The sequence below is a fragment of the Pseudomonas sp. ENNP23 genome, assembly GCF_001728945.1.
Lineage (GTDB): Bacteria > Pseudomonadota > Gammaproteobacteria > Pseudomonadales > Pseudomonadaceae > Metapseudomonas > Metapseudomonas otitidis.
Genome location: NZ_LYSP01000005.1, coordinates 1 through 56,382, shown reverse-complemented (window position 1 = coordinate 56,382; position 56,382 = coordinate 1). Strand labels below are relative to the sequence as shown.

Genomic DNA, 56,382 nt, shown 5'->3' with positions numbered 1-56,382 from the left:
GATACGGACCTGTCATGTCTGGATCGCTGGCCGTGCTCGTTCCGAATGCCATGTCATCCACATGGTCTTTCCTCACCCCTGGGGCTGGGAAAGACTCCGCCCCACGTCAGAACGGCCCGGGACACCACCACCACCCGGCCGGGCGTGCCGGGCCCGCCCCCTGCAATCCGACCCCATCGGCCGCCCCGCGGCTGGCCGAAGGAGAAGGCTGGGCGGCCCGACGGGATAGGGATCCCCGTAGAGGTTGCGAATGTAGAGCAGTACGCAAGCGGGTATCCGGATGCCCTCTACATGACCACGTTTCATCAAGGGCACGCAGCCAGGAGAGGGAACATGAGCAACACAAGCGCCGGGGCGAAGGGCAAGGACGTCCAGATCACCAAGGAAGTAACCGTCCCACAGGACTTCGAAACGCCAGAAACCATTTCCAGGCGGAGCTCGGTCAGGCTCGCCAACATCCGCAAGGCCGGTGAATCCAAACGCACTGCCAATGACAGCCAACTGGTCTGGTTCGACAGCGCCCAACTGGCCAGCAAGCGTCCCGACGACGGCATCTTCGTCCGCGTCATCAACTCGCTCTACACCGGCATCGTCCTCTATATGGACAACCTCGCCGAACTGCTCCCTGCCGTGCCGGCGCGCATGCATGTGGTGCTGCGCCTGCGCAACGCCACCGAACTCAAGGCCTTCCGCGAGGGCCCGGACTTCGAAGCCTTCAAGAAGGGGGCCGCCGCCCGCAACCGCTCCGTCGCCCTGAACGACGCCGAGGTCCTGGCCGAACTGGGCCAGGACGGCTTGCTCACCTGCTTCACCAGCTACGTGGACGACCGCGACAGCCTGCTCGGCGCCATCGACCAGGGGCTGCGCTTCAATTACCTGTGGATCCTCTTCCGCGACCCCACCAACATCCCCCTGGAGCTGGTGATCGCCTCGCTGCAGCCCACCTCCACCGTGCTGATGAAGGAGATCAAGGCACCCACCGACGTCGACGACGCCATCGTCTCCTACGGCGTGATGGAATACGGCGCCGAAGGGGTGATCTTCTCCCCCCGCGACCACGGCGTGATGAGCGAATTCCTCGCCCGCATGTCCCAGGCGCAGAGCTACGCCAACCTCAACATCCAGGTCGGCACCGTCATCGACAGCCGCCCCGTCGGCATGGGCTACCGCGCCTGCATCGACGCCGCCACCCTGTTCGAGCCCGACGAAGGCATGCTGGTCGGCAGCACCTCCCAGGGCGGCGTGCTCTGCTGCCCCGAGGTCTACTTCCTGCCCTACATGGAACTGCGGCCCTTCCGCGTCAACGCCGGGGCCGTGCACTCCTACGTGTTCAACACCGACAACCGCACCGACTACATGAGCGAGCTCAAGGCCGGCTCGCCGATCATGATCGTCAACTCCAAGGGCCGCGTGCGTCGCGCCGCCGTCGGCCGCATGAAGATCGAGCAGCGCCCGCTGCGCCTGATCGAAGTGGAGTTCCCCGGCAAGGAGCGGGTCAACGTCCTCATGCAGGACGACTGGCACGTGCGCATCTTCTCCGACGCCGCCAAGCCCCTGAACATTTCCGAGCTCAAGCCCGGTGACAAGGTCCTCGGCTACGTCACCGAGCCCGGGCGCCACGTCGGCATCAAGATCAACGAATCGATCATCGAGAAGTAGAGGGCGCCATGAGCTACATCAGCAGAGTTCTCCGAGAACGGCGGCTGTTGTTCCCGGCCTCGCGCCGCGGCCTGATCGTCCCCATCGACCACGGCCTGACCCTCGGACCGATTGCCGGCATGACCCAGACTGCCGACTTCGAGAAGTGGATCGGCAGCGACCACATCAGCGCCATCATTGCCCACAAGGGCCTGATCGAGCGGCTCATCCTGCGGGACATGCTCCACCCGGCCACCGGCATCATCCTCCACCTCAACGGCATGGCCAGCATCGCCCCCGAGCCCGACACCAAGATCCCCGTCGCCAGCGTCGACGCCGCGCTGGAGCTGGGGGCGGACGCGGTGTCCCTGCAGGTCAACTTCACCGAGGACAACTTCCAGCACAACGTCGCCCAGCTCGGCGCCATGACCGACGCCGCCCACGCCGCCGGCCTGCCCATCCTCACCATGCTCTACGACAAGGTGCGCGGGCTCACCGCCCAGGAGCGCCAGCGGCGCCTCAGCCACCTGGTGCGGGTGGTCGCCGAACTCGGCTCCGACGCCGTCAAGCTGGCCCTGCCGGAAACCAGCGTCGAATGCACCGAACTGGTGGAGACCCACTGCCGCGACATCCGCATCTTCTTCGCCGGCGGCGAGCGCACCGAAGACGAACGGCTGCTGGCCATGACCCGCGCCATGCTCGCCAGTGGCGCCGCCGGGCTCTGCGTCGGGCGCAACGTCTTCCAGCACCCCCGCCCCCTCGACCTGCTGCGCCGCCTGGCGGACTGCATCCGGGGCGAAACGGAATACCTCAGCCGCGCCGTGTGAATGGAATTCAACCGACGGCCGCCCCGCGGCCGTCCAGGAGAAGGTCAATGGAACACCTCGACATGCGCGCCGACGGCCGCAACGACTATATGCTGTCACCCCTCTGGACGGACCTCTTCCCCGAGGGCCTGCTCGGCCAGCTCAGGGCCAACCCCTTCCTCGTGGCCTGCCGCAACGGCGCGGTCAGCCTCGACCAGTTGCGCCACTTCCTCATCCAGCACCACTACTACTCCCAGTACTTCACCCGCTACCTGTGCGCCCTCATGGGCAGCCTGGCCGACCAGGGCGAGTTCAAGGCCCTGTCCCACAACCTCACCGAAGAGCTCTCCGGCGGCGACAGCGTCGACATCTCCCACGCCGAACTGTACCGCCGCTCCATGGACCTGATGGCCGCCGCCCCACGCAGCCGCCCGCTGCTGGACGGCACCCGCCAGCTCATCGACGCCATGTTCCGCCACTGCCGCAGCAGCGACCCGCTGGACGGCCTGGCCGCGCTCTGCCTCGGCGCCGAAGCCATCGTCCCGCTGATCTACGGCCCGGTGCTCGACGCCCTGCGCAGCCACAACGCCCCGGCCGAGGCCGAGCACTTCTTCGTCCTGCACATCGAAGAGGACGAGCAGCACGCCATCGTCATGCGCGACATCATCGACCGCATGCTCGGCGAGCGGCCCTACCTGCGCAGCCGGGTCATCGCCATCGGCGAAGAGATGGTCCACCTGCGCATGAACATGCTCGTCGAACTGGTCGGGCAGGGCAGCGGCACCGGCCAGGCCCAGGGCACCCTCACCAGCCCCGAAGCCCTCCAGGCGCTGCGCGCCGACGCCAGCCTCGGCAGCGCCAACTTCCTCGACCGCTGCCTGGCCCTGAGCACCACCGCCGACCAGCCGTTCCTGTTCCTCGACCGGCCGCTGCACCTCCTGCAGGGCGCCCCGGTCAGCGCCCTCGGCCTCAACGACCTGCAGCGCCACCGCATGGCCTTGGCCGACTGGTACCTGCAACAGGGCGTCAAGCCCGGTGACGTGGTGGCCGTCAGCGTCGAGGACGGGCTCATGCCCATGCTCCACTACCTCGCCCTCACCAGCCTCGGCGCCGCCATCTCCCTGATGAACCCGGCCATGCCCGCCGAGTTCGGCCTCGCCTACATGGCCGAGAACGGCTTCGAGCGCCTGGTCACCGACAGCGCCACCCTGGCCACCAGCGCCTTCGTCCGCCAATGGCGCAACCAGGCGCCCCAGGCCGTGCTCGACGTCAGCCTTTCGCACCTCGACCCGGCCCCGCAGTTGCCCGCCTGGTGGCCGCTGGAGCCCGAGGACTCGACCCTGGTGATGCTCAGCCACACCTCCGGCACCACCGGCCTGCCCAAGGCCGTGCGCTTCGAGCACCGGCAGTTCTTCATGGGCAAGCGCGCCCGCATCGGCCGCTTCGCCGAAGGCCCCGACGAGCGCCTGCTGACCGCCCTGCCGCAGTCCCACTCAGCGGCCATCAGCCACCTGGAGACGGCCATCCTCCACGGCATCCCCACCTACGTGCTGGGCACCCAGGACGGCCAGGCCCTGCGCGAAGCCATCCGCTACTTCCAGCCCACCACCGTGGTCGCCTTCCCGCGCAGCTACGTGCTGCTGGTGGACGGCGGCATCCACCCCGGCGAATTCCCCGGCGTGCGCCGCTGGTTCGCCATGGGTGACGCCTCCCACCAGAGCCACGTGCGCGCCATCCTCGACGGCGCCCCGCAGTCGCGCTTCATCGACGCCTTCGGCAGTTCCGAGCTGGGCATGGCCCTGTTCCGCAGCGAATCCACCCGCGAATCCCTGGCCGACCAGCGCTCCATCGGCCGCCCGGTGGACATCGCCGTTGCCAAGGTCCTCGACCCCCGCAGCGGTGAAGAAGTGAAACCCGGCGAAGTCGGCCTGCTGGCCGTGCGCTCGCCCACCGTCACCTCCGGCTACTGGAAGCAGCCGCAGAAGACCGTCGAAGCCTGGCGCGGCGGCTACTTCCTCACCGGCGATGTCGCCTACTGCCGCGACGGCGAGTTCTTCCAGATCGACCGCGCCGTGGACGTCATCGAAGCCACCGGCGGTGCCCTCTACACCCTGCAACTGGAAGAAGCCGCGCAGCAGGTGGAGGGCGTCTGCGACGTCACCGTGGTCGGCGTCGACCCCGCTCACGCCGAAGGCACCCGCGTGCTCGCCATCGTCCTGCCCGAGCGGCAGGCACTGGACCAGGCCGCCACCCTGGCCGCCCGCGTCCTGCCCGCCCTGCACCAGGCCGCCGCGCGCCGGGGCGTGACCCTGGCGGACGGCGAACTGGCCGTGGCCGTGGCCAGCGACCTCGCGTTCCTCCCCGTCGGTGCCACCGGCAAGGTCCTCAAGCGCCGCCTGCGTGGCCTGGCCGAGACCCTGCTGGCCGGCGAGCACGAACAGGCCCTGCTGCACCTGCAGCGCCAGGCCGGGGAATCCGAACGCCCGCTGGCTTCCACCGGAACCGAGCGCTGAGCGCGCGCCCACGAACAAGGACCGAACCATGACCCAGGCCACCTTCCAACCCGACGCCCTCGCCTCGGTGCGCCAGCGGCTCGCCGCCGCCCAGGCCGACCAGCAGGGCGAGTACGAATGCATGGGGCGCCGCTTCATCGTCCATGACGGCGTATTCCCGCCCACCCACTTCCAGTCCACCGGCATCTTCACCCGCCACCTGCCCTATCCCCGGGGCGGGCGCTTCCTGGAGATCGGCTGCGGGGCCGGCGTCACCGCCGTCACCGCCGCCCTCGAAGGCTGCGCCGTGGTGGTGGCCAGCGACATCAGCGCCGATGCCGTCGCCAACACCCGCGCCAACGCCAACCGGCATGGCGTCGCCGAACGCCTGTCCGTGCGCCAGGGCGACCTGTTCGACGTGCTGGAGGAGGGCGAGCGCTTCGACGTCATCTTCTGGAACTCCAACTTCGTCTTCGTCGAAGCCGACCACGTGTTCGACGCCGCCATCATGCTGGCCTTCTGCGACCCGGGGTACGCCGCGCACCGGCGATTCCTCGACGAAGCCCCGCGCCACCTCGCCCTCGGCGGCATGCTGCTGATGGGCTTCAGCAGCCAGGGCGACGGCCAGGCCCTGGAGGCCCTGCTGCGCGAGCACGGCTACGCCTCGCGGGTGATCGCCTCGGTCAGCGGCCAGGGCGACGGTGCGCCGCGCTACGACATCCTCCAGCTCCTGCCGGGTGCCCACGCACCGGCCGGGGCCTGAGCCCCACGGGAGTGATCGCCATGCACGACACCCTCAAGGCCCCGGTGGCCATCGTCGGTGGCGGCCCGGTGGGGATGATGCTCGCCCTGTTCCTGGACCGTCACGGCGTGCCGGTGGTGCTGTTCAACAGCGAGCGCACCACCCGCTGGCACCCCAAGGGCAACACCCACAACGCCCGCACCATGGAGCACTACCGGCGGCTCGGGTTGTCCGACGGCATCCGCCGGCTCGGCCTGCCCGCCGACCACCCCCGGGACGTCGCCTACTTCACCCGCCTCAACGGCTGGGAGCTGGCGCGCCTGGACATGCCCGCCGAGCGCGAGCGCCTGCAGGCGGCCCGCCAGGCCCCGGACACCGACCAGGTGCCCGAGCCCCTGCTGCGGGCCAACCAGATGTACGTCGAGCGCTTCCTGCTGGACCACCTGCGCACCCGCCCCGGCATCCAGCTGCGTTTCGGCTGGCGGGTCGACGACTTCCAGCAGGACGCCGACGGCGTCAGCCTGCATGCCGTCGACAGCGCCGGGCAGGCTGCCGACGAGCACTGGCGCGCCGACTACCTGGTGGGCTGCGACGGCGGCCACAGCTTCGTCCGCCGTCGCCTGGGCATCGGCTACATCGGCCCGGACGGCAGCACCGGCGGCTTCCTCAGCGGGCGCATGTTCTCCAGCCATGTGCGCATCCCCGACCTGCACCGGCGCCTGCTGCCGGACCGCAAGGCCTGGATGTACAACGTCGTCGCCCCGGAAGGGCGCATGCTGCTGATCAGCCTGGACGGCGCCGACGAGTTCCTGCTCATGACCCAGGCCCACAGCCACGACGAGATGCCCCAGGACGACGCAGTGATCCGCGCCATCCAGCAGGGCATCGGTGAACCCGTCGAGGTCAGCGTGCTGGCCCATGCCGTCTGGCACGGCGGCCTGGCGCTGGTGGCCGAGCGCTTTGCCGACCGCCGGGTGCTGCTCGCCGGCGACGCCACTCACCTGTTCTCGCCCACCGGCGGCTTCGGCATGAACACCGGCATCGACGGCGCCGCCAACCTCGCGTGGAAGCTCGCCGCCGCCGTGCAGGGCTGGGCCGGCGACGGGCTCCTGGCCACCTACGAGCTGGAGCGCCGCCCGGTCACCCTACGCAATACCCACGCCGCCCGCCGCCTCACCCAGCGCGTCGGCCAGGTGGACGTGCCCGCCGAGATCGAGGACCCGGGGCCCGCCGGCCAGCAGGCGCGGGCGCGCCTGGGCGAGGCGCTGCAGCAGTTCCGCGGACAGTTCGCCTCCCTCGGCGTCGAGCTGGGCGCCCGCTACGACGGCTCGCCGATCCTCTGGCCGGACGACGGCACGCCCCCCGAGGACGACCCGTTGCTCTACCGCCCCAGCACCTTGCCGGGCGGGCGCCTGCCACACCTGTGGATCGCCGACGGCAGCACCGGCCGGTGCTCGGTGTTCGACCGGCTGGGCGTCGGCTTCACCCTCTTGCGCAACGGCCCGCAGGCCCCCGAGTCCACGCGCCTGGTGGAGGCGGCGCGGGCCCGTGGCATTCCCCTGGAGGTGGTCGACCTGCCGGCCACCGCCTTCACCTTCTACGCAGTGCAGCTGCTGCTGGTCCGGCCCGACCAGCACATCGGCTGGCGCGGCGACACCCTGCCGGAGGATGCCGGCGCGTTGCTGGACCGCCTCGTCGGGCAGGGCGTGGCGGGCATCCAGGCCCCGGGCCCGGTGCTGGGCTGCGTATTCAGTGCAGTGGGCTGATCGACAACCTGATGGCATCAAGGAGGCGACATGAGTGCATTGGCAAGTGAACGAATCCGGGAACCGGCCCTTGAGGCGAGCGGACTGGAATCCGAGTACGCGGACGACGCCCAGGAGAACGCGGCGGCCTTCGCCCTGATCGAGGACGACCCCAACCCGCAGGTGGTCAACGGCGAGCCCGAAGGGGCCTCCATCCGCTTCGTGAAGACCGGCGAGACCACCCGTGGCCGCTACCTCATGGCCAAGGTGGAGATCCCCCCGGGCTCCGGCCCGCCGCTGCATGTGCACACCCGCACCGACGAGTGGTTCTACGCCCCCGACGGCGGCGTGGTGATGTTCATGGGCACCCGCACCTACACCGACCTGGACAACCCGCCGGACGTGTCCGGGCGCGACACCATCCGCATGATCCCCATGAAGAAGGGCGCCATGGTGTTCGGCCGGCGCAACCACATCCACGGCTTCGTCAACATCACCGACAAGACCGTGATGATGTGGCTGGTGTGGACCCCCGACACCCCCGAAGTGACCCTCAAGGACTACTTCGAATCCATCGCCCGGCCGATCCTCCCCGGCGTGCGCGGTGCCCGCAACAACCCCATCGTCCAGCTCAAGGCCGTCAGCGAAGCACGCGACTACGGAATGATGTTCAGCACCGACTTCTGGCAGTACGCCGAGACGGTGGAGGAGGGCGAGCCGCCCTTCGGCAAGAACCTGGATGGACTGATCCGGCTCTTCGAGTCCGGCAAACGGGACTGATCCCTCAACACGACATGGAAGAAAAGGTGAACGCATGAAAACTCTGGCGAACAAGACCGCGATCGTCACCGGTGCCAGCTCAGGCATCGGCTATGAAACCGCCAAGCTCTTCGCGGCCCAAGGCGCCCAGGTGGTGGCCGTGGCCCGCCGTGCCGACTGCCTGGACCGCCTGCTGGGCGAGATCCACGCCCTGGGCGGCAAGGCCCTGGCCCTGGTGGGCGACGTCAAGGAAGAAGCCTGCGCCCGCGAGGCCGTGGCCCTGGCCGTGGGCCAGTTCGGCGGCCTGGACATCGCCTTCAACAACGCCGGCAGCATGGGCGCCCTGGGCAGCGTGACCGACATCAGCCTGGAGGGCTGGCACGACACCCTCGACACCAACCTCACCAGCGCCTTCCTCGGTGCCCGCCACCAGATCCCCGAACTGCTCAAGCGCCCTGGCAGCTCGCTGATCTTCACCTCCTCCTTCGTCGGTCACAGCGTCGGCTTCCCCGGCATGGCCGCCTACGCCGCCAGCAAGGCCGGCCTGGTGGGCCTGACCCGCACCCTGGCGGCCGAATACGGCGCCCAGGGGCTACGGGTCAACGTGCTGATGCCCGGCGGCACCGACACCGAGATGGGCCGCGCCGCCGCCTCCACGGCGGAGCAGAAGGCCTTCGTCGAAAGCATCCATGCCCTCAAGCGCATGGCCCGCCCGGAGGAGATCGCCCAATCGGCGCTGTACCTCGCCTCCGATGCCTCCAGCTTCGTCACCGGCACCACGCTGTTCGTGGAAGGCGGCGTGACCATCACCCGCACCTGAGGCCACCCGGCCGATCCGGGCGCCGCCATCGCGGCGCCCGTCCCCCACCGCAATGGAATCCGCATCGACATGAAGACGCACAACGACATGCCCGGCGTTGCAGGCGAGGGCGAAGCGACGGCCGGTTTCGGCGCCTCCGGGCGGCGAGACTTCCTCACCCGCCTGCTGGCCCTGGGAGCCGGTGCAGCCGGCATGGGGCTGCTGCCCGCCGCCGCCCTGGCCGCCGCTGACCCAGGCCGCCCCAGCCACCGCCGGGACTACGACTACATCATCGTCGGCGCCGGGTCCGCCGGTTGCCTGCTGGCCGACCGGCTCTCCGCCACCGGCGCCTCGGTGCTGCTGCTGGAGGCCGGCAGCCACCGCATCGACCAGCCCAAGGTGCGCGAAGTCGCGCTGTGGCTGCAGAACCTCGGCAGCGACACCGACTGGGCCCGCACCAGCACCCCGCAGCCGCAGCTGGACCAGCGCGCCCAGAGCCTGGCGGCCGGGCGCATCGTCGGCGGCTCCGGCAGCATCAACGCGATGATCTGGTTGCGCGGCGACCCCCGCGACCTGCAGCGCTGGCAGCAGCTGGTCGGCGCCCCCTGGACGGTGGCGGCGCTGCAACGGGCCTACCTGGACATGGCGCAGCCCGTGGGCAGCCCCGCCGGCCAGGGCGCACCGCGCATCCGCCTCGGGCGTTTCGCCGGGGAGCACCCGCTCACCGCTGCCTACCTGGCGGCCAGCAGCGCCACCGGGCTCGGCGTGCAGACCCTCAACGACGGGCTGCCGCTGGAAGGCGCCGGCATCACCGAGGTCAACGCCACCGCCAACGGCTACCGGGTGGGGCCGGCCCAGGCGTTCCTGGTCCCGGCCCTGGCCCGGCCCAACCTCAGCGTGCTGAGCGAGGCGCTGATCACCAACCTGATCCTCCGTGGCTCGCGCTGCGAAGGCGTGCGGGTGCTGGTGGACAACCGCCTGGTATCGATCCGCGCGCGCCGCGAAACGATCCTCTGCGCCGGCACCTGCGAATCGCCCAAGCTGCTCATGCTCTCCGGCATCGGCCCGCAGCAGGCCCTGCGCGAGCAGGGCATCCCGGTGCGGCTGCACCTGCCCGCCGTGGGGCAGAACCTGCAGGACCACCTGCTGCTCAGCCTGCAGTACCGTTCGCGGCTGGCCATTCCGCCGCAGGTCTCCAACGGCGTAGCGACCATGAGTTACTACCACCACGGCAGTGGACAGCAGGCGCCGGACATCCAGGTGGCCGGCATGCAGTACCCCTTCGGCCCGGTGCCCCTGCCCAGCGGCAGCTCCTACACCGTCATCCCCTTCCTGGCCAAGCCGCGCAGCCGGGGGCGGGTGCGCCTGGCCGGGACCGACCCGCGCCAGTCCCTGCTGATCGACCCCAACTACCTGGGCGAGGCCATCGACCGCGACATCATGCTCGCCGCCCTGGACCGTGGCCTGGCCATCGGCGCCGGGGTCACCGACTACTTCGGCGGGCTCTACCCCAGCGACCCGCTGGACACCCCGGCGCAGAAGCTCGCCTTCATCGCCCGCAACGGCGGGCCCGGCCTGCACTACACCGGCACCTGCAGCGCCGGGCGCGACCCGCGCAGCAGCGTAGTGGACGGGCGCTTCCGGGTCTGGGGCGTGTCCGGCCTGCGGGTGGTGGACGCCTCGGTCATCCCCGAAATGCCGACGGTGAACATCCATGCCTCGGTGCTCACCGTGGCGCAACTGGCGGCGCGGGTGCTGGTGGCCGAGCAGCGTCACGGCCAGCGCCTCGCTGAAACCGCCTGAACCCTCACCCCATCCAGCGGAGCGCCGCTCCCTGAACTGAACCCAGGAGAACCACCATGCAGCATTCCCTGCTTTCCAAGACCGCCCTGGTCACCGGGGCCTCCCGTGGCATCGGCAAGGCCACCGCCCTGGCCCTGGGGGCCGCTGGCGCCCATGTGCTGGTGCATTGCAACCGGGGCGTGGAGGAGGCCCGCGCCGTGGCCGCCGAGATCCGCGACCGGGGCGGCCGCGCCGACGTGCTGGTGGCGGACCTGGCCAGCGTCGACGGGACGCGCATCCTCGCCGCCGAGGTGGGCGAACAGGTGCGCCGGCTCGACGTGCTGGTGGCCTGCGCCGGCATCGCCCAGACGGCCCGCCTGGAGGACACCCGTGTGGAGGACTTCGACCGGCTGTTCGCGGTCAACGTGCGGGCACCGTTCTTCCTCGTCCAGCAACTGCTGCCGCTGATGGGAGAGGGCAGCAGCGTGGTGATGGTGTCGTCCCTTGGGGCGCGCTCGGCGGTGGGCGAGATCCCCGCCTACGCCGCCACCAAGGGCGCCCTGGACACGCTGGTGCTGCACTTCGCCCAGGCCCTCGGCGGGCGCGGCATCCGCGTCAACGGGCTGGCCCCGGGCGTGGTGGACACCGAGATGTCCAGCTTCGTGCGCAGTGACGAGGGGCGGGACTTCGTGCTCGGCATCCAGGCCCTGAAGCGCGTCGCACAGCCCGAGGACATTGCCGATGTCGCGCTGTTCCTGGCCTCCGACGCTTCGCGCTGGATCACCGGCGACATCCTCAGCGTCGACGGTGGCACCAAGCTCTGACCGCCAGCCACCTCCGGGGGTAGACCATGAACGTGAAGACCGAAGTGCCCGCCGCCGGCCTCGTCACCGAGGGCGGCCCGTCGAGGAACCTCGAACTCGACCGCCTGCGTGCCATCGCCGTGCTGCTGACCTTCTACGTCCACCTGTACCAGGTGTTCTACCCCTGGACCTTCACCATGCATTACCCCAAGCCCGAGTCGGTGGCGGACCTGTTCGGCAACGCCTGGGGCGGGGTCGACCTGTTCTTCGTCATCTCCGGCTACATCATCTCGCGCACCCTGCTGGAGCAACTGGACGGGCTGCGCAGCGGCGTGCAGCGGGCGGCCTGCATCAAGGCGTTCTACGTGCGTCGGGTGTTCCGCATCCTGCCGGTGGCCTGGGTGGTGGTGGCGCTGGTGATGGCCTGCAGCCTGTTCCTCAACCAGGGCCAGTACTTCGCCCCGCCGGTGTACAACGCCCAGGCGGCGCTGGGCATCTTCACCTACACGTTCAACTTCTGGCTGCCGGACAACAAGATCGCCGGCGGGGTGCCGCTGGCGCCGTACTGGAGCCTGTCGGTGGAGGAGCAGTTCTACCTGTTCTACCCGCTGTTCCTGATCCTGCTGAAGAGCACCCGCGCACGGGTGCTGGCGTTGGTGGGCGCACTGCTGCTGGTGAGCCTGGTGCTGCGGCCTTTCAGCCTGTCCGATCCGATGAAGGTGTTCTTCTTCACCCAGACCCGTTGCGACGGGCTGATCTACGGCTGTCTGCTGTACCTGGCCAGCACCCAGCCGTGGTTCGCCGCCCTGCGTGTGCGGGCCGGCCGCCATCGCTACGCCGGGGCGCTGCTGGCCACGGTGCTGGCGCTGGTGCTGGCCAGTGTCACCGCCATCGGCTTCGGCAACGTGCTGGCGGTGCCGGTGGTCTGCGCACTGTCCCTGGCGCTGGTGTTCATGGCGGCGTGCGAGGGCGGCCTGCTGGTGTTCCCGCAGCCGCTGCAGGCACTGCTGGACTACCTGGGCAAGCGCTCCTACACCCTGTACCTGGTGCACATCCCGATGTTCTTCCTGACCCTGGAGCTGATGCACCGCTACACCCGCAGCGAAGGCATTGCCATCACCGACGCGCTCTGGCCGCAGTACACGGCGCTGATGCTGGTGCTGGTGTTTGGCGCCACCGAGCTGATCCACCGCACCGTGGAGCGACCGATGATCGCCCTGGGCAAGCGCATCGCCGAACGCAGCCGCACCGCCGAAGCCGCCACGCCCCAGGCCCTGGCACCCACCCCGACGCCTTGAGCCCCGAACGCTGGTGTAGGAGCGAGCTCTGCTCGCGAACGGCCGTCCAGGCTGCCCCCGTAGCCCGGACTTCAGTCCGGGTTCTGTGCCCGACCTCCCCGGGCTGAAGCCCGTGCTACGAGCGGTGGCCATTGGTGGGCTGAAGCCCACCCTACGGGGGTACGCCAATTCCCCTGTAGGAGCGAGCTCTGCTCGCGAATGGTCACCCAGGCTGACTCCGTAGCCCGGACTTCAGTCCGGGTTCTGTGCCCGATCTCCCCGGGCTGAAGCCCGGGCTACGAGTGGTGGCCATTGGTGGGCTGAAGCCCACCCTACAGGGATGTGCCAATACGCCTGGCGCCCCCTGTAGGAGCGAGCTCTGCTCGCGAATGGTCACCCAGGCTGACTCCGTAGCCCGGACTTCAGCCCGGGTTCTGTGCCCGATCTCCCCGGGCTGAAGCCCGGGCTACGAGTGGTGGCCCCTGGTGGGCTGGAACCCACCCTACGGGTGATGCCCCTCCTGTAGGAGCGAGCTCTGCTCGCGAACAGTCGTCCAGGCTGGCTCCGTGGCCCGGACTTCAGTCCGGGTTCTGTGCCTGACCTCCCCGGGCTGAAGCCCGGGCTACGAGTGGTGGCCATTGGTGGGCTGAAGCCCACCCTACGGGGGTACGCCAACCCCCTGTGGGAGCGATCGCCGCTCGCGACGGCTGTTCAGGCTGGCTCCGTAGTCCGGACTTCAGTCCGGGTTCTGTGCCCGTGCACCCCGGGCTGAAGCCCGGGCTACGAACTGAAGCCCACCCTACGGGGGAGGCGCCAGCTCGCCGGCCTTCCACGCCCGGTACCGTTCGGGCATGCACACGGCGCAGGGCCGGTAGCCGGCGCTCAATGCGGTGGCTTCGTCGAGGAAGAACACCCGTTGTGCCACGTAGCCGCCCCGGGCCAGTGCCTGCAGGGCGCTGCGGCAATCCAGCCGGCCGTAGAGGCGGTTGCGGCGGTGCCCGCCGAGGGTGCCGGGCACCGGGCTGAGGCAGGGGCGGCCGTCGGCGCCGATCAGGCGCCAGGCCCTGGGTTCGCCCGTTTCAGTCGTCATGGCGGCCCTGGAAGCTCACTTCCAGGCCGACCCGCACGCCGCTGCGCACCCGGCCGATGCCGTGGCGCAACTGGGCGCCGTAGAGCTGCCCCTGGTTGTTGCGCACGGGGCGGCGCTGGTTGCACAGCAGCACGCCATCGCCACGGGCCAGGGGCACCACCCAGGGCCGCGACTGCATGCGCGGCCGCTGCTCGGTGAGTACCAGCTCGCCGCCGCTGAAGTCCTGCGGGTCGGAGAGCAGCACCAGCAACCGCACCGGCAGCAGCGCCGGGTCGTCCTCGCCCGGGTGCAGGGTCATGAAGTCATCGGGGCCGAGGCGGGTCAGGTGGGCGCAGTGCACCTGGCCGTGAGCGGCGTGCTGTTCGGGCTGGCCGAACGCCTGGCACCAGCGGTTGGCGATGGCGGCGAGCGGGGCGTGGAAGCTGTTCCAGTGGCCGTGGGGCAGGCCGGCGCGCAGGCCTTCGCCCTGGCCCAGGCCGAGGGTTTCCAGGCGCTCCCGCGGGCCCTGGGCCAGGCGCTCCCCCAGCCGCCGCGCGGCCTCGGGGTCGAGCAGGCCGGGCAGGGGCGCGTGGCCGTGTTCGTCCAGGGCCTGGGCGATGGCGGCCCAGTCCTGGGGCAGGTTCAGAGCGCAGGCTGTTTCAGGCATGGCGCTGTGCTCGTCGGGTGGCTGGGCTGGCTTTCACGTTGCAGCAGTTCGCGCTTGCGCTCGACGCCCCAGCGGTAGCCGGAGAGGTCGCCATTGCGGCGCACCACGCGGTGGCAGGGGATGGCCACGGCGATGTGGTTGGCGCCGCAGGCCTGGGCCACGGCCCGCACGGCCTTGGGCGCGCCGATGCGTTCGGCGATCTCGGTGTAGCTGGCGGTGGCCCCCGGCGGGATTTCCCGCAGGGCCTGCCAGACCCGTTGCTGGAAGGCGGTGCCGCGCACGTCCAGCGGCAGGTCGAGGCCCAGGGACGGGGCTTCGACGAAGCCCACCACCTGAGCCACCAGGCGTTCGAAGCCGGCGTCGCCGCCCACCAGTTGGGCCTTGGGGAACTGGTCCTGCAGGTCGCGGACCAGGGCGTCCGGGTCGTCGCCCAGGAGGATGGCACAAACACCCCGCTGGCTCTGGGCGACGAGGATGGAGCCGAGGGAGCACTGGCCGACGGCGAAGTGGATGGAGGCGCCGGTGCCGCCGTCGCGGTACTCACTGGCGCGCATCCCCAGCAATTGGTCGGCGGTTTCGTAGAAGCGGCTGTTGGAGTTGAAGCCGGCTCCGTAGATGGCGTCGGTCACCGTGGTGCCCTGTTCACTCAGTTCCCGGCGCAGGCGCTGGGCACGGTAGGCCGAGGCGTAGGCCTTGGGGGTGAGTCCGGTCTCGGTCTTGAACAGCTTGTGGAAGTGCGAGGGGCTCATGCCCGCGCTTGCCGCCAACTGGTGGAGGTTGGGCGGCGAGTCGGCGGCCTCGATGGTGCGGCAGGCCTCGGCGATCACGGCGGTGCGGTGGGCAGCGGCTGCGGTGCGGTCGCCGGCCTGGCGGCGGCTGGCGCGGTAGCCGGCGGCTTCGGCGGCTTCGGGGGTGTCGAAGAATTCGACGTTACGGCGATTGGGCAGGCGCGCGGAGGAGCTGGGGCGGCAGTACACGCCTGTGGTTCGCACGGCGTAGACGAACTGGCCGTCGGCGGCCGGGTCGCGTGCCTGGACGGCGGCCCAGCGCTGGTCATCCGTGAGGTAGCGCGGGGCGGTGGAAAGGGTCCTGCTCATGGCATTCATCCAAAAGGGCCTGTTGACGGTTGCAGGTTAACGGGGTTGGTGACGGTGAAAACTCCGGTTCTTGCGATCGAATTCACGCTGTGGGCGGCATTCTCCACAGGTACCAGGCGGCGACGGTACGCCAGGGGCTCCAGGCCTGGCCGAGCTGGCGCATGCGGGCGGCGCTGGGGGCCTCGTCCAGGCCCTTGAGGCGGCGGTAGCCCTCGCGCACGCCAAAGTCGTCGGCGGGGAGGATGTCGCGGCGCTCAAGGGTATAGATGAGGAACATCTCCACCGTCCAGCGCCCGACGCCGTGCAGGGGCGTGAGGCGCGCCAGCAGGGCGTCGTCATCCAGGCTGAGGGCTTCGTCGCGGCCGGGCACCTGGCCGTCGACGGTCGCCTGGGCGATGCCCAGCAGGGTCTGCAGCTTGCGTGCGGAGAAGCCGCAGGCGCGCAGCCGCTCGGGTTCGGTGGCCAGCAGTTCGCTCGGGGTGGGGAAGCGCCCGCCGGGGTACAGCGCCAGCAGCCGGGCGAGGATGGCGTCGCCCGCGCGGGCATGCAGTTGCTGGTAGGCCACGGCGCGAACCAGGGCCTCGTAGGGTTCGCGCTGGGGGTGGGGCTGGTGCCGGCAGGGGCCGATGGCCTCGATGTGCCGCGCCCAGTCGGCGTCCTGGGCAGCGAGGAAGCGGCTGGCATCGGTGAAGGCCGGTGGGGTCAGCGTCAGCGCCATGCTCAGAACCCCGGCAGGCTGGCGGTACGCGGCGCGGCGGCGAGGGGCCGCAGGGCGCGCTCGTGCTCAAGCAGCCAGTGCTTGCGCTCCAGGCCCCAGGCGTAGCCGCGCAGCTCGCCGTTGCTGGCCACCACGCGGTGGCAGGGGATCAGCACGGCGATGGGGTTGGCGGCGTTGGCAGCACCCACTTCGATGGCGGCGCGTGGGTCGTTCAGCCCCAGCTGGCGGGCGACTTCGCCGTAGCTGCGGGTGCTGCCGGGCGGGATCTGCCGCAGGGCGTCCCAGACCTTGCGCTGGAAGGGCGTGCCGTCGGGCTCCAGCACCAGGCGGTCGATGGCGCCCAGGTCGCCCTGGAAGTAGCCGCGCAGGGCGTCGGCGATCCTGCGTGGCAGCGGGGTGTCCTGCAGGCGGTAGTCTCCGAAGCGCTGGCGCAGGTTGCGCAGCAGCGCCAGGCGGTAATCGCCGAAGCCGAGGGCGCGGACGCGCTGTTCGGTGTCGGTGACCACCAGCAGGCTGCCCAGCGGGGACTCGAGGGCGCTCAGCAACAGGTTCATGGGGTGGTTCTCCTTGTCATGGACGGTGTTCCTTGTTGCGGGGTTCAGCGCAGCCGGACCACGCCGTGGCGTTGCAAGAGGTAGACCTCGCCGCTGGCGAGGTGCAGTTCGGTCCGCCCCGTTTCGTGGGTGCGCCACCAGGCCTGGCGGGCATCCACCATGGCCTGGAAGGCATCCAGCACCTGGCGCCTGGCCTGTTCCGCCGCGTCGTGGGCCGCTGGTGGTTCGCCGAGGTGGGCGGCCGCTGCGGCAGGAATGTCGGTGAGGTCGGGCACGAAGGAGCTCTCGTGGCTGGCACGGCGCCGTCAGCCGGCGCGGCGGAAGGTGAAGTTCAGGCGCTGCTCGCCCAGGCTCGGGTGCGGCGGCCCCTTGAGTGGGGCCACGCCGTGAAAACACAGGCGGTCCTGGCCACCCCACACGGCCACGTCGCCGTGGTGCAGGAGGAAGCGCCGGACGGGGTCGTTGCGGCGCTGCCCGCCGAACAGGAAGGTGGCGCTCATGCCGAGGGAGACGGATACCACGGGGGCGTCGAAGCCGCGTTCGTTGCGGTCCTGGTGCAGGCTCAGGCGGGCGCCGGGCTGGTAGCGGTTGAGCAGGCAGGCGTCGGCGTCGAAGTTCGGGAAGCCAGCGGCTTCGGCCGCCTGGCGGGCCAGTTGGCGGAAGCGTTCCGGCATGGCCGGCCAGGGGGCGCCGCTGTCCGGGTCGGTGGGGCTGTAGCGGTAGCCGCGGCGGTCGGTGGTCCAGCCCAGGGCGCCGCAGTTGGTCAGCGCGACGGACATGCGGAAGCCGCCGGGGGTGAGCATGTGGCGGAACGGTGCCTGGGCCTGCAGCTGGAGGATCTGCCGCAGCAGTTCGTCGGCCTGGTCCAGGGCGAAGCCGCGCAGGATCACGGCCTGCTCGGCCATGGCTTCGCGCTGGCCGCCGGCAGGGGCGGCGAAGAGGTCGGGGGTCATGGGCGCTCCTCAGGTGGCGTCATGGAAGATCAGCCCAAGTGTGTGGCGCTGGCCGCTGCGCACCAGGCTGACACCGTGGCGCATGGCGGCGCGGCGGAAGCCGCTGCGCTTGCCGGGCACGGGGCGCAGGTCCACCGGGAAGATCACCGCGTCGCCCTGGCGCAGGGGCACCACGTCGGCGCGCTGGGTGCCGGCCAGGTGCTCGGTGAGGACGAACTCGCCGCCGGTGAAGTCGCGCCCGGGCTCGGAGAGCAGGATGGCGATCTGCAGCGGGAAGTGGTGCTCGCCGTAGAGGTCCTGGTGCAGGCGGTTGTAGTCGCCCGCGCCGTAGCGCAGCAGCAGCGGGGTGGGGCGTGTCTGCCCGGCCCGGTGGCAGCGCATGAGGAAGGCATCCAGGGCCTCGGGGTAGCGCGTCTCCAGGCCGAGGCGGGCCTGCCAGCGGTTGGCGATCCGTGCCAGCGGCGGGAACAGTCGGTGGCGCAGGGTCGTGAGCAGGGCAGGCAGGGGGTAGGCGAAGTACTTGTACTCACCCTGGCCGAAGCTGTGTCGGGCCATGACGATGCGCGAGCGGAAGGTGCGTGCGTCCGGGTAGAGCGCGGCCAGGTGGGCGCAGGCGTCGGCGTCCAGCAGCTGCTCGATGCAGGCGTGGCCGTGGTGGTCCAATTGCGCTTCCAGTTGGGGCCAGTCCAGAGCATCGAGCCGGTCGAGGAGGGCGGTGGGGGTGAGGTCCGGCGCCGCCGGGCATGAGAGCACGGCACTCATGATACGGACAGGCTGCCGTGGGCCTGGGGCAGGCCCATGGGCCGCAGGCGGGTGAGCGGTGCCAGGGGCCGCAGGCTGTCGAACAGGCCTTGGGGGCTGGGCTCTTCGGTGCGCCGGCAGGTCTGCGCGACCCGTTCGAGGAAGCGCGAGAGGTGGGCGCTGGGTTCGCCTGCCGGGCGCAGCAGGTAGGTGGCCAGTTCGGAGTCGGGCAACGACAGGGCACGGGTGACGATCTCGCTGCCGGCCAGGTCGCTGCGCTCGGTGCCGCTCACCAGGGCGACGCCATAGCCGGCGGCGACCAGGGCCTGCATGGTCTCGCGGGAGATGTACTGCTCGGCGATATCGAGGCGGGCGGCTTCATCCTCGCTGAGGTGGGCCCGGAGCAGCCGGCTGATCTGCTGGAACTGCCCTTCGTGGACTTCGCTGTGGCTGAGGATGAGCGGGTGGCGGATCAGCTCTTGCAGCGGGATGCGCCGGTGCGAGAGCAACGGGTGGCGGGCCGGCAGGGCGGCGACCAGCGGGTCGCTCCAGACGCGCTGGGCCTGCAGGCCGCTGCCGGCGGCGTCGATGCGGGCGAAGCCGAGGTCGTAGTGGTGCTCCAGCAGCCCTTTCACCTGCTGGGCGTAGCTGACTTCGAACAGGCGGATGCCCAGTTCCGGCTCCTCCTGCCGACAGCGGGCGAGCAGGTCGGCCAGGCGGTTCGGGGCGATGCCGTCGGACACGGCGATGCGCAGGGTGCCGCGAAAGCCGAGGGCGACGCCGCGCATGTCCATGCGGGCCTGTTCGAGGGCGGCGAAGATGCGCTTGGCGTTATCGAGGAAAACGCTGCCGGCCCAGGTGAGCTGCACACCCCGGGGGTTGCGCTCGAACAGCTGGATGCCGAGCTCGGACTCCAGTTCCTTGATGGCCCGGGACAGCGGGGATTGCTCGATGTGGAGGCGGGCGGCGGCGCGGGTGAAGTTCAGTTCCTCGGCCACGGCGAGAAAATAGCGAAGATGACGTAGTTCCATGTGTGTTTCGTCTCCTGTCTGTCATCGACTCTGCGTTCTTCAGGGCTGGGTGCGGGGCGTTCTCCCGGGTTACTGCGAATGAGGGGACACGCCGGGCCAGGCCATGCCTGGGCCCCGGGTGGCCGTTGCGCGGGGCGCACGGGCCGACGCGCCCACTATCGGGGGACAGTGGGGCGTTGGCACTCCGTTTCTTGCGCTTGAATTTGCGGGCCGGATGGCCGGGCCTAGAGCGCCCGGCGGGCTTCTTTCTAGTGCAGCTTGAGGCGGGGGTCGGTGCTACGGCCGATGCGGTCGCTGAGCATCAGCAGGAAGGTGCGGAAGGCGCCGTACAGGGCCATCTGGTGCATGCGGTAGAGGGAGATGTAGAACATCCGCGCCAGCCAGCCTTCCAGCTTCACGCTGCCCATGAGGTTGCCCATCAGGTTGCCGACGGCGCTGAAGCTGGAAAGGGAGATCAGCGAGCCGTAGTCCTGGTAGCGGTACTCGGGCAGGGTGTGCTGGCCGGCGATCCGCGCCTTGAGCGATTTCACCAGCAGGGAGGCCTGCTGGTGTGCAGCCTGGGCACGGGGCGGGACGTTGCGCTCGCTGCCGTCACCCAGGGGGCAGGCGGCGCAGTCGCCGAAGGCGAAGATGTCGGCATCCCGGGTGGTCTGCAGGGTGGGGGTCACCACCAGTTGGTTGATGCGGTTGCTTTCCAGGCCGTCGAGGTCCTTGAGGAAGGCCGGGGCGCGGATGCCGGCGGCCCAGACCTTGAGGCTGGCGGGGATCTTCTCGCCCTGGGCGGTGAGCAGGCCGTCGGCGGTGACTTCCTTGACGGCGGCTCCGGTCATGACGCGCACGCCGAGCCCTTCCAGGGTGCGGTGCACCGGGGCGCTGATGCGCTCGGGCAGGGCCGGCAGTACCCGCGGGCCGGCTTCGATCAGGGTGATGCGCATGTTCTCCGGCTGGATGCTGTCCAGGCCGTAGGCCGCCAGTTCGTGGGCGGCGTGGTGCAGTTCGGCGGCCAGTTCGACGCCGGTGGCACCGGCGCCGACGATGGCGACGCTGATCTGGTCGTCGTCACCGTCGCGGGCGTGGGCGCGCAGGTAGTGGCTGAGCATCTGCCGGTGGAAGCGCTCGGCCTGTTCGCGGGTGTCGAGGAAGATGCAGTGGCGGGCGGCGCCCTCGGTGCCGAAGTCGTTGGTGGTGCTGCCGACGGCGATCACCAGGGTGTCGTAGGCCACCTCGCGGGCAGGCACCAGTTCGCGGCCTTCCTCGTCGAGGGTGGCGGCCAGTTGGATGGCCTTGCGGCTGCGGTCCAGCCCGCTCATGCGGCCGAGCTGGAACTCGAAGTGGTTCCATTTGGCCTGGGCGACGTAGTTCAGCTCGTTCTCGGTGGAGTTGAGCGAGCCCGCCGCGACTTCGTGCAGCAGCGGTTTCCAGATGTGGGTGAGGTTGGCGTCGGCCAGGATGATCTTCGCCTGGCCGCGTTTGCCGAGGGTTCTACCCAGGCGGGTGGCAAGCTCCAGGCCGCCGGCGCCGCCGCCGACGATCACGATGCGATGGGTCATGGGGATTTCTCACAAGGCTATAAGAATTCTTTTCGTAGGCGCCTTCGTGGCGCTTGGCGCGGCTCACAGGACGAGGCGCGCGAGGAGGCGGCTGAGCAGGCCCAGGCCGATGACCAGAACCAGCAGGATGAGCAGGAGCCGCCAGGGCTTGAACGGCTGGCGTTCGACCTGGTGCTGGGGGAGGCTCAGGTACTGCTCGACCTTCTGCTGGTCGTCGGGTGTCAGGCGGCTGGGCATGGCGTGCCTCGACGGAGAAACATGGCGTGCATTCTAGACGTGCCTTCCGGCGGCGCTCAATGCGCGTTTGCGTGAGCGGTCACAGGCCGACGCCAAGGTCGAAGAGCACGGTCCGCCCGAGGTTGGCGCGGAGGAACTCCGGGGCACCCGGTTGGGCGAAGAGCACGCGGGCGTAGGTGGGGCCCACTACGGACAGCGAGCGCCAGCCCTGCAGGAGGAATTCGGTCGGCGGCGGGAACGGGCTGTTGAAATCGGGGCGCACGCGCTTGAGGCTGACGAAGGCGAGCAGGTCGAGCTCGGCCAGGTCCAGGCCGCGCTCGCGGTAGTTGTGGGCCTTCTTGCGCAGCGTGGGCGCCAGCGTCGCCTGCAGCTCCTTCATGGCGATGCGCTTGGGGCGCGTCTCCCGGCGCAGCAGTTGGCTGAGGGACGATGCGCTGCGGCGGCGCTCCAGCTCGGCGCGCCATTCGTCGTTGAGGCGGCGACCTTCGTCGAGCACGAAGAAGACCTCGAAGTTGGCATCGCGGAACTCCACGTCGGGGGGCTCGGCGCCGGTGCTGAAGTCTTCCAACCGGTAGGGCTGGTTGAGTGCCTGCAGCAGGCGCTGGCAGACCCAGCGTTCGCGCTCCCACTTGCGCGCGTTGGAGAGGAATTCATTGGCCTGTTCGGCCTGGCGGGTGAGCAGGCGCAGGTAGTCGGATTCGTCCATGGCCGGAGAGTAGGGGGCGAGGGCGGTCGGCTGCAAGCCGCCGCAGGGTGTGGCATTGCGTGGCGATGTGGCAGCCGGCGCCTTGGTATAGACTCTGCTGCGTTTGCCGGATGCCCGCCATGCACCTTCGCCCAGTCACCCCTGATGACCACGCACAGCTGATCGCCCTCTGGCAGCGTACGCCCGGTCTGAGCCTGCGCGAGGATGATGCCTACGCACCGTTCTGCGCCTACCTGGCGCGAAACCCGGGGCTCAGCCTGCTGGTGGAGCGGGAGGGCCAGGTGGTGGCCTCGCTGATGGCCGGGCATGACGGCCGGCGTGGTTACCTGCAACACCTGGTGGTGGATGTGCCGCTGCGTGGGCAGGGCCTGGCGCGGCGGTTGCTGGACGCGGTGCTGCAGCGGCTGGCGGCCGAGGGCATCGGCAAATCCCATGTATTCGTCCTGCGGGACGCGCCCGAGGCGCTGGCGTTCTGGTCCGCCCGGGCGGACTGGTCCCGGCGCGGGGACATCGCGGTTTTTTCCACGAACGGAGTGACACGATGAAACGGCTCTCTTTGGCGCTGCTGCTGGCTCTGCTGGCTGGTGGTGCGCAGGCGCTGGAACAGGGTGAGCGCCTGGCGCCCTGGACCCTGCTGGACCAGTACGAGAAGCCCTACAGCCTGGACGACCGGCTGGGGTTGCTGCTGGTGGCGCGCGACATGGATGGGGCAAAGCTGGTGAAGGCGGCTCTGGACGGCAAGCCGAAGGACTTCCTCGAACAGCGCCATGCTGTATTCGTGGCGGACATCAGCCGCATGCCGTCGGTGATTTCCAGGCTGTTCGCCGTGCCGGCGATGCAGGACTACAACTACCGCGTGCTGCTGGACCGCGAGTCCCGCGTGGCGCCGCGTTATGAGGCCCCGGAGGGCCAGGTGCTGGTGCTGACCCTGCGTGACGGCGTGCTGCAGGGGCAGAAGGCCTTCGCGTCCGCCGAGTCGCTGCGCGCGGCGCTGGACGCGGTGCCGCCGGCGCCGTGATCGCCGCCGAGCTGCTGTCCGACACCAGCCTGGGGCTGGGCTGGGCGATCTACGTCCCGGCCCTGGCCTGGGCGGTGATGCGCGCGCCGTGGCTGGAGCTGTTCAGCGACTTCCGACGCCAGCACCTGCTGTTCGGCACGGTGCTGGCGCTGTTCCTGCTGTGGATGGTGCGGCGGGACTTCGATTCCGGGGTGTCCTACCACTTCATCGGCATGACGGCGGTGACGCTGTTGCTGGACTGGCCCCTGGCGGTGCTGGGTGGCCTCGTTGCACAGCTCGGCTTGCTGGCGCTGGGGCGCCAGGACGTTGCGGCGATGGGCATCAACGGGGCGCTGCTGGTGCTGCTGCCGGTGCTGGTGACGGAGCTGTGTGCGAAGTGGGTGGAACACTTCCAGCCGCGCAATCTGTTCGTCTACATCTTCTGCTGCGGGTTCTTTCCCGCGGCGCTGGCGGCTCTGCTCTGCACCCTGGTGGGGCTGGGGCTGCTGTTCATCGATGGCATCTTCCCGATGCCGCCCTGGCTGGAGGACTTCGTCGGCTACCTGTGGCTGGTGATGTTCCCGGAGGCCTTCATCAACGGTACGGCGGTGACGGCGCTGGTGGTGTTCTGCCCCGAGTGGCTGGAGACCTTCAACCGCACACGCTACCTGCAGGCGCCCTGGAAGGACGACGACAAGAGCTGAATGGCGCTGGATTCACTGCCCCGATGATCGGCGCCGATTGACGCCGATCAAGGTCGTGCGACCTGGCGCGCGCCGATGATCCCCCGGTCACTTCGAACGAGGATGCAACCATGGGTGTTCACGATTGGGCGCGTGCGGCGCTGGCGCAGGTGCTGGAGCAGGGCGGTGGCGAGGGTTTCGACGAGTCGATGGCCTTGCGGGCGCTGCTGAGTGCGGTGGTGGAGCGCAGCAAGGGCGTGCGCTCACAAGAGGATCTGGCAGCGGAGCTGATGTTCCTGGCGGACAACCTGGATGATGGGCGGGATTACGCCTTAATGCGCCCCTGAGGGCACATGGGATCAGTGACGGTCAGGGAGGTCACCGGAGAACAGTTCGTCCTCGAGATTGTCACCGGGGATGGCATGTTCTTCTGCAGCCCAGGCGCCCAGGTCGATCAGCTTGCAGCGGTGGGAGCAAAAGGGCCGGTTGGGGCTTTGCGGGCCCCATTCGACGGGGGCTCCGCAGGTGGGGCATTCAACGGTCATGGGTTGGCTCATGGCTGGCCTCCTCGCAGTGTCAGATAGAAGGCGTGCAGTCGTTCGACTTCGGTGCGCATCCAGGTCAGGTCCCGGTCATTCAGCAGCACGTCGTGGGCGGCAGCCAGGCGCTTGTCCCGGTCGGCCTGGGCCTTGAGGATGGCCTGGACCTGCTCCTCGGAGACGCCATCGCGGGCCATGGTGCGTTGCACCTGCAGGGCCTCGGGGACGTCCACCACCAGCACACGCTGGGTCATGCGGTGCTGCCCGGACTCGATGAGCAGCGGGGAAACCAGGATGGCGTAGGGGGACTTGGCCTCGGCCAGGTTGCTGGCGATCTCCTGGTTGATCAGCGGATGCAGCAGGTTTTCCAGCCAGCGGCGTTCCTCCGGGTGCTGGAAGATGTGCTGGCGCAGGGCGGCGCGGTCGAGCTGCCCGTCGGCCAGGAGGACGCCTTCGCCGAAATGTTCGGCGATGCGAGCCAGGGCAGGACGGCCGGGCTCCACCACCCAGCGGGCGGCGTGATCGGCATCCACCATGTGGACGCCCAGGGCGTTGAAATGAGCGGCAGCGGCACTCTTTCCGCTGCCGATGCCGCCTGTGAGGCCAAGAATCCAGGGTGTGGTCATTTGAAACCGGCGAACTGCAGATAGGTCCCGGTTATTTGATCACCCCAGAGCAATGCGATCCAGCCGGCAATCGCCAGGTAGGGGCCGAAGGGAATGGGTGTACCGCTGTCGGCATCGCGCAGCTTGAGGATGATGATCCCCAGTACCGCGCCGACCAGGGACGACAGCAGGATGGTCAGCGGCAGCACCTGCCAGCCACCCCAGGCGCCGAGCATGGCCAGCAGCTTGAAGTCGCCGTAGCCCATGCCTTCCTTGCCGGTCACCAGCTTGAACACCCAGTACACGCTCCACAAACTCAGATAGCCGCCCACCGCGCCCCAGAGGGCATCTTCCAGCCCGGTGAACAGGCCTTGGCTGTTGACGATCAGCCCGAACCAGAGCAAAGGCAGCACCAGGGAGTCGGGGAGCAGCTGGTGGTCGATGTCGATCATGCTCATCGCCAGCAAACCCCAGGTCAGCACCAGGAAGGCGCCCGCCTGCCAGGTGAAACCGAAGTGCCAGGCGACGTAGGCGGAAAGCAGCCCGCAGGCCAGTTCCACCAGCGGGTAGCGCTTCTTGATCGGGGCCTTGCACGACGAACACTTGCCGCCCAGGGCCAGCCAGCTCACCACCGGGATGTTCTCCCAGGCCTTGATTTCGTGCTGGCAATGGGGGCAGCGGGAGTTCGGCAGAACCAGGTTGAACGTCTCGCCCGACGGCTCCGGCGGCAACTCCAGGGCCTCGCGGGCTTGGACTTTCCAATCGCGGAACATCATCACCGGCAAGCGGTAAATGACCACATTGAGGAAACTGCCGACCAAGAGACCGAGGAGTAATACGCAGAAAACAAAGGCCGGCAAGTTGCCGGCCAGGAAGTCGAGAACGGTCACTTAGCCTACTACCGAGCCGAGCTGGAAGATGGGGAGGTACATCGCGATGATCAGGCCGCCGACCAGTACGCCCAGAACCGCCATGATCAGGGGCTCCATCAGCGTCGTCAGGTTATCGACAGCGTTGTCCACTTCTTCCTCATAGAACGAGGCGACCTTGTCGAGCATGGTATCCAACGCGCCAGACTCTTCACCGATCGAAGTCATCTGGATGGCCATCGCTGGGAACACACCGGTGGTCCGCATCGAGAAGTTGAGCTGCATGCCGGTGGAAACGTCCTGCTTGATCTTGTTCACCGCCTCTTTGAAGACCACGTTGCCGGTTGCACCGGAGACCGAGTCGAGCGCGTCTACCAGAGGCACGCCCGCTGCAAAAGTGGTGGACAACGTACGTGCGTAACGTGCGACGGCGGATTTGTAGAGAATGTCGCCTACGATGGGGAGTTTCAGTACACCCCGGTCAACATTGTCTCTGAATTTTTTTGAGCGGCGATGAAGTTCTCTGATACTGAATGAGGCTCCGAAAATTCCAAGTAAAACGACAAACCACCATGTTTGAAGGAAATTCGAAAGGTGGATTACCATCATTGTGAAAGCAGGTAACTCGGCCCCAAAGCCGGAAAAAACAGACTCAAATTGGGGGACAACCTTAATTAGCAGAATCGCGGAAACTATCAGGGCAACCAGAATTACAGCAATCGGATAAGTCATCGCTTTTCTGATTTTTGCCTTAAGCGATTCGGTTTTTTCTTTATATGTCGCTACCCGATCCAAGAGGTTTTCCAGCGCGCCGGACTGCTCGCCTGAGTCAACGAGGTTGCAGTAAAGCTCGTCAAAATAAAGCGGCTTCTTTCGAAGCGAGTTTGCAAAGCTGTTCCCCGCTGCGACTTCCTGCTTAACCTCTTCAACCAGCTTTCTCATATTCTGGTTGTCGAGGCCCTCTCCAATGATGTCGAAGCTCTGAAGCAGCGGGACCCCCGCCTTCATCATGGTAGCCATCTGGCGGGTGAACAAAGCGATATCAAGAGGCTTGATTTTCTTTCCCTTGCCAAAAAGGGAAGCGCCCTTCTTTCTTACTCTGGTTGGGTTAATACCTTGCTTGCGTAGCTGAGCCTTAACAAGAGAGGGGTTGGTACTGCTCATATCCCCTTTGACCTTGGCGCCTTTCTTGTCTGTACCTTCCCAACTGAACAGGGTGGTTTTGAGAGCTTTTTCCGCCATGGGTTAGTCCTTGGTCACGCGGTTGACTTCTTCGAGGCTCGTCACGCCTTGCATGGCTTTCAAGAGCCCCGAAGCGCGGAGATCGTTGAAGCCATCTCTACGCATCTGAGCCGCGATATCGATGGAGTTACCTTCCTCCATGATAATGCGTTGCAGGGCAGGGGTGTTTTTAACCACTTCATAAATACCCACCCTTCCCTTGTAGCCACCTTTACAGCTATCGCAACCTACGGGGCCGTAGAGCTTGAAGGTACCGATCTTCTCTTCCGAGAACCCTTCCTTGAGCAGCGTGTCACGTGGGACCTCCACTTCCTTCTTGCATACACCGCACAGCTTGCGCGCGAGTCGCTGGGCGATGATCAGGTTGACCGATGTGGCGATGTTGAATGCGGGCACGCCCATGTTTCGCAAGCGTGTCAGTGTTTCGGCAGCGCTGTTGGTGTGGAGGGTGGACATCACCATGTGACCGGTTTGTGCGGCCTTGATTGCGATTTCCGCCGTTTCCAGATCTCGAATCTCGCCCACCATGATCACGTCGGGGTCCTGGCGGAGGAATGCGCGAAGTGCCTGGGAGAAATCCATGCCTTGTCGGGGGTTCACGTTGACCTGGTTGATACCTTCCAGGTTGATTTCAACGGGGTCTTCGGCTGTCGAGATGTTGATGTCGACGGTGTTGAGGATGTTCAGGCCGGTGTAGAGGGACACGGTTTTACCGGATCCGGTTGGGCCGGTCACCAGAATCATGCCTTGTGGCTGCTTCAATGCATTGAGGTAGAGCTCTTTCTGCGATTCCTCATACCCCAGCGCATCGATGCCCATTTGCGCGCTGGATGGGTCAAGAATTCGCATCACGATCTTCTCGCCCCAGAGCGTGGGCAGGGTGTTGACACGAAAGTCGATGGCCTTGGTTTTGGATATCTTCATCTTGATCCGACCGTCCTGCGGTTTACGTCGCTCGGAGATATCCAGGGACGCCATCACCTTGAGGCGTGCGGAAATGCGGCTGGCCAGTTGGATCGGTGGTCGAGCGACTTCGTGAAGCACACCATCGGTTCGGAAACGGACGCGGTAAGCCTTCTCATAAGGCTCGAAGTGCAGGTCGGATGACCCACCCTTGATGGCGTCCAGCAGCATCTTGTTGACGAATCGCACCACGGGCGCATCGTCGGCTTCGGCTCCGGTACCCCTGTCATCCTTGTCCTCGTCAACACTTTCGATGTCCACGCCGTCGAGATCGACGTCCCCAAGGTCTTCCATGCCGCTGTTTGCCGAGTCGAAGAAGCGATCGATGGCTTCGCCGAGCTTGTCGTCTTCAACCAGAATGGCTTCGGTCGTCAGCCCGGTGCTGAACTGCACGTCGGTTACAGCTTGGTGATTGGTGGGGTCAGATATACCGATGAACAGCTTGTTTCCCCTTCGCCAGAGAGGAAGCACTCGGTGCTGGCGAATGAGCTTTTCGCTGATGAGTTCCTTGGGCTGAGACTCCTTGTCGATGGCGCCCAGATCGAAAAAAGCAACCCCAAACTGCTCCGCAGCGATTTCCGCCAGCGGGCGACTCTTCACCAGCTTGTTCTGAACGATGTAGGTCACCAGCGACATCTTGTTTCGCAGCGCTTGTTGCTGGGCCTGTTGGGCGCTTCTCTCATCAAGCAGATTGGCGATAACGATCTGGCGTGCCAGACCCGTTAGGTTGATTGAGTCGCTCATGTAAAGACGTCCAGTCTGGGTTTCATTGCTATTTGGGGGCATGTGGATTGGAAGTATCGCTCATCCTGCCCCCAAAAAAACAAGGCACCCTACGGTGCCTTGCTTTTTACGTGCAGAACGCCTTACGGAGCGGTGCAACCGCGGGGCATGAAGTCTGCATCGATGGTGCTCCTGCACTCCCAAGTTCCAGCCGTGTTAGTACGGGTCAGGGTGTGGACAGCACCGCGAACCGGCGGGCTGGCCTGGTTGTTGAAGGTGAAGGTGAGGGTGGTGGTAGCGGCGCCTGGGGTGACCACGATGTCCCCCAGCGGGCTGGCAGTCTGGGAGCTGCCCAGTGCAGCCAGAGTGATGGAGTCGTCGGCCAGTCCACGTGCGTAGGCGTCTTCAACGGCGGTTTTCAGCGGAGCAATGGCCTGCAGGCCAGTGTTCGACTCGGAGCGAGCGATGTAGTTACGGTACGCCGGGATAGCGATTGCTGCCAGGATGCCGATGATTGCCACAACAATCATCAGTTCAATCAGGGTAAAGCCTTTCTGCGCTTTCATTGGGGTCTCCAAAGGATGGTGTTTACGACTGCGTGAGCAGCTGGGATGATCCAAGCAAAACCCTTGCCAGATTTCGTCCCCCCCTTTTTTCAAGGAGAAACGACTGGCTCCAGTGAAGGAGGCTGACAAAAAATGTCAGTGATTGGCCAATAATGCTTACTCGAGATGCTTTCCCGGTATTTGCCCTTGCCTTGGTTGTCGTGGCGGTGGCGCTCTGTATTCCCCTGCATGTCTACCCGCTTAGCAATTACATAGAGGAGTTGTGGGTCGCGCTTGGTGTAATCGGTTGCTCCGCCTGGTTGTTTTGGAGGGGAGGGGTATTTCGCTTTTCTGTCTTGACCGCAATGTGGCTAGTGCTGGGATGTATTTTTTTCTTCTCCGCATTTTTCCATGAATCTACATTTTTCTCTGGGAAGGCGTTCTACATCGTCTTTTGGTTCTTGGGTTTTTTGTCATTGTTGATTTCTGATCAGGTGGATTGGAGTTCTGATCAGGCTTCGACCGCTCTTGCCTGGATAGTTTTTTCTTCGGCCCTTGTGTGTGCGGTGGGGGGCTTTTTTCGTCATTACGGTTGGCTGTGGGACGGTGCTGCTGCATTTGTCCCGCAGGTCAATACCGGCCGGATGGTTGGGTTGGTAGGACATAGCAATTTTTTTGCTTTTATATGCCTGATAGGCATGTGTGGGGGGGCTTGGCTGTTTAACCGTGGGAGGGTGAGGCTGTGGTTGCTTGCGCTGAGTGGCTTTTTATTTATTTATGGTGTTGTGTTGTCGGGCTCGCGTGCTGCCCTGTTGGCTTGGTGTGTGCTCTTAATCTGTGTGTGGGTTCGTAGAAGGAAATTGCAGTCTGACAGACTGGTGCGGGCTCTTGCCGTTAGTGCGTTTGCTTTTTTGATTGTGCAGCCTCTTGCAGGGTATGTAGATGATTTTCTTTCGGGGTTTGCGAGTGGCCTATCTCAAGTAGATGGTCGGCTTTTTGAGTTTGGTGGTCGAGGGGTTGGGAGTTCAGGGCGTTTAGATGAGTGGAATATTACTTTGGATGTTTTTCTTGATCATCCACTTACAGGGGTGGGTATAGGTAACTATGCAAGTGCCGGCTTTGAAAAGCATATTGCGCTTGGGGTGCCATCACCTGGTGGTCTTTTTTCACATTCCCATAATTTGATTCTTCAAATGGCAGCCGAGTTAGGGCTGGTAGGGCTTGTGTGGTTGATGGCGTTCTTGGCTTTGTGCGCCAAGGGGGTATGGGAGGGGTTGGCTGACATCCGTCGCGTACTGCCAGTTTCTGTACTCTTGGTTTTCTTTGTGTACAGCCAGTTTGAGTTTCCCTACTGGATAATGCATTTTCTGGTTTTGAATCTTTTATTAACTGGCGCAGTAGGGGGTAAGCATTTCAGTTTTGAGGTTAAGCTCGGCAAATTCTTTTCGGCTATCTTGGTTTTCTTGTTTTTGTCTGTGAGCGCTATTTATGTGCCACTGGCGGAGCGCTTTTATTGGTCGTTCAAGCAGTATTTGCAAAGAGCGCCGGTTGAGGTGGGGGAGTACAGTTTCATGAACTCGATGATTGCGGATCCGCTATTGGAGCCTTATGGGTATCTGATCTACGTTGCAAATTTTCAAGTTTCCCCTAAAAGCTTGGAGCGCGAGATAACGGTTCTTCGACGTTTTAGAGACTATCGTCCTTATGCCCCTGTATTGGTGAGGTTGGCAATTCTGGAGGTTGCCGCTGGCAATACTGAGAACGGACGTCGGGTGATCAACGACGCCCGTATTTTCTACGGCTCAGCGTCTATCGATACCCACGTTCTTTCTCAGCTGGAAGAGGCAGAGCGCGCTTTTCCTGATGTGGATTTTACTCTTCTACGTCCTTCTAAGGCGGGGTGATTGCTGTAATCGGCGTGTCAGTGATAATGTTCGCGCCCGCCGCCGGAATAGCTCAGTAGGTAGAGCAGCGCACTCGTAACGCGAAGGTCGCAGGTTCGATTCCTGTTTCCGGCACCAGCTCAACAAAAAGCCCCGCAATCGCGGGGCTTTTTGCTTTCTGGCGGTGGGTCCTCAGAGGCTGAGCCGCATGGACAGGTCCACCGCCCGGACATCCTTGGTCAGGGTGCCGATGGAGATATAGTCGACCCCCGTCTCGGCGATGGTGCGCAGGGTGGTGTCGTTGATGCCGCCGGAGGCTTCCAGCTTGGCGCGGCCGGCGGTGAGGGTGACGGCCGTGCGCATATCATCAAGGCTCAGCTCGTCCAGCATGATGATGTCGGCGCCGGCATCCAGTGCCTGTTGCAGTTCGTCCAGATTTTCCACTTCGACTTCAACCGGCTTGCCGGGTGCAATGCGGTGGGCGGCGTCGATGGCCTGGGCGATTCCGCCGCAGGCGGCGATGTGGTTTTCCTTGATCAGGAAGGCGTCGTACAGACCGATGCGGTGGTTATGGCCGCCGCCGCAGGTTACGGCGTACTTCTGTGCGAGGCGCAGGCCGGGCAGGGTCTTGCGGGTGTCCAGCAGCTTCACCGAGGTGCCTTTCACCAGATCCACATAGTGAGCGACGCGGGTGGCGACGCCGGAGAGGCATTGGAGGAAGTTCAGCGCACTGCGCTCACCACTGAGCAGTGCCCGCGCCGGGCCTTCCAGGTGGAAGAGGGGTTGGTTGGGCTGGACGCGATCACCGTCCGCTACCTGCCAATGTACGGCCACGCGCGGGTCGAGTTGGCGGAACACCGCGTCGACCCACGCGGTCCCAGCAATCACAGCGGCTTCGCGGGTGATCACCGTGGCATGGGCAAGGCGCTCCTCGGGGATGAGCTGGGCGGTGATGTCGCCGCTGCCGATGTCCTCGGTCAGCGCGCGTCGTACGTTGGCTTCGATTTCCGCGCTCAGGTCGGCAAGGGTCAGGTTGGGCATGGGAGGCTCCGCTGCGAGATGGCGCGATTATAGAGGCCGGCGGACCGCCGGTGCAGCGGCGGTGGTAACGGTCGCTGGCTTTCTGCTAGATATTCAGAACGGCACCGGCTGTCAGTCGCGTGCCTACAAGGGTTGGGTTCTGTGTGACATGCGTCATAACTGCAGGAAGTGTCCCCTTGGTTGCAGAGCGAGTATCCATATAATGAGTCTGAATTTCTCTATTTGACGCCAGAGGCTTGACGTTGAGGTGATCCTTCGACGTAGCTGAGCAGTCCGAATCCCCTGTCCCAGGTGGTCGGCTGCGGGAGACTCGCTATGCAGACCGACGCGAACGTGGTGCCTCTCAAGGGCGCCTCCGAGCAAACGCCAACTTCGCCGGTAGGAAGGCTGCCCGTGGCACTCATCCAGGTGCGCGACAAGGCTGCACAACAGCTCAAGCAAGCGCTGCAGGCGCTGTTCGACAACGCGGACGACACCCTCTTCCAGATGGCCGACCGCGCGACCAGCAACGCCGAGCAGAATGCATTCTTCGAAGCCATGCGCGACCTGCGCCTCAAGCGCAAGAGCATCGAGCGTGGCTTCCTGCAAAAGGTCTTCGAGACCTTCTCCAACCTCAACCAGTACGAGATCGGCCGCGCGCCGCAGCTCGACGCGGTGTCGTTCGAGAGCCTGAGCCTGGTCCAAAACGACGACCTCGAAGAGTCCGTCGCCCAGGACACCATGGTGTCCAAGGTGATGAGCCGTGACGCCGTGGCCCTCGGCCACCTCACTACCCGCATCAATACCCTCGTTACCAAGAAGATCGACGACCGCACCAACCCGCTCGGCCCGCGCGCTCTGTGCGGGGCCTTCCTCGACGCCTGCCGCAGCCTGGGCGTGGAGATCAAGGTCAAGCTGATCATCTTCAAACTGTTCGAAAAGTACGTGCTGACCGAACTGGACCAGCTCTACGCCGAAGCCAACCAGCTGCTGATCACCGCCGGCGTGCTGCCGGAGCTGAAGTCCGCGCCCCCGGCCCGCCGTCCCCAGGGCCGCACCCCGGGTGCTGTGCGTTCCGCCGCTGTCGGCGGGGATGCTTCCGGTGTCGTGGCCGACATGGCCAGCGAAGAGGTGCAGGAAGTCTTCGGCGCCCTGCAGGCCCTGCTCTCCGAAGTGCGTGGCAGCGGCCTGCCCCGCCGTGAGGTGCCGGTCGATGCGGTGCCCATCACCAGCAACGACCTGATGCGCCTGCTGTCGCACATGCAGCAGCACCTGTCCGCCCAGAAGGTGGACGATATCGACGTGCGTTTCCAACTGGACAGCCTGCTCACCCGCGCCAGCGCCAAGAGCGGCCGCTCCCGTGTGGTCGGCCAGGTGGATGACGACGTCATCAACCTGGTGTCGATGCTCTTCGAATTCATCCTCGACGACCGCTCCCTGCCGGATTCGCTCAAGGCCCTCATCGGCCGTCTGCAGATCCCGATGCTCAAGGTCGCCGTGCTGGACAAGACCTTCTTCAGCCGCGGCAGCCACCCGGCGCGCCGCTTGCTCAACGAGATCGCCTCGGCTGCCATGGGCTGGAGCGAGCAGGACGACCTCCAGCGTGACGTGCTCTACCAGCGCATCGAACAGGTGGTACTGCGCCTGCTGAATGATTTCGTTGACGACCCGGGCATCTTCTCCGAGCTGCTGTCCGACTTCCTCGCCTACACCGGCGACGAGCGTCGCCGCAGCGAGTTGCTGGAGCAGCGCACCCGTGATGCCGAAGAAGGCCGCGCCAAGGCCGAACTGGCCCGCCAGCAGGTGGAACAGGCCCTGAACGAGCGCCTGCTGGGTCGTACGCTGCCCGAAGTGGTGGTGCGCCTGCTGCAGGAAGCCTGGAGCAAGGTGATGCTGCTCACCTGCCTCAAGCACGGTGCCGAGTCCGAAGAATGGCGCGCCACCCTGGCCACCATGGACGACCTGATCTGGAGCGTGGAGCCCCATGAGGCGCCCGAGGCCCGCATGCGCCTGCTGGAGCTGGTACCCGGCCTGCTCAAGTCGTTGCGCGAAGGGCTGACCAGCGCCGCGTTCGACCCGTTCTCCACCAGCGAATTCTTCAGCCAGCTGGAATCCCTGCATGTCCAGGCTTTCCAGCGCTTCAAGCGCCCCGAGCCGGAGCCGGTGGCGGACGACGTCGCCGAGCCCGATGCGCCGGTCGCCGCGGATGCTGCCCTGGTCGTGGACCTGCCCGAACTGGAGCTGGCAGCCACTGTAGAAGCGCCGGCCATGGTCGAAGTGGTGGAAGAGATCATCCTGCTGGCACCCGGCGAAAGCCGCGCCCCCGAGCCGGAAGCCTCGCTGCCCGAGGGCGACGAGGCCCTGGACCAGGTGGACAACCTGCGTGTCGGCAGTTGGGTCGAGTTCCAGGAAGACGAGGACCACAAGGTCCGCTGCAAGCTGGCAGCGATCATCAAGCCCACCGGCAAGTACATCTTCGTCAACCGCACCGGCATGAAGGTGCTGGAGAAGACCCGCATGGGCCTGGCCGTGGAGTTCCGCCGTGGTGCCATCCGCCTGCTGGACGATGCCCTGCTGTTCGACCGGGCTCTGGAGTCGGTGATTGGCAACCTGCGCAAGCTCAAGGGGGCCTGATCCAGGCGCTTCACCCATGACGCCCGGCCCCGGCCAGGCGTCTGCGGCTCCGGGCCTTGGCCCCGGCAGCAGGCTGCTCTAGAGTGTCGGCGGACCAAGGAGCCGCCATGCAACCGGACATCGCCACCGGCTGGTGTGAAGACGCCCGCCATTGCCCCTCGCCCAACTTCAATGCCCGTCCGCACGGGGAAATCTCCCTGCTGGTCATCCACAACATCAGCCTGCCCCCGGGCCAGTTCGGCACCGGCAAGGTGGTGGAGTTCTTCCAGAACCGCCTCGACGCCGACGAGCACCCCTACTTCGCCGGCATCGCCGACATGCAGGTGTCCGCGCACTTCCTCATCGAGCGTGACGGCCGGGTGACCCAGTTTGTCTCCTGCCTCGACCGTGCCTGGCACGCTGGCAAGTCCTGCTTCGAAGGCCGCGAGAACTGCAATGACTTCTCCCTGGGCATCGAACTGGAGGGCACCGACGACCTGCCCTACAGCGATGCCCAGTACGACGCCCTGGGCCGCCTGGCCCGTGGCCTGTTGCTTACCTACCCTGGCATAACCCCCGAGCGCGTCTGTGGCCACAGCGACATCGCCCCTGTTCGCAAGACCGACCCGGGGCCCGCCTTCGACTGGGCGCGGTTGCGCGCCAGCCTGCTGCATAAGGAGATGACCCCATGAGCTTTCTGGTACTGCTGCTGGTGCTGTGGATCGAGAAACTCTCCAACTGGCGCCAGCGCCTGCAACGGGATGCCGCCTGGCTGCGGCAACTGGACGGTGCGGCTGCCAGCCGCCCCCTGGCCGGTCGCCCCTGGCTGGCACTGGGGATCTGGGTGGTGCTGCCGCTGGTGGCCCTGGCGCTGCTGCTGACCCTGTTGCAGCCCCTGGCCTATGGCTGGCTGGCCCTGCCGGTTCACCTGCTGGTGGTGGTGTTCGCCCTCGGCCGTGGCGATGTCCAGGCTGACCTCGGCTCCTTCCGCGACGCCTGGCGCCGGGGGGACATCCAGGGTGCCCTGCACGTCGCCGAGCGCGACCTGGGCCTGCAGGTGGAGGAGGGTGACGACCTGCTGATGCGGGTACAGGAGTACCTGGTGTGGCAGGCCTACCAGAGCTTCTTCGCGGTGATCTTCTGGTACTTCCTGTTGGGCCCGGTGGCGGCTCTGGCTTACCGCCTGCTGGCACTGGCCGAGGAACACGCTGCGTCCCCCGCTATTCGCGAGCAGGCCCGCCAGGTGCGGCACGCCTTCGATTGGGTGCCGGTGCGGGTACTGGCCGCCAGCTTCTCCCTGGTGGGCAATTTCGTCGCCGTCAGCCGCGTCTTGTTGCATGAGCTGCTCAACTGGGAGATGCCCGCCGAGCGCTTCGTAGTGATCGCAGGGCGTGCTGCCGGTGAATTGCCCGAATCCAGCGCAGGCGAGGAGGGCGTGGCCAGCCTGGACGCCTTGTGGCACCTGCTGGTCCGGGCCGCCGTGCTCTGGTATGCGGGTTTTGCCTTGTGGACGCTGTTCCTCTGACGGCGATTCCCGCGTTGATCTGTAGCCGTTCTTAACCTTAAGTTACAGAACACCCCGCCGATATCGGGTACACAGGTCCTGCGTTGAGTGGAGGGCTTTTGTGATGCCCGTCACCCTGATCGCCGGGCGTAGGATGTCCGGAGCGGCCTGCCGCAGGTCGGGCGATGCAGGTGGTCATGCTGTCAGCGTGCCATCCTGACTCCATCCAAGACGCGCATAACAATAAATAAGCAAGCCAGGAGACGTCGTGTGAAGACTCTGCTGTATCCGGCCATCGCGCTGATGAATCGACTCAGCTTCGGCATGAAGTTCAGTCTTATCAGCGTGCTTTTCTTCCTGCCGATGATCGTCACCAACTACTTCCTCGTGCGCGAGTCCTACGGGCAGTTCCTCAGCACCCGCAACGAACTGCAGAGCCTGGACCTGCTGCATGCCAGCCTGGGCCTGCGGCGCAACCTGGAAAACCTCAACGACCTGGTGCTGATCAACTCCCTGATCGGGCAATCCGGCCAGGCCGGCGACCTCGACAGCCGCATCACCCGTGTGGAGCAGGACGTGCTCGCCGCGCTCAAGGCGCTGCAACCGGTCACCACCGACGCTGACCAGGTCACCGAGTTCAACACCAAGCGCGACGAGATGCTCAACGGCCTTCAGGCAGCGCAGAAGGAAACCTCCCTGCAGAGCAAGAGCGCCATGATCGAGAAGCTCCTCGGCAATGCCCAGGTGTTCATCAAGCTGGTGGCCAGCCAGGCAGGTCTCAGCCAGGACACCCAGCGCGACGTTCGCCAAGTGGCCGAGCTGATCACAACCGTCACCCCCGATATCACGGCCGGCATCAGCCAGGGGCGTGCCATCGGTTCCTACTCCCTCGGCCAGGGCTTCCTCAATTCCGCCGCCAGCACCAAACTCGACGACCTGCTGCTGGACCTGGAGAAGCTCGGCAGCGAGTACGGCCTCAAGCTGCAGGATGCTCTCAGTGGCAACCCGCGTGCCCAGGCCGCCCTCAGCCAGCAGGCCGATGCCAGCCGTGCCACCCTCAAGGAGGCCGCCACCCTGTTCGAGGACCAGGTGATCATGGCCGACACCCTCGACACCCCCTGGGCCACCTTCTACGACCAGGTCAGTGCGCTGATGGACAAGACCTATGCGCTGAACGACACCGCCCTGGAATTCCTGCGCAGCGACCTGAACAAGCGCCTCGGCGAGAAGCGCGTCCAGACTGTCTTGCTGATGGTGGCGTTGGTGGGCGTCTTCCTCGCCATCGTTTACCTCTACAGCGGCTTCTACGTGTCCACCCGCACCACCCTCAAGCGCCTGGGCAAGGTGCTCGACCAGGTGGCCGCCGGCGACATGACCGTAAGCTTCCGGGCCGATAGCCACGACGAACTGGGCGAGCTGGGGCAGGTGTTCAACGCCACCGTTGCCAAGATCCACGACCTGATCCAACTGGTTGGCCAGACCGTCTCGGAAGTGGAGCGCCAGGCCATCCGTGTCCAGCAGGTGTCCGAGGAGAGCAACCTCGCCGTCGCCGGGCAACGCAACCAGATCGAGCAGGTCGCCACCGCCATGAACCAGATGTCTGCCACCGCCCAGGAAGTGGCCCGCAGCGCCGCCGCCGCCGTCGGCAGCGCCCACAGCGTCAACGAGGAGACCGTCAACGGCCGCAGCCTGGTGGAGTCCCAGCTGGGCAGCATCGAGCGCCTGGCCCACGAGATCGAACGGTCGGTGAACGTCATCAACCAGTTGGCGGCTGACAGCGCCTCCATCAGCCGAGTGCTGGAAGTGATCAAGGGCATCGCCGAGCAGACCAACCTGCTCGCCCTCAACGCCGCCATCGAAGCTGCGCGCGCTGGTGAGCAGGGGCGCGGGTTCGCCGTGGTCGCCGACGAGGTGCGCACCCTCGCCAAGCGCACCCAGCAGTCCACCGAGGAGATCGAACAGATGATCGCCCGCCTGCAGGGCGGTGTCGGCGCGGCCGTGAAGGCGATGAACACCAGCCACCAGATGGCCGACGGCACCGTCAACCAGTCCGGCCGCGTGCAGCAGGCACTGGAGAACATCCTCGGCGCCGTGGGCATGATCGTCGATCAGAACCAGCAGATCGCCGCCGCCGCCGAGCAGCAGACCGCCGTCGCCCACGACATCGACCAGAACATCGTCGAGATCAACAGCGCCGGCGAGCGCACCGCCCAAGGCGCCAGCCAGACCGAACAGGCCAGCCGTCAGTTGTCCGACCTGGTCGCGCGGCTCAAGCAACTGATCGGCGCGTTCCGCGTTTAATCGAGGGTGCCACGCCAGAGCCCGCCAACCGGCGGGCTTTTTCGTTTCCTGGGGGCTGGTGTGCTGAAGCGGAGCGCCCTCCGTGCTGTGGATAAGGTGCAGCCCGGGCTTCAGCCCGGGAAAGGCGCCCAGCCGAACAGCTCGCAGGCGTTCCGGCTGCTGGCCGCCGCCAGGGCATCCGGCGTCAGCCCCATCAGTTCGGCGAGGTTGGCGCAGATCGCCGGCAGGTATTCCGGGCTGTTGCGCTGGTGCGGGTGCATGGAGGGCGCCATGTCCGGCGCATCGGTCTCCAGCACGATGGCGTCCAGGGGCAGGCGCGGCACCACCTTGCGCAGGCGGTTGGCCTGGGGCCAGGTGGGCGCGCCACCCAGGCCCAGGCGGAAGCCCAGCTTCAGGTATTCGCGGGCTTCCTCGTAGCTGCCGGCGAAGGCGTGGACGATGCCGCCCCGGGCAGGGCTGATGCGCTTGAGGGTGGCGATCACCGCCGCGTGGCTGCGGCGCACGTGCAGCAGGGCCGGCAGTTGCAGATCGACGGCCAGCGCCAGTTGCGCCTCGAACAGCGCCTGCTGGGCGTCGCGGTCGAGTTCTGGGAGGAAGTAGTCGAGGCCGATCTCGCCCACCGCACACAGCTTCGGGTGGCCTGCCAGGGCCTCCAGGCGCTGGCGCAGGGCCGCCAGGTGCTCGGGGCGGTGGTCGGCGAGGTAGATGGGGTGCAGGCCGAAGGCGGCGTACAGGTCCGGTTCGGTCTCGGCCAGGTGCCAGATGCGCGCCCAGTTGGCCTCGAACACCCCCATCAGCACCTGCCGCTCCACGCCCAGCGCACGGGCGCGCTGCAGCACGGCCGGGCGGTCGGCGTCGAACTCGGGGAAGTCCAGATGGGTGTGGGTGTCGATCAGCATGGCGGTCGGTCGCCTGGGTGGCTGGCTGTCAGCCTAGCCCAGAGGCGCCGCCAGCGGGCGGCGCCTCCGTGCCGAGGGGGCGAATCAGTGGTGTTCGCGGGTGGCGCGGAATTTCACGTCCGGCCAGCGTTCTTCCATCAGGCTGAGGTTCACGCGGGTCGGCGCCAGGTAGGTGAGGTGGCCACCGCCGTCCACGGCGAGGTTCTCGAAGGCCTTGTCCTGGAATTCCTTGAGCTTCTTCTCGTCCTTGCACTCGATCCAGCGCGCCGACCAGACGTTGATCGCCTCGTAGGCGCACTCCACCTTGTATTCCTCCTTCAGGCGGCTGGCGACCACGTCGAACTGCAGCACGCCCACGGCGCCGAGGATGATGTCGTTGTTGCGCTCGGGGAAGAACACCTGGGTGGCGCCTTCCTCGGCCAGCTCCTGCAGGCCCTGGCGCAGTTGCTTGGACTTCAGCGGGTCTTTCAGGCGCACGCGGCGGAACAGCTCCGGGGCGAAGTGCGGGATGCCGGTGAAGCCCAGGGCCTCGCCTTCGGTGAAGGTGTCGCCGATCTGGATGGTGCCGTGGTTGTGCAGGCCGATGATGTCGCCGGCGAAGGCCTCTTCCAGTTGCTCGCGCTCGCTGGAGAAGAAGGTCAGCGCGTCGGCGATCTTCACGTCCTTGCCCAGGCGCACGTGGCGCATCTTCATGCCCTTCTCGTACTTGCCCGAGCAGATGCGCATGAAGGCGATGCGGTCGCGGTGTTTCGGGTCCATGTTCGCCTGGATCTTGAACACGAAGCCGGAGAATTTCTCCTCGGTGGGCTCGACGCTGCGCTCGTGGGTGGCGCGGGGCAGCGGCTTGGGCGCCCAGTCGACGATGCAATCGAGTACCTGGTCGACACCGAAGTTGCCCAGCGCGGTGCCGAAGAACACCGGGGTCATCTCGCCCTTGAGGAAGGCGTCCTTCTCGAAGACGTGGCAGGCGCCCTGCACCAGCTCCAGCTCTTCGAGGAAGTTGTCGTACAGGTCGCCCAGGTGCGCGCGGGCCTCGTCGGAGTCCAGCTTCTCGATGACCTTGGTCTCGATGCGCTCATGACCGTGGCCCGGCACGTAGACGATGATCTTGTCCTCGGCCAGGTGGTACACGCCCTTGAACTCCTTGTAGCAGCCGATCGGCCAGGTGATGGGCGCGGCCTTGATCTTCAGCACCGCCTCGATTTCGTCGAGCAGCTCGATGGGGTCGCGGATGTCACGGTCGAGCTTGTTGATGAAGCTGACGATGGGCGTGTCGCGCAGGCGGCAGACTTCCATCAGCGCAATGGTGCGCGGCTCGACGCCCTTGCCGCCGTCGAGGACCATCAGCGCCGAGTCCACCGCCGTCAGGGTGCGGTAGGTGTCTTCGGAGAAGTCTTCGTGGCCGGGGGTGTCGAGTAGGTTGATCATGTGCTCGCGGTAGGGGAACTGCATCACCGAGGTGGTGATGGAGATGCCGCGCTGCTTCTCCATTTCCATCCAGTCGGAGGTGGCGTGACGGTCGGACTTTCGCGACTTAACGGTGCCGGCGACGGCAATCGCCTTGCCCATCAGCAGCAGCTTCTCGGTGATGGTGGTCTTACCGGCGTCCGGGTGGGAAATGATGGCGAAGGTGCGGCGTTTGGCGACTTCGGCGGCCTGGATGGTCATGGGTGCTTGCCTGGCTGGAAACGAGGGCGGGCAGGGAGCCCGGAAAAGCGCGGGATTATAGCGGATCGCCGGCCTCAATAGAGGCCGACGGTCCGTTGCAAAGGGCTAGTGTGCTTCGTGTTCGCCGCGAGGCGCCTGGCCGGGGTAGATCCAGCGCACCAGCGAGCCGATCGACAGGCCCTGCACCAGGATCGACACCAGCACCACGATGTAGGTCAGGGTCAGCAGCAGGTCGCGTTCGGGGCCGGCGGGCAGGGCCAGCGCCAGGGCCACCGAGATGCCACCGCGCAGGCCGCACCAGGTGAGGATGCGGACCGCACCCTTGGGGACCTGGCGGCGACCGATGGCCTTCTGCCGCAGCAGGACGATGGCCGGTGCCAGGGTCAGCAGGCGCGACAGTTGCACCGACGCCCCCAGGGCCAGGGCGGCGGCGACGTGCAGCCAGGTCAGCGGCAGCAACAGCAGCTCCAGGCCGATCAGCGCGAACAGCAGGGCGTTGAGGATCTCGTCGATCAGCTCCCAGAACTTGTCCAGGTAGCGGCGGGTCTCGTCCGACATGGCCAGGGTGCGGCCGTGGTTACCGATGATCAGGCCCGCCACCACCATCGCCAGCGGTGCCGACACGTGCAGGTGGTTGGCCAGTGCCGCGCCACCGATCACCAGCGCCAGGGTCAGCATCACCTCAACCTGGTACTGATCGATGCTGCGCATCATCAGGAACACCCCGTAGCCCAGGGCCGCGCCGAACAGCACGCCGCCCACCGCCTCGTGCAGGAACATCCCGGCCACGCCGGCCACCGTGGGCGCCTCGCCCAGGTTCAGCACGCTCAGCAGGATGGCGAACACCACCACCGCCGTACCGTCGTTGAACAGCGACTCGCCGACGATGGTGGTCGCCAGCGGCTTCGGCGCCCCGGCGGACTTGAGGATGCCCAGCACCGCGATGGGATCGGTGGGGGAGATCAGCGCCCCGAACAGCAGGCAATAGATGAAGTCCACCTGCCAGCCAAACAGCCCGAAGCTGTAGTACGCCAGCAACGCCACCGCGAGGGTGGACACCAGCACCCCGGCGGTGGCCAGCAGGCCGATGGGCCACTTGTAGCTGTGCAGGTCGCGCAGGTCCACGTGCAGCGCCCCAGCGAACAGCAGCGCGGGGAGGAACCAGGTCATCAGCACCGAGGAGAAGTCGATGCGCCGCAACAGCTCGCGGGACTCCTCATGGAGAATCGGGAAGCCCAGCTCGGACAGGCCGATGGCGATGGCCGAGAACAGCAGCGCCGTGGCCATGATGCCGATGGTCGGTGGCAGTCGGGTGAAGCGGTAGTTGAGGTACGTGATGACGGTGGTGAAGACGATGAAGCTGGCAGCAAGATCGAGCATGCGGTTCCTTCTGGTTGAGTCTGTCCGTTGAGTGGACGGGGAAGGATACGTAAGCGACCTGGCGAGGCCAACGCAAAATCCGTGAAGGGGCTCAAGAATGCGGTTTTGTGCAGCATTCCGGACGCTTCGTTGAGGATAAAAAACAATCAATCATGCAAGCGACAATCGGATGCGAAACGGCGGCATTTTCTGGTTGCCATGTAGGACATGCGGTCCTAAAGTGCGCGCCCGAACGTCCATGCTGGAAACGATCCATCCGGCTCAAGTACTGACGACGAGAGGTTACCGGCGCCCTTGCCCGGTACCGGTGATGCTCGGCGACATGCCTTGGGAAGTAGGCGAACCAAAGTGGGGAAACTGTCAGGCGTTCGCGGTTTCGTATGTCACGAAGCCACTCCACCTTTTCAGAACCGTTCAGCCATTTGGAGTCCCTAGCATGTCGATCAAGGTCGAAGACTATTTCGCACCCGCCACGTTCCAGCGCATGAAGGCCTTTGCCGATCAGCACGAGACCCCCTTCGTGGTGATCGACAAGCAGACCATCGCCGACTCCTACGACCAACTGGTCAGTTGCTTCCCCTTCGCCAAGATCTACTACGCGGTGAAGGCCAACCCGGCCACCGAGATCACCGAGCTGCTGCGCGAGAAGGGCTCCAACTTCGACATCGCCTCCATCTATGAGCTGGACAAGGTGATGAAGACCGGCGTCGGCCCGGAGCGCATCAGCTACGGCAACACCATCAAGAAAGCCCGCGACATCCGCTACTTCTACGAGAAGGGCGTGCGCCTGTTCGCCACCGACTCCGAGGCCGACCTGCGCAACATTGCCAAGGCCGCCCCCGGCGCCAAGGTCTACGTGCGCATCCTCACCGAGGGTTCCACCTCCGCCGACTGGCCGCTGTCGCGCAAGTTCGGCTGCAACCCGGACATGGCGCTGGACCTGCTGATCCTCGCCAAGCAGCTGGGCCTGGACCCCTACGGCGTGTCCTTCCACGTCGGCAGCCAGCAGCGCGACATCGACGTCTGGGACGCCGCCATCGCCAAGGTCAAGGTGATCTTCGAGCGCCTGAAGGAAGAGGACGGCATCACCCTGAAGATGATCAACATGGGCGGCGGCTTCCCGGCCAACTACATCCAGCGCACCAACAGCCTGGAGACCTACGCCGAGGAGATCACCCGCTTCCTCAAGGAAGACTTCGGCGACGAACTGCCGGAGATCATCCTCGAGCCGGGCCGCTCCCTGATCGCCAACGCCGGCATCCTCGTCAGCGAAGTGGTGCTGGTGGCGCGCAAGTCCCGCACCGCCGTCGAGCGCTGGGTCTACACCGACGTGGGCAAGTTCTCCGGCCTGATCGAAACCATGGACGAATCCATCAAGTTCCCCATCTGGACCGAGAAGAAGGGCGAGATGGAAGAAGTGGTCATCGCCGGCCCCACCTGCGACAGCGCCGACATCATGTACGAGAACTACAAGTACGGCCTGCCGCTGAACCTGGCCAGCGGTGACCGCCTCTACTGGCTCTCCACCGGGGCCTACACCACCAGCTACAGCGCAGTGGAGTTCAACGGCTTCCCGCCGCTGAAGTCCTACTACCTGTAAGGGCTTCACCCCCGACAAGGCTCGCCTTCGCGGCGGGCCTTGTCGTTTTCGTGTAGGTGGAATCCGTTTGCCGCAAGGGCATTTCCCAAGCGTGCTTTTGCGGATGTTCATGAGAATCCTTATCAAATAGGTTGCCTCCCCTCACCACCGGGAGGACCTTCCATGAAACGCCTTGCCCTGCGCCCGCAACCGGGCCCACGCACCCTGCTCGCCGTCGGCATCGGCCTGGCCGCCGGCCCCCTCGTCGCCGCCGAGCCATCGCGCAGCAGCACCAGCCTGGAGCTGGAGACGCTGCACGTCGAGGAGCGGCGCAGCGAAAGCTACCGCACCGAACGCTCCGCTTCGGCGAAGAACGCCGTGCCCCTGCTCGACACCCCCCAGACCATCACCGTGGTGCCCGCCGAGGTGATGCGTGACCAGCAGGCCCTGAGCCTGCGCGAGGTGCTCTCCAACGTCTCCGGCATCACCTTCAACGCCGGGGAGGGCGGCGGCGGCTCGGGGGACAACCTCAACATCCGTGGCTTCTCCGCCAGCACCAACCTGCAGATCGACGGGCTGCGCGACAGCGCCCAGAACAACCGCACCGACACCTTCAACATCGAGCAGGTGGAAGTCATCAAGGGCCCCAACTCGGTGTTCGGCGGCGCCGGCACCACCGGCGGCAGCGTCAACCAGATCAGCAAGCAGCCAGGCCTCGAAGCCTTCAGCCGGCTCGGCCTGGGCCTGGGCAGCGACCACTACCGGCGCCTCACCCTGGACACCAACCAGCCGCTGCAGGACCTGGGCAGCGGCAGTGCCTTCCGCCTCAACCTCATGGCCCACGACGACGAGATCCCCGGCCGCAAGCGCCTGGAGCGCGAGCGCTGGGGCATCGCCCCCTCGCTGCTGCTGGGCCTGGGCGAGGACACCAGCCTGACACTCAGCTACTTCCACCAGCGTGACGACAACGACCCGGACTACGGCGTCCCGGCCTTCGACGGCAAGCGTGTCGCCGGGGTCAAGCGCAACGCCTACTTCGGCTGGCGCAACCTCGATCGCGAGCGCATCGACAGCGACGCCTTCACCGTGCGCCTGGAGCACCGCTTCAACGACCAGTTGAGCCTGCAGAACCTCACCCGCTACAGCGAGGTCGAGCGCGACACGGTGATCTCCGCCGCCCACATCAACCTCGACCGCCGCCGCAGCAGTGGCCAACCCCCGGGCCCCGTCCTCGCCCCCGGCCAGTACCTGCCCGCCGGCCCCCAGGCCTACGGCCGCGACGTCACCAGCCGCATGTGGATCAACCAGACCAACCTCACCGCCGAGTTCGACATCCTCGGCATCGGCCACACCCTGGTGACCGGCGCAGAGTTCTCCCGCGAGACCTACCACCGCACCACCTATGACTACGGCCTGAAGTTCCCTGACGAGGGCTACCCGCTGGCCGATCCGCCCGGCTACTGGAGCGGGCCGGCCCAGCGAAGCAACTCCGGCTACCTCGCCACCCGCCTTTACGACCGCGCGCTCTATGCCTTCGACACCCTGGCCCTGAACCCGCAGTGGGACCTCAACCTCGGCCTGCGCTACGACTGGCTCGACGGCGACGCAGACGACTACAGGCTCACCAAGGGCAACTGGGTGGCCACCGACAATCGCTCCAGCGACGAGCACCTCAGCGGCCGTGCCGGGCTGGTCTACAAGCCGGTTGAGAACGGGCGCTTCTACCTGGCCTACGGCACCTCCTTCAACCCCAGTGCGGAGAACATTGCCACCAGCGGCGGCGGCCTCAGCGCCGACACCGAGAAGCTCGACCCGGAGAAGAACCGCACCTGGGAACTGGGCACCAAGTGGGAGCTGCTGGAGCGGCGCTTGCAGTTGGACGCCGCGCTGTTCCGGGTGGAGAAGCTCAATGCCCGCACCAAACTTGTCGACGGCACCACTGTCCTGGCCGGCAACCAGCGCGTGCAGGGGCTGGAACTGGGGCTGACCGGCGAGCTCAGCGAGCGCTGGAAAGTGTTCAGCACCTTCACCTTCATGGACAGCGAGACCCTCAAGGCCGTCAACGAGCGCGTCGGCGTCTCGGCCAAGGGCCAGGCCCTGGCCAACACCCCGCCGCAGTCGTTCAACCTCTGGTCCACCTACGACTTCGACGGTGGCTGGCGCGTCGGCTACGGCGCGCGCTACGCCAGCCAGCGCAACCTCACTGCCGGCAATGACGGCGTCAAGCTCGCCGCCTACTGGGTCCACAGCGCCATGCTCGGCTACCGGGTCAGCGACTCCTTCGACCTGCAACTGAACCTGGACAACCTGTTCGACCGCCAATACGTCGAGCGCGTCCGCACCCAGCTTGGCACCCAGCAGGGCACGGGTAGCCAGGGCGCCCGCTCCTCTGCCATCGAGTACGGCGACGCCCGCGCCGCCACCCTCAACGCCACCCTGTCGTTCTGACGGCTCCGCCGCGCCTGCGGGCGCGGCGCTTTGTCCCGGTTCCTTGGCTGCCGGCAGGCGAGTAAGATGAGCGCCTCATTTGCGAACGCTTATCAGCAGCCTTTGTTCGGCCCGGGAGGGTAGCCCGCGTGATGTTCCATATCCCCGACGTCCTCACCGCCGACGAAGTGCGCCAGTGCCGCGAAGCCCTGGAGCGCGCCGCCTGGGTGGACGGACGCAGTACCGCCGGACACATGGCCGTGCGCAGCAAGGACAACCAGCAACTGGCCCCGGACGACCCCCTCGCGCAGCAGATCGGCGACTTCATCGTCGACCGCCTCGGCAGCCACCCGCAGTTCATCGCCGCCGCCCTGCCGCTCAAGGTGCTGCCGCCGCGCTTCAACCGCTACAGCGGCGGCGGCACCTACGGCAACCACATCGACAACGCCATCTTCAGCGTCCCCGGCACCCACCACCGGGTGCGCAGCGACCTGTCCGCCACCCTGTTCTTCTGCGACCCGGACGACTACGAGGGCGGCGAACTGGTGGTGGAAGACACCTACGGCAGCCACCGGGTCAAGCTGCCCGCCGGGCATCTGGTGCTCTACCCCGGCAGCAGCCTGCACCGCGTCGAACCGGTCACCCGTGGTGCGCGGCTGGCCGCCTTCTTCTGGATCCAGAGCCTGGTGCGCGAGGACAACCAGCGCGCCATGCTGCTGGAGCTGGACGGCGCCATCCAGCAGCTCGGCCAGAGCGTGCCCGAGCACCCTGCGCTGGTGCAGCTTTCCGGCGTCTACCACAACCTGTTGCGGCACTGGTCGACCACCTGAGACCTGAGGAACGCCCCATGAGCCTGCCGCCGTTGCCGCGGATTCCCGCCGAGATCGTCGCCGTCGGCGACTACGAGGCCTTCGCCCGTGAGCGCATGAGCCCCGCCGCCTGGGCCTACCTCAGCGGCGGCGCGGCGGACGAGCAGACTCTGGCTGACAACCTCGCCGCGTTCCGCCGCGTGCGCCTGCTCAACCGGGTGCTGGAAGACCTGGGCAGCGGCGACACCCGCGTGCAGCTCGGCGACCTGACGCTGGATTACCCCATCCTGCTCGCCCCGGTGGCCTTCCAGCGCCTGGCCCACCCGGACGGCGAACTGGCCAGCGCCCTGGGCGCCTCGGCCATGGGCGCTGCCCTGGTGGTCAGCACCCAGGCCAGCGTCAGCCTCGAAGCCATCGCCCGGGCCGCCCAGGCGCCCCTCTGGTTCCAGCTCTACATCCAGCCGGACCGCGACTTCACCCGCGAGCTGGTGCGGCGCGCCGAAGCTGCGGGCTACCGCGGCCTGATGGTCACCGTGGACGCCCCGGTCAACGGCCTGCGCAACCGCGAGCAGCGTGCCGGCTTCCAACTGCCCGACGGCATCGAGGCGGTGAACCTGCGGGGCATGCGCACATTGCCCCCCAGCGTGGCCCAGCCCGGCGCCAGTCCGCTGTTCGGCAGCACCCTGCTGCAGCACGCGCCCACCTGGCGCGACCTGGAATGGCTGCAATCCCTGACGCACCTGCCGGTGTGGGTGAAAGGCGTGATGAACCCTCTCGACGCCGTGCGCGCGGTGGAGCAGGGCGTGGCCGGCATCGTCGTGTCCAACCATGGCGGGCGCACCCTCGACGGCCTGCCGGCGACGCTGGACGTGCTGCCGGCCATCGCCGACGCCGTGGCCGGGCGCGCGCCGCTGATCCTCGACGGCGGCGTGCGGCGCGGCAGTGACGTATTCAAGGCCCTGGCCCTGGGCGCCCGCGCGGTCATGGTGGGGCGGCCCTACGTCCAGGCCCTGGCCACGGCGGGGGCCTCCGGCGTCGCCCATGTGCTGCACCTGCTGCGCACCGAGCTGGAGGTGACCATGGCGCTCACCGGCTGCTCCACCCTGGCCGCCATCGACCGATCTCGCCTCTGGCCCAACACCTGACATTCGTTCTGACCCGATGCACGTTCGCCGCCGGCACCCGCTTCTGAACCGGCCGGATCTCGGCATTTCGGATCTTTTGTCAGGGCTTTTGCCAATATTCATTGATTGATTTGGTGTGTAGGGTATTTCCGAATTTTGTAAAGATTGTGTAAAGATGGGTAGGTAAATATTTACTGATAAACATTCGCAAATAGAATCGCGCCCCATCTTCAGTGGGGAGTGATTCTTATGAGCAACAAGAACGGCCTACCGCAACGCGCGCTGCTGGCTTCCGCCATCGGCCTGGTTTCCGCCTCGGCCAGCGGCCTGGCCCTGGCGGCTGATACGAATAAACTCGAACTCGGCACCGTCAACGTCGACGGCAAGGCCGAGAAGACCTACAAGGTCACCGAGTCGGCCTCCGCCAAGTACACCGCACCACTGCTGGACACCCCGCAGACCGTCACCGTCGTCCCCAAGGAGATCATCCAGGAGCAGCAGGCCCTGAGCCTGCGCCAGGTGCTCTCCAACGTCTCCGGCATCACCTTCAACGCCGGCGAGGGCGGTGGCGGCTCCGGTGACAACATCAACATCCGTGGCTTCTCCGCCAACAGCAACATCCAGATCGACGGCCTGCGCGACAGCGCCCAGACCAGCCGCACCGACACCTTCAACATCGAGCAGGTCGAGGTCATCAAGGGCCCGAACTCGGTGTTCGGCGGCGCCGGCACCACCGGCGGCAGCATCAACCTCATCAGCAAGCAGCCCATGGGTCGTGCCTTCACCCGCATCGGCGCGGGCCTGGGCACTGACAACTACCACCGCCTGACCCTGGACACCAACCAGCCGCTGGAAGACCTCGGCACCGACAGCGCCTTCCGCCTGAACCTGATGGCCCACGAGAACGACGTCCCCGGCCGCGACCAGATCGACCGCGAGCGCTGGGGTGTCGCCCCGTCCCTGCGCCTGGGCTTCAGCGACGCCACCCGTCTGACCCTCAGCGCCTTCCACCAGACCGACGACAACCTGCCCGACTACGGCGTACCGGCCCTGGACGGCAAGAAGCTGGCCGGCGTCGACCGCAACGACTACTTCGGCTGGAAGAACCTGGACAAGGAAGAAATCGAGCAGAACGCGTTCACCGCCAACCTCGAACACGACTTCAACGAAAACCTGCGCCTGCAGAACCTGACCCGCTACAGCCGCGTGGACCGCGACACCGTGGTGTCCGCCTCCCACGTCAACCTGACTGGCGTACCCGCCGGCAACTACAAGCCCGCCGGCCCGCAGGCCTACGGCCGTGATGCCACCACCGAGCTGTGGATCAACCAGACCAACCTGCGCATCAGTGCCGACACCGCCGGCCTGCACCACGAGATCGTCACCGGCGCGGAAATCTCCCGCGAGGAGTACGCGCTCAAGACCTATAACCACGGCCTGGGCACCGCTGCCGCTCCGTATCCGAACACCGGCTTCGGCGTCTCCAACCCGCCTGGCTACTGGAACGGTCCGGTCGCCAAGACCACCACCGGCTACACCGAGAACACGCTGGACAACAAGGCCGTGTACGTCTTCGACACCATCGCCCTGAACGAGCAGTGGGACCTGAACATGGGCCTGCGCTACGACTGGTTCGACGGCAAGAGGAAGACCTTCTCCGGCGCCAAGGCGCAGACCGGCAGCTTCTCCTCCAATGACAAGAAGCTCAGCAGCCGCGCCGGCCTGGTCTACAAACCGGTGGAGAACGGCCGCTTCTACGTCGCCTGGGGCAACTCCTTCAACCCGAGTGCCGAAAGCATCGCCTCCAGCGGTGGCGGCCTGACCGCACTGACCGAGAACCTGGACCCGGAGAAGAACGAGACCTGGGAGCTGGGCACCAAGTGGGAACTGCTGGCCGGCCGCCTCGAACTGGACGGCGCGCTGTTCCGCGTCGACAAGACCAACGCCCGCGAAACCATGGCCGACGGTTCCACCCAACTGGCCGGCAAGCAGCGCGTGCAGGGTGTCGAACTGGGTGTGACCGGCCACATCAGCGAGCGCTGGGACGTCTTCGCCAACTACACCTTCCTCGACAGCGAGACCCTCAAGGCTGCCGACACCGCCGCCGGCATCGCCCGTGAAGGCCAGGCGCTGGGCAACACCCCGCCGCGTTCGCTGAACCTGTGGACCACCTACGAGCTGCCCGCCGGCTGGACCCTGGGCTACGGCGCCCGCTACGTCAGCGAGCGCAACGTCAGCTCCAGCACCACCGCCAAGCTGGACGCCTACTGGGTGCACAACGCCATGCTCGGCTACAAGGTCAACGAGAACCTCGACCTGCAGCTGAACGTCAACAACCTGTTCGACAAGGACTACGTGGAGCGTGTGCGCCAGCAGAACGGCACTAACGCCCGCTCGTCCGCCATCGAATACGGTGACGCCCGCTCGGCGATCCTCTCTGCCACCTACTCGTTCTGATAGGGGGGCCGTGAGCCGCGCACCAGAGCGGCTCACGGCCTGGCTGTAAATAAAAGGTAAAACTTCGGAAACGCGATCTAATGCGTCACGTTCTCAAATAGAATCGCCGCGTTCCGGCATGGTTGCCGTTCCGATCCAGCGATACGGCAGGCCGCTCGGCCTGCTTCCGAGGACTGACACGTGTTCAAGAAGATCCTGTTCCAGTTGCACTGGCTGCTCGGCATCAGTGCAGGGCTGGTGCTCTCAATCATGGGCGTCACCGGGGCGGCCTACAGCTTCCAGGAGGAGATCCTCGAGCTGTTCAACCGCGACACCCTCCAGGTCGAGGTGCGCGAGGGCGGCGTGTTGCCCCCCGCCGAGCTGGTCAGCCGCATCGAAGCCGCCGCAGGCAAAACGGTCGCCGGCCTCTGGGTACGCACCGAAGGCGGCGAAGCCGCACGGGTCTTCTTCACCCCGCCACCGGGCGAACGCCGTGGCCCCATGCGCTGGTTCGACCCCTACACCGGCGAACTGCTGGGCGAACCTTCCGGCGAGGCCTTCTTCGGCCTGATGCTGCAACTGCACCGCTTCCTCGCCATGGGCGAAACCGGCAAGCAGATCACCGCCGCCAGCACCCTGGCCCTCATCTTCTTCTGCCTCTCCGGCCTTTACCTGCGCTGGCCGCGCCAGGCCGCGAGCTGGCGTGCCTGGCTGACCCTGGACTGGTCGCGCAAGGGCCGCAGCTTCAACTGGGACCTGCACGCCGTGGCCGGCACCTGGTGCCTGCTGCTGTACCTCCTGGCCGCGCTGACCGGCCTGTTCTGGTCCTACGAGTGGTACCGCGAAGGCCTCAACCGCTTGCTCGCCGACGCCCCTGCCGGGCAGCAGGGCAAACCGGGCGAGCGTCGTGGCCGACCCGGCGGCATGCAGGCCCCCGCCGGCCCGCCGCTGGTGGTGGACTACGACGCCGTGTGGGCGAGCATCCGCGACGCCGCAGGCCCGGAGCTGAGCGCCTACAACCTGCGCCTGCCCCCGGTGGGCGGCCAGCCGGCCACCGTCTTCTTCCTGCTCAAGGACGCCGCCCACCCGCGCGCCCTCAACCAGATCACCCTCGACCCGGCCACCGGCGCCGTCAGCCGGGTGGAGCGCTACACCGAGAAGAGCTTCAAGGCCCAGTTGCTCACCAGCGTCTATGCCCTGCACGTGGGCGAGTACTTCGGCCTGCCGGGGCGCATCCTGATGATGCTGGCGAGCCTGGCCATGCCCCTGTTCTTCATCACCGGTTGGCTGCTCTACCTCGACCGCCGCCGCAAGAAGCGCGCGGTACGGGCCGCCCGTGGCGACCTGGGCGGGCAGGGCGGGGCCGATGCCTGGCTGGTGGGGTTCGCCAGCCAGAGCGGCTTCGCCGAACAACTGGCCTGGCAAACCGCCGGCCAACTGCAGGCTGCCGGCGTGCCGGTGCGCGTGAAATCCCTGGGCGAACTGGACGCCGGACAACTGGCCCAGGCCCGCAATGCCCTGTTCGTGGTCAGCACCTTTGGTGATGGCGAGGCGCCCGACAGCGCCCGCGGTTTCGAGCGCCGCGTGCTCGGCCAGGCCTCGGCCCTGGGCGAGCTGCGCTACGCCGTGCTGGCCCTGGGAGATCGCCAGTACCAGCACTTCTGCGGTTTCGCCCACCGCCTGCAGGACTGGCTCGCCGACCAGGGCGCGCTGACCCTGTTCGATACCGTCGAGGTGGACAACGGCGACGGCCAGGCCATCCAGGCCTGGCAGCGGCACCTGGCGACGCTCTCCGGCAGCGACGTGGTGCCCACCTGGGAAGAGGCACCCTTCGAGACCTGGACCCTGAGCGCCCGCGAGCACCTCAACCCCGGCAGCCAGGGCGCCTCCACCTGGCGCCTGAGCCTGAGCGCGCCGGCTGGCACCACGGCCCAGTGGGATGCCGGCGACCTGGTGGACATCCTGCCCTGCCAGGGTGAACCGGTGGTGGCCGCCTGGCTGGCCCGCCACGGCCTGGACGGCGAAGCGGCGGTGCAGCTCGACGGCCGCACCCTGCCGCTGCGCCAGGCACTGGAAGGGCGCGTGCTGCCGGACAGCTTCGAACACCTGGTCGGGCTGCACGCCCAGGCCCTGGTGGATGCCCTGGTACCGCTCGCCCAGCGCCAGTACTCCATCGCCTCGCTGCCGGCCAACGGCACCCTGGAGCTGATCGTGCGCCAGGAAAGCCGCGCCGACGGCGCCCTCGGCATCGCCTCCGGCTGGCTCACCCACTACCTGCCGGTGGGCGCCAGCGTGCCGCTGCGCCTGCGCCGCAACGCCCGCTTCCACCTCGCCGAAGCCGACACGCCGGCCATCTTCATCGGCAACGGCACCGGCCTGGCCGGCCTGCGCAGCCTGCTGCAGGCCTCCATCCGCGCGGGCCGCCGCCGTAACTGGCTGTTGTTCGGCGAGCGCAACCAGGCCCACGACTTCTATTGCCGCGAAGAGATCGAAGGCTGGCTCGCGCGGGGCGAACTGGAACGCCTGGACCTGGCGTTCTCCCGTGACCAGGCGCAGAAGGTCTACGTGCAGGACCGCCTGCGCGAGGCCGCCGACCAGGTGCGCGCCTGGGTCGAAGCGGGTGCCGTGTTCTACATCTGCGGCAGCCTGGAGGGCATGGCCGGCGGCGTGGATACCGTGCTGCGCGAGATCCTCGGCGACGAGGGCCTGGAGCGCCTGGCCAGCGAAGGGCGCTACCGCCGCGACGTGTACTGATCGCCCGCCCGGTTCCGCTGCCCGTGCCTGGGTAGCGGAACCCCGGACTGAAGTCCGGGCCACGGCGCTCCGCTGTGGATAACTGCACAAACGCCACCTCGCGTGGGTCGCACTCTGTCGCCATAATCACGCGATGAAAAATCGAATCCTGCTGAACTGCGACATGGGCGAAAGCTTCGGCGCCTGGACCCTGGGCGACGACGAGCACGCCATGCCCCTGGTGGACCAGGCCAACCTGGCCTGCGGTTTCCACGCCTCCGACCCCCTCACCATGCTCAACACCGTCGAACTGGCGGTGGACCATGGCGTCACCATCGGCGCCCACCCAGCCTACCCGGACCTGGTGGGCTTCGGCCGGCGGCGCATGGAGCTGTCCCCCGAGGAGGTGCGCGCCGTAGTGCTGTACCAGATCGGCGCGCTGGACGCCTTCTGCCGCGCCGCCGGCACCCAGGTCGCCTACGTCAAGCCCCACGGTGCCCTGTACAACGACCTGGTGCGCAACGACGCCCTGCTCGAAGCGGTGCTCGACGCCTGCGCCAGCTACCGCAAGGGCCTGCCGCTGATGGTGCTGGCCCTGGCCGACAACCGCCGCGAGCTGCAACTGGCCGACGCCGCCGACGTGCCGCTGATGTTCGAAGCCTTTGCCGACCGCGCCTACCTCTCCGACGGCCAGCTCGCCCCCCGGCGCCTGCCTGACGCGGTACACCGCGACCCCGAGCAGATCATCGACCAGGCGGTGGCCATCGCCCGGGGCGAGTCTTTCCCCGACATCGACGGCAAGCCGCTGCAACTGGTGGCCGACAGCCTCTGCGTACACGGCGACAACCCCGAGTCCCTGGCGGTGCTGCGGCGCCTGCGAGCCCACCTGGACGCCTCATGATCCGCCTTGAGCCGGTCGGCGCCGAAGCCCTGTTGCTGGTGCTGGCCGACACACCGGACGCCTACCTGCCGCAGCGCATCGCCTGCCTTGCCGAAGCCATCCACCAGCGGCTCGGCCCGCAGCTCCGGGAGCTGGTGCCGGGCTGGACCACCCTGCTGCTGCACTACGACCTGCTGCTGACCGACCCCACCCGGCTGGCCGCCGACCTGGCACCGCTGCTGGAGCAGTGGCAGTCGGCTCCGCCGCCCGACGAGCAAGGGCGCCTGCACCGCCTGCCGGTCTGGTACGGCGGCGAGGACCTGGGCGCGGTGGCAGAGGCCTGCGGGCTGCGCCCCGACCAGGTGATCGAGCTGCACTGCGCGGTGGAATACCGCGTCGGTGCCATCGGCTTCGCCCCCGGCTTTGCCTACCTGGGCGAACTCGACGCCCGGCTCGCCCTGCCGCGCCGGGCCACCCCGCGCACCGGCGTTCCCGCCGGCAGCCTGGCCATCGCCGAACGGCAGACGGCCATTTATCCACAGGCCTCCCCGGGCGGCTGGCACCTGCTGGGCCTGTGCCCGCAGCGCCTGTTCGACCCCGCCCAGGCGCCGCCTTGCCCGCTGGCGCTGGGGGATCGGGTGCGCTTCGAACCCATCGACGAGGCCACCTACCGCCGCGCGTGCGTAGCGCCATGAGCGGCCTGCGCGTCATCAAGGCCGGCCCGCTGAGCCTGCTGCAGGACGGCGGCCGGCACGGCTGGCAGCACCTGGGCGTGTCCCCCTCGGGCCCCATGGACCGCCATGCCGCCGCCTGGGCCAACCGCCTGCTGGAAAACGCACAGACGGCACCACTGCTGGAGATCGCCCTGGGCGGCGTCGAGCTGGAAAGCCTCGGCGACACCTGGCTGGCCCTCTGCGGGGCGGAGCTGCCCATCCACCTGGACGGCGTGGTGCGGCCGAACTGGTCGCGCTTTCGCGTGCGCGCCGGGCAGCGCCTCAGGCTCGGTTTCGCCCGCAGCGGCCAGCGGGCCTACCTGGCCATTGCCGGTGGCTTTCGCGTCGAACCGGTGCTGGGCAGCGTCGCCTGCCAGGCCCGCGAAGGCCTGGGCGGGCTGGACGGCCGAGGCACGCGCCTGGCCGACGGCGACCTGTTGCCGGGCGGGGGCGGGCAGTTCGCCCGTGGCGCCAGCGTCCCCTGGCCCTGGCAGCCGGACTACCGCGCCGAACGCCCGCTGCGGGTGATGCTGGGCGGTGATGCCGCGCTGTTCACGCCCTCCGAGGTGCAGGCCTTCTTCGCCCAGCCCTGGCAGCTCAGCCCGCAGTCCGACCGCATGGGTGCTCGCCTCAAGGGCGCGCCGCTGAGCCCGCCCAAGCGCCAGTGGTCCCTCGGCGTGGTGCGCGGCACCGTGCAGGTGCCGTCGGACGGGCAGCCGATCATCCTCCAGGCCGACCACCAGACCATGGGCGGCTACCCCATCCTCGGCTGGCTTCACCCCCGCGATTGTGATCGCCTGGCCCAATGCAGCGCCCACCAGACGCTGCGCTTCGAGCCTGTGGATATCCCCACCGCCCAGGCCGACCTGCGCCAGTTCCGCCGCTTCTTCGAACCCGCAAAGCCGTAGTGTGGGTCGGGCGGCGTTCCGCTTCAGCCCACCGCCCCTGCGCTGGGCGCCGCCCGTAGGATGCGGTGAGCTCGGCGAACCGCATCAATCCCGGCCACCCACGCAACGATGGGCTTCGCACAGCTCAGCCCATCCTACGGATGCCGCCGCCGTACCCGTTGAGCACCGGTGCG

General features: G+C 66.9%; 50 protein-coding genes, 1 tRNA gene and 1 pseudogene. 30 read left to right on the top strand and 22 right to left on the bottom strand.

The window, feature by feature from the left end; all coding sequences use genetic code 11:
- The first annotated feature begins 333 nt into the window (after positions 1-333).
- From A9G05_RS04535 to A9G05_RS04490, 10 genes are all read left to right on the top strand, one after another.
- Positions 334-1,659 (top strand): 3-dehydroquinate synthase II, encoded by a 1,326-nt coding sequence (locus A9G05_RS04535; protein WP_083272494.1) that lies wholly within the window; start codon positions 334-336, stop codon positions 1,657-1,659.
- An 8-nt stretch (positions 1,660-1,667) separates the two neighbouring features.
- Positions 1,668-2,465, top strand: a complete 798-nt coding sequence (locus A9G05_RS04530) for a class I fructose-bisphosphate aldolase (RefSeq protein WP_044403758.1) — start codon at positions 1,668-1,670, stop codon at positions 2,463-2,465.
- A gap of 47 nt (positions 2,466-2,512) precedes the next feature.
- The gene (locus A9G05_RS04525; protein ID WP_069559838.1) at positions 2,513-4,957 is read left to right on the top strand and encodes an AMP-binding protein; all 2,445 of its coding nucleotides are present in this window, start codon (positions 2,513-2,515) and stop codon (positions 4,955-4,957) included.
- 28 nt (positions 4,958-4,985) lie between these two features.
- On the top strand, positions 4,986-5,699 hold the full coding sequence (locus A9G05_RS04520; RefSeq protein ID WP_069559837.1) for a class I SAM-dependent methyltransferase: 714 nt from the start codon (positions 4,986-4,988) through the stop codon (positions 5,697-5,699).
- Positions 5,700-5,719: 20 nt separating this feature from the next.
- Positions 5,720-7,444 (top strand): FAD-dependent monooxygenase, encoded by a 1,725-nt coding sequence (locus A9G05_RS04515; RefSeq protein ID WP_069559836.1) that lies wholly within the window; start codon positions 5,720-5,722, stop codon positions 7,442-7,444.
- A gap of 30 nt (positions 7,445-7,474) precedes the next feature.
- Complete coding sequence (locus A9G05_RS04510) at positions 7,475-8,203, top strand: cupin domain-containing protein (protein WP_044403762.1); 729 nt, start codon at positions 7,475-7,477, stop codon at positions 8,201-8,203.
- A 34-nt stretch (positions 8,204-8,237) separates the two neighbouring features.
- Positions 8,238-9,002: an SDR family oxidoreductase gene (locus A9G05_RS04505; RefSeq protein WP_069559835.1), complete on the top strand. Its 765-nt coding sequence runs from the start codon at positions 8,238-8,240 to the stop codon at positions 9,000-9,002.
- Between the two features lie 69 nt (positions 9,003-9,071).
- Entirely contained in the window at positions 9,072-10,784 is a 1,713-nt protein-coding gene (locus tag A9G05_RS04500; RefSeq protein ID WP_069559834.1) for a GMC family oxidoreductase, read from the top strand.
- Positions 10,785-10,840: 56 nt separating this feature from the next.
- Positions 10,841-11,587, top strand: a complete 747-nt coding sequence (locus tag A9G05_RS04495) for an SDR family NAD(P)-dependent oxidoreductase (RefSeq protein ID WP_069559833.1) — start codon at positions 10,841-10,843, stop codon at positions 11,585-11,587.
- A gap of 26 nt (positions 11,588-11,613) precedes the next feature.
- A complete protein-coding gene (locus A9G05_RS04490; protein ID WP_069559832.1) occupies positions 11,614-12,864 on the top strand; it encodes an acyltransferase in 1,251 nt (416 codons plus the stop codon).
- 778 nt (positions 12,865-13,642) lie between these two features.
- Here the strand turns inward: A9G05_RS04490 and A9G05_RS04485 are convergent.
- From A9G05_RS04485 to A9G05_RS04430, 12 genes are all read right to left on the bottom strand, one after another.
- On the bottom strand, positions 13,643-13,933 hold the full coding sequence (locus A9G05_RS04485; RefSeq protein ID WP_069559831.1) for an Ada metal-binding domain-containing protein: 291 nt from the start codon (positions 13,931-13,933) through the stop codon (positions 13,643-13,645).
- Positions 13,923-14,579, bottom strand: coding sequence for a 2OG-Fe(II) oxygenase (locus A9G05_RS04480; protein WP_069559917.1), 657 nt, complete (start codon positions 14,577-14,579; stop codon positions 13,923-13,925). The genes A9G05_RS04485 and A9G05_RS04480 overlap by 11 nt, the downstream gene beginning before the upstream one ends.
- Positions 14,555-15,676 (bottom strand): bifunctional DNA-binding transcriptional regulator/O6-methylguanine-DNA methyltransferase Ada, encoded by a 1,122-nt coding sequence (ada, locus tag A9G05_RS04475; RefSeq protein ID WP_069559830.1) that lies wholly within the window; start codon positions 15,674-15,676, stop codon positions 14,555-14,557. The genes A9G05_RS04480 and ada overlap by 25 nt, the downstream gene beginning before the upstream one ends.
- 82 nt (positions 15,677-15,758) lie before the next feature.
- Positions 15,759-16,394 (bottom strand): DNA-3-methyladenine glycosylase, encoded by a 636-nt coding sequence (locus A9G05_RS04470; protein ID WP_069559829.1) that lies wholly within the window; start codon positions 16,392-16,394, stop codon positions 15,759-15,761.
- A gap of 2 nt (positions 16,395-16,396) precedes the next feature.
- Entirely contained in the window at positions 16,397-16,948 is a 552-nt protein-coding gene (locus A9G05_RS04465) for a methylated-DNA--[protein]-cysteine S-methyltransferase (protein WP_069559828.1), read from the bottom strand.
- Between the two features lie 44 nt (positions 16,949-16,992).
- The gene (locus A9G05_RS04460) at positions 16,993-17,223 is read right to left on the bottom strand and encodes a hypothetical protein (protein WP_069559827.1); all 231 of its coding nucleotides are present in this window, start codon (positions 17,221-17,223) and stop codon (positions 16,993-16,995) included.
- A gap of 30 nt (positions 17,224-17,253) precedes the next feature.
- Entirely contained in the window at positions 17,254-17,901 is a 648-nt protein-coding gene (gene alkB / locus A9G05_RS04455) for a DNA oxidative demethylase AlkB (RefSeq protein WP_069559826.1), read from the bottom strand.
- A 9-nt stretch (positions 17,902-17,910) separates the two neighbouring features.
- Positions 17,911-18,663, bottom strand: a complete 753-nt coding sequence (locus tag A9G05_RS04450; protein ID WP_069559825.1) for a 2OG-Fe(II) oxygenase — start codon at positions 18,661-18,663, stop codon at positions 17,911-17,913.
- Positions 18,660-19,673 (bottom strand): LysR family transcriptional regulator, encoded by a 1,014-nt coding sequence (locus tag A9G05_RS04445; protein ID WP_069559824.1) that lies wholly within the window; start codon positions 19,671-19,673, stop codon positions 18,660-18,662. The genes A9G05_RS04450 and A9G05_RS04445 overlap by 4 nt, the downstream gene beginning before the upstream one ends.
- Before the next feature lie 248 nt (positions 19,674-19,921).
- Complete coding sequence (locus tag A9G05_RS04440) at positions 19,922-21,223, bottom strand: NAD(P)/FAD-dependent oxidoreductase (RefSeq protein WP_044406844.1); 1,302 nt, start codon at positions 21,221-21,223, stop codon at positions 19,922-19,924.
- 63 nt (positions 21,224-21,286) lie between these two features.
- A complete protein-coding gene (locus tag A9G05_RS04435; protein ID WP_069559823.1) occupies positions 21,287-21,460 on the bottom strand; it encodes a DUF3094 family protein in 174 nt (57 codons plus the stop codon).
- Between the two features lie 79 nt (positions 21,461-21,539).
- A complete protein-coding gene (locus A9G05_RS04430; protein ID WP_069559822.1) occupies positions 21,540-22,166 on the bottom strand; it encodes a DUF1780 domain-containing protein in 627 nt (208 codons plus the stop codon).
- Positions 22,167-22,285: 119 nt separating this feature from the next.
- Here A9G05_RS04430 and A9G05_RS04425 point away from each other — a divergent pair, with 119 nt between their 5' ends.
- The 4 genes from A9G05_RS04425 to A9G05_RS04410 all read left to right on the top strand — a co-directional run bounded on the left by A9G05_RS04425 (position 22,286) and on the right by A9G05_RS04410 (position 24,193).
- Positions 22,286-22,711, top strand: a complete 426-nt coding sequence (locus tag A9G05_RS04425) for a GNAT family N-acetyltransferase (RefSeq protein ID WP_069559821.1) — start codon at positions 22,286-22,288, stop codon at positions 22,709-22,711.
- Positions 22,708-23,184: an FAD/FMN-containing dehydrogenase gene (locus A9G05_RS04420; RefSeq protein WP_069559820.1), complete on the top strand. Its 477-nt coding sequence runs from the start codon at positions 22,708-22,710 to the stop codon at positions 23,182-23,184. Before A9G05_RS04425 ends, A9G05_RS04420 begins: the two co-directional genes overlap by 4 nt.
- Positions 23,181-23,867, top strand: coding sequence for an energy-coupling factor ABC transporter permease (locus A9G05_RS04415; protein ID WP_044406853.1), 687 nt, complete (start codon positions 23,181-23,183; stop codon positions 23,865-23,867). Before A9G05_RS04420 ends, A9G05_RS04415 begins: the two co-directional genes overlap by 4 nt.
- A gap of 110 nt (positions 23,868-23,977) precedes the next feature.
- Positions 23,978-24,193, top strand: coding sequence for a hypothetical protein (locus A9G05_RS04410; RefSeq protein WP_069559819.1), 216 nt, complete (start codon positions 23,978-23,980; stop codon positions 24,191-24,193).
- A 12-nt stretch (positions 24,194-24,205) separates the two neighbouring features.
- On the opposite strand, the gene yacG is transcribed toward A9G05_RS04410, so the two are convergent.
- The 6 genes from yacG to A9G05_RS04380 form a co-directional block, all read right to left on the bottom strand.
- Positions 24,206-24,403 carry a DNA gyrase inhibitor YacG gene (gene yacG / locus A9G05_RS04405; protein WP_044406857.1) on the bottom strand — a complete coding sequence of 66 codons (198 nt, stop codon included), beginning with the start codon at positions 24,401-24,403 and terminating at the stop codon, positions 24,206-24,208.
- Positions 24,400-25,011: a dephospho-CoA kinase gene (gene coaE, locus A9G05_RS04400; protein ID WP_069559818.1), complete on the bottom strand. Its 612-nt coding sequence runs from the start codon at positions 25,009-25,011 to the stop codon at positions 24,400-24,402. Before coaE ends, yacG begins: the two co-directional genes overlap by 4 nt.
- On the bottom strand, positions 25,008-25,880 hold the full coding sequence (locus A9G05_RS04395) for an A24 family peptidase (protein ID WP_069559817.1): 873 nt from the start codon (positions 25,878-25,880) through the stop codon (positions 25,008-25,010). The genes coaE and A9G05_RS04395 overlap by 4 nt, the downstream gene beginning before the upstream one ends.
- The gene (locus A9G05_RS04390; RefSeq protein ID WP_069559816.1) at positions 25,881-27,101 is read right to left on the bottom strand and encodes a type II secretion system F family protein; all 1,221 of its coding nucleotides are present in this window, start codon (positions 27,099-27,101) and stop codon (positions 25,881-25,883) included.
- A gap of 3 nt (positions 27,102-27,104) precedes the next feature.
- Positions 27,105-28,808, bottom strand: coding sequence for a type IV-A pilus assembly ATPase PilB (pilB, locus tag A9G05_RS04385; protein WP_069559815.1), 1,704 nt, complete (start codon positions 28,806-28,808; stop codon positions 27,105-27,107).
- A gap of 122 nt (positions 28,809-28,930) precedes the next feature.
- Positions 28,931-29,353 carry a pilin gene (locus A9G05_RS04380; protein ID WP_069559814.1) on the bottom strand — a complete coding sequence of 141 codons (423 nt, stop codon included), beginning with the start codon at positions 29,351-29,353 and terminating at the stop codon, positions 28,931-28,933.
- Positions 29,354-29,505: 152 nt separating this feature from the next.
- Between A9G05_RS04380 and A9G05_RS26380 the strand changes: the two genes are divergently transcribed.
- Positions 29,506-31,236, top strand: a complete 1,731-nt coding sequence (locus A9G05_RS26380; protein ID WP_083272493.1) for a PglL family O-oligosaccharyltransferase — start codon at positions 29,506-29,508, stop codon at positions 31,234-31,236.
- A gap of 41 nt (positions 31,237-31,277) precedes the next feature.
- Positions 31,278-31,353 (top strand) — tRNA-Thr (locus A9G05_RS04370).
- A 54-nt stretch (positions 31,354-31,407) separates the two neighbouring features.
- Here the strand turns inward: A9G05_RS04370 and nadC are convergent.
- A complete protein-coding gene (gene nadC, locus A9G05_RS04365) occupies positions 31,408-32,256 on the bottom strand; it encodes a carboxylating nicotinate-nucleotide diphosphorylase (protein ID WP_069559812.1) in 849 nt (282 codons plus the stop codon).
- A 315-nt stretch (positions 32,257-32,571) separates the two neighbouring features.
- Between nadC and A9G05_RS04360 the strand changes: the two genes are divergently transcribed.
- The 5 genes and pseudogenes from A9G05_RS04360 to A9G05_RS28345 all read left to right on the top strand — a co-directional run bounded on the left by A9G05_RS04360 (position 32,572) and on the right by A9G05_RS28345 (position 38,653).
- Positions 32,572-34,869 carry a DUF1631 domain-containing protein gene (locus A9G05_RS04360; protein WP_069559811.1) on the top strand — a complete coding sequence of 766 codons (2,298 nt, stop codon included), beginning with the start codon at positions 32,572-32,574 and terminating at the stop codon, positions 34,867-34,869.
- Positions 34,870-34,976: 107 nt separating this feature from the next.
- Positions 34,977-35,540 (top strand): 1,6-anhydro-N-acetylmuramyl-L-alanine amidase AmpD, encoded by a 564-nt coding sequence (gene ampD, locus A9G05_RS04355; RefSeq protein WP_069559810.1) that lies wholly within the window; start codon positions 34,977-34,979, stop codon positions 35,538-35,540.
- On the top strand, positions 35,537-36,373 hold the full coding sequence (gene ampE, locus A9G05_RS04350; protein ID WP_069559809.1) for a regulatory signaling modulator protein AmpE: 837 nt from the start codon (positions 35,537-35,539) through the stop codon (positions 36,371-36,373). Before ampD ends, ampE begins: the two co-directional genes overlap by 4 nt.
- Positions 36,374-36,655: 282 nt before the next feature.
- Positions 36,656-37,795, top strand: a pseudogene (locus A9G05_RS28350) (HAMP domain-containing protein); the annotation flags it as partial.
- A 144-nt stretch (positions 37,796-37,939) separates the two neighbouring features.
- Positions 37,940-38,653 carry a methyl-accepting chemotaxis protein gene (locus A9G05_RS28345; protein ID WP_371850552.1) on the top strand — a complete coding sequence of 238 codons (714 nt, stop codon included), beginning with the start codon at positions 37,940-37,942 and terminating at the stop codon, positions 38,651-38,653.
- A 110-nt stretch (positions 38,654-38,763) separates the two neighbouring features.
- Here the strand turns inward: A9G05_RS28345 and A9G05_RS04340 are convergent, their stop codons facing one another.
- From A9G05_RS04340 to A9G05_RS04330, 3 genes are all read right to left on the bottom strand, one after another.
- Positions 38,764-39,552 carry a TatD family hydrolase gene (locus A9G05_RS04340; protein WP_069559807.1) on the bottom strand — a complete coding sequence of 263 codons (789 nt, stop codon included), beginning with the start codon at positions 39,550-39,552 and terminating at the stop codon, positions 38,764-38,766.
- An 84-nt stretch (positions 39,553-39,636) separates the two neighbouring features.
- Positions 39,637-41,220 (bottom strand): peptide chain release factor 3, encoded by a 1,584-nt coding sequence (locus A9G05_RS04335; protein ID WP_069559806.1) that lies wholly within the window; start codon positions 41,218-41,220, stop codon positions 39,637-39,639.
- 105 nt (positions 41,221-41,325) lie between these two features.
- Positions 41,326-42,600 carry a sodium:proton antiporter gene (locus A9G05_RS04330; RefSeq protein ID WP_069559805.1) on the bottom strand — a complete coding sequence of 425 codons (1,275 nt, stop codon included), beginning with the start codon at positions 42,598-42,600 and terminating at the stop codon, positions 41,326-41,328.
- 436 nt (positions 42,601-43,036) lie between these two features.
- On the opposite strand from A9G05_RS04330, the gene A9G05_RS04325 reads away from it, so the two are divergent.
- The 9 genes from A9G05_RS04325 to A9G05_RS04285 all read left to right on the top strand — a co-directional run bounded on the left by A9G05_RS04325 (position 43,037) and on the right by A9G05_RS04285 (position 56,209).
- Positions 43,037-44,200, top strand: a complete 1,164-nt coding sequence (locus tag A9G05_RS04325) for a type III PLP-dependent enzyme (protein ID WP_069559804.1) — start codon at positions 43,037-43,039, stop codon at positions 44,198-44,200.
- A 162-nt stretch (positions 44,201-44,362) separates the two neighbouring features.
- On the top strand, positions 44,363-46,627 hold the full coding sequence (locus A9G05_RS04320) for a TonB-dependent siderophore receptor (RefSeq protein ID WP_069559803.1): 2,265 nt from the start codon (positions 44,363-44,365) through the stop codon (positions 46,625-46,627).
- Positions 46,628-46,755: 128 nt separating this feature from the next.
- On the top strand, positions 46,756-47,436 hold the full coding sequence (locus A9G05_RS04315) for a Fe2+-dependent dioxygenase (protein ID WP_044406907.1): 681 nt from the start codon (positions 46,756-46,758) through the stop codon (positions 47,434-47,436).
- A gap of 17 nt (positions 47,437-47,453) precedes the next feature.
- On the top strand, positions 47,454-48,560 hold the full coding sequence (locus tag A9G05_RS04310) for an alpha-hydroxy acid oxidase (RefSeq protein ID WP_069559802.1): 1,107 nt from the start codon (positions 47,454-47,456) through the stop codon (positions 48,558-48,560).
- A 228-nt stretch (positions 48,561-48,788) separates the two neighbouring features.
- Positions 48,789-50,996 carry a TonB-dependent siderophore receptor gene (locus tag A9G05_RS04305; protein ID WP_069559801.1) on the top strand — a complete coding sequence of 736 codons (2,208 nt, stop codon included), beginning with the start codon at positions 48,789-48,791 and terminating at the stop codon, positions 50,994-50,996.
- A gap of 180 nt (positions 50,997-51,176) precedes the next feature.
- A complete protein-coding gene (locus tag A9G05_RS04300; RefSeq protein WP_069559800.1) occupies positions 51,177-53,729 on the top strand; it encodes a sulfite reductase flavoprotein subunit alpha in 2,553 nt (850 codons plus the stop codon).
- Positions 53,730-53,862: 133 nt separating this feature from the next.
- Positions 53,863-54,609, top strand: a complete 747-nt coding sequence (locus A9G05_RS04295; protein WP_044406919.1) for a 5-oxoprolinase subunit PxpA — start codon at positions 53,863-53,865, stop codon at positions 54,607-54,609.
- Positions 54,606-55,283, top strand: a complete 678-nt coding sequence (gene pxpB / locus A9G05_RS04290; RefSeq protein WP_069559799.1) for a 5-oxoprolinase subunit PxpB — start codon at positions 54,606-54,608, stop codon at positions 55,281-55,283. The genes A9G05_RS04295 and pxpB overlap by 4 nt, the downstream gene beginning before the upstream one ends.
- Positions 55,280-56,209: a biotin-dependent carboxyltransferase family protein gene (locus A9G05_RS04285; RefSeq protein WP_069559798.1), complete on the top strand. Its 930-nt coding sequence runs from the start codon at positions 55,280-55,282 to the stop codon at positions 56,207-56,209. The genes pxpB and A9G05_RS04285 overlap by 4 nt, the downstream gene beginning before the upstream one ends.
- The last annotated feature ends 173 nt before the right edge of the window (positions 56,210-56,382 follow it).

Excerpts from the sequence above, each read along its gene's own strand:
- A9G05_RS04535 (WP_083272494.1), top strand. The coding sequence starts at position 334 with ATGAGCAACACAAGCGCCGGGGCGAAGGGCAAGGACGTCCAGATCACC.
- A9G05_RS04530 (WP_044403758.1), top strand. The coding sequence starts at position 1,668 with ATGAGCTACATCAGCAGAGTTCTCCGAGAACGGCGGCTGTTGTTCCCG.
- A9G05_RS04525 (WP_069559838.1), top strand. The coding sequence starts at position 2,513 with ATGGAACACCTCGACATGCGCGCCGACGGCCGCAACGACTATATGCTG.
- A9G05_RS04520 (WP_069559837.1), top strand. The coding sequence starts at position 4,986 with ATGACCCAGGCCACCTTCCAACCCGACGCCCTCGCCTCGGTGCGCCAG.
- A9G05_RS04515 (WP_069559836.1), top strand. The coding sequence starts at position 5,720 with ATGCACGACACCCTCAAGGCCCCGGTGGCCATCGTCGGTGGCGGCCCG.
- A9G05_RS04510 (WP_044403762.1), top strand. The coding sequence starts at position 7,475 with ATGAGTGCATTGGCAAGTGAACGAATCCGGGAACCGGCCCTTGAGGCG.
- A9G05_RS04505 (WP_069559835.1), top strand. The coding sequence starts at position 8,238 with ATGAAAACTCTGGCGAACAAGACCGCGATCGTCACCGGTGCCAGCTCA.
- A9G05_RS04500 (WP_069559834.1), top strand. The coding sequence starts at position 9,072 with ATGAAGACGCACAACGACATGCCCGGCGTTGCAGGCGAGGGCGAAGCG.
- A9G05_RS04495 (WP_069559833.1), top strand. The coding sequence starts at position 10,841 with ATGCAGCATTCCCTGCTTTCCAAGACCGCCCTGGTCACCGGGGCCTCC.
- A9G05_RS04490 (WP_069559832.1), top strand. The coding sequence starts at position 11,614 with ATGAACGTGAAGACCGAAGTGCCCGCCGCCGGCCTCGTCACCGAGGGC.
- A9G05_RS04485 (WP_069559831.1), bottom strand. The coding sequence starts at position 13,933 with ATGACGACTGAAACGGGCGAACCCAGGGCCTGGCGCCTGATCGGCGCC.
- A9G05_RS04480 (WP_069559917.1), bottom strand. The coding sequence starts at position 14,579 with ATGCCTGAAACAGCCTGCGCTCTGAACCTGCCCCAGGACTGGGCCGCC.
- ada (WP_069559830.1), bottom strand. The coding sequence starts at position 15,676 with ATGAGCAGGACCCTTTCCACCGCCCCGCGCTACCTCACGGATGACCAG.
- A9G05_RS04470 (WP_069559829.1), bottom strand. The coding sequence starts at position 16,394 with ATGGCGCTGACGCTGACCCCACCGGCCTTCACCGATGCCAGCCGCTTC.
- A9G05_RS04465 (WP_069559828.1), bottom strand. The coding sequence starts at position 16,948 with ATGAACCTGTTGCTGAGCGCCCTCGAGTCCCCGCTGGGCAGCCTGCTG.
- alkB (WP_069559826.1), bottom strand. The coding sequence starts at position 17,901 with ATGACCCCCGACCTCTTCGCCGCCCCTGCCGGCGGCCAGCGCGAAGCC.
- A9G05_RS04450 (WP_069559825.1), bottom strand. The coding sequence starts at position 18,663 with ATGAGTGCCGTGCTCTCATGCCCGGCGGCGCCGGACCTCACCCCCACC.
- A9G05_RS04445 (WP_069559824.1), bottom strand. The coding sequence starts at position 19,673 with ATGGAACTACGTCATCTTCGCTATTTTCTCGCCGTGGCCGAGGAACTG.
- A9G05_RS04440 (WP_044406844.1), bottom strand. The coding sequence starts at position 21,223 with ATGACCCATCGCATCGTGATCGTCGGCGGCGGCGCCGGCGGCCTGGAG.
- A9G05_RS04435 (WP_069559823.1), bottom strand. The coding sequence starts at position 21,460 with ATGCCCAGCCGCCTGACACCCGACGACCAGCAGAAGGTCGAGCAGTAC.
- A9G05_RS04430 (WP_069559822.1), bottom strand. The coding sequence starts at position 22,166 with ATGGACGAATCCGACTACCTGCGCCTGCTCACCCGCCAGGCCGAACAG.
- A9G05_RS04425 (WP_069559821.1), top strand. The coding sequence starts at position 22,286 with ATGCACCTTCGCCCAGTCACCCCTGATGACCACGCACAGCTGATCGCC.
- A9G05_RS04420 (WP_069559820.1), top strand. The coding sequence starts at position 22,708 with ATGAAACGGCTCTCTTTGGCGCTGCTGCTGGCTCTGCTGGCTGGTGGT.
- A9G05_RS04410 (WP_069559819.1), top strand. The coding sequence starts at position 23,978 with ATGGGTGTTCACGATTGGGCGCGTGCGGCGCTGGCGCAGGTGCTGGAG.
- yacG (WP_044406857.1), bottom strand. The coding sequence starts at position 24,403 with ATGAGCCAACCCATGACCGTTGAATGCCCCACCTGCGGAGCCCCCGTC.
- coaE (WP_069559818.1), bottom strand. The coding sequence starts at position 25,011 with ATGACCACACCCTGGATTCTTGGCCTCACAGGCGGCATCGGCAGCGGA.
- A9G05_RS04390 (WP_069559816.1), bottom strand. The coding sequence starts at position 27,101 with ATGGCGGAAAAAGCTCTCAAAACCACCCTGTTCAGTTGGGAAGGTACA.
- pilB (WP_069559815.1), bottom strand. The coding sequence starts at position 28,808 with ATGAGCGACTCAATCAACCTAACGGGTCTGGCACGCCAGATCGTTATC.
- A9G05_RS04380 (WP_069559814.1), bottom strand. The coding sequence starts at position 29,353 with ATGAAAGCGCAGAAAGGCTTTACCCTGATTGAACTGATGATTGTTGTG.
- A9G05_RS26380 (WP_083272493.1), top strand. The coding sequence starts at position 29,506 with ATGCTTACTCGAGATGCTTTCCCGGTATTTGCCCTTGCCTTGGTTGTC.
- nadC (WP_069559812.1), bottom strand. The coding sequence starts at position 32,256 with ATGCCCAACCTGACCCTTGCCGACCTGAGCGCGGAAATCGAAGCCAAC.
- A9G05_RS04360 (WP_069559811.1), top strand. The coding sequence starts at position 32,572 with ATGCAGACCGACGCGAACGTGGTGCCTCTCAAGGGCGCCTCCGAGCAA.
- ampD (WP_069559810.1), top strand. The coding sequence starts at position 34,977 with ATGCAACCGGACATCGCCACCGGCTGGTGTGAAGACGCCCGCCATTGC.
- ampE (WP_069559809.1), top strand. The coding sequence starts at position 35,537 with ATGAGCTTTCTGGTACTGCTGCTGGTGCTGTGGATCGAGAAACTCTCC.
- A9G05_RS28345 (WP_371850552.1), top strand. The coding sequence starts at position 37,940 with ATGAACCAGATGTCTGCCACCGCCCAGGAAGTGGCCCGCAGCGCCGCC.
- A9G05_RS04340 (WP_069559807.1), bottom strand. The coding sequence starts at position 39,552 with ATGCTGATCGACACCCACACCCATCTGGACTTCCCCGAGTTCGACGCC.
- A9G05_RS04335 (WP_069559806.1), bottom strand. The coding sequence starts at position 41,220 with ATGACCATCCAGGCCGCCGAAGTCGCCAAACGCCGCACCTTCGCCATC.
- A9G05_RS04330 (WP_069559805.1), bottom strand. The coding sequence starts at position 42,600 with ATGCTCGATCTTGCTGCCAGCTTCATCGTCTTCACCACCGTCATCACG.
- A9G05_RS04325 (WP_069559804.1), top strand. The coding sequence starts at position 43,037 with ATGTCGATCAAGGTCGAAGACTATTTCGCACCCGCCACGTTCCAGCGC.
- A9G05_RS04320 (WP_069559803.1), top strand. The coding sequence starts at position 44,363 with ATGAAACGCCTTGCCCTGCGCCCGCAACCGGGCCCACGCACCCTGCTC.
- A9G05_RS04310 (WP_069559802.1), top strand. The coding sequence starts at position 47,454 with ATGAGCCTGCCGCCGTTGCCGCGGATTCCCGCCGAGATCGTCGCCGTC.
- A9G05_RS04305 (WP_069559801.1), top strand. The coding sequence starts at position 48,789 with ATGAGCAACAAGAACGGCCTACCGCAACGCGCGCTGCTGGCTTCCGCC.
- A9G05_RS04295 (WP_044406919.1), top strand. The coding sequence starts at position 53,863 with ATGAAAAATCGAATCCTGCTGAACTGCGACATGGGCGAAAGCTTCGGC.
- pxpB (WP_069559799.1), top strand. The coding sequence starts at position 54,606 with ATGATCCGCCTTGAGCCGGTCGGCGCCGAAGCCCTGTTGCTGGTGCTG.
- A9G05_RS04285 (WP_069559798.1), top strand. The coding sequence starts at position 55,280 with ATGAGCGGCCTGCGCGTCATCAAGGCCGGCCCGCTGAGCCTGCTGCAG.